Below are 57373 nucleotides of genomic sequence, written 5' to 3' on the forward strand. Positions count from 1 at the left end.
GCTATCACATCTGTAGACGACGTTTCTGTTGATGAGACAACAGAAATCGTATATACATTGAAAAAAGTTGGCAGTAGTACCCCGGAACCGGGAACAGTAGATAAGTCCAAGCTAAAGGAACGTTTGGATGTAGCAAGTCTCTTTGATGGTAAAGAAGCGGACTATACAGCAGAATCTTATCAGGCGCTTCAATCTGCAAAAGCAGCAGCGCAGTTGGTGTATGACAAAGTGGATGCTACACAGCCGGAAGTAGATGAAGAGTATCAGAAACTGGATGCAGCAATCAAAGGAATGAAAGAAGTAGAAAAGCCAATTGTAACAGACAAATCTAATATCCGCATTCTGGTTGTCGACGAAAATGGTCAGAAAGTAACAGACAGTATTGCATTTGCGCTGAAACAGGATTCTTATGCAGGAACTGCATACAGTGCAAATGGAGTTGTTGAGTATACAATCAGCGATGCAGATCAGGGTGTGGCAAAAATTACCGTGTCACTTAAGAATGAGAGTGTAGTGATTAATGGAAAAGAATACTATGCAGAACCTGCAAGCCACGAATTTACACTTTCTTCAAGTTCACTGGGAGTTGTGATTACTACCGTTGACGGAGAGGTATTGGAAGATACCAGAGAAGTGAAATTTGTACTGAAGGAAAAGGAAGTCGGCATAGATACAGACAAGCTTGAATCAGAGCTTCAGACAGCCAAAGCAATCGAACAGGGCAATTATACCCGGAACAGTTATAATACGCTGCAATCAGCAATCAGCGCAGCAGAAGGGCTTCTTAAATCTGAGACACTTACCCAGCAGGCAGTGAATGATGCGGAAGCAGCACTTGTGTCTGCAAGAGAAGGATTAAAAGAAGTAACAGGTATGCGTACACTTCAGATTCCGGTAGAAGGAGATGCTCCGGCAAATCTGGAATTTGTAAGATATGATGTGAAGTATTCCGTAGCAAATAAATTATTTGCCAATGACGGAGCACTTACATGGGCACCGGGAATATACGATGAGGGAGAATACGAATTCTATCTTCCGGATACTTCTGCGTACATCGCAACACCAGGTTTAATCAAGGTGCAGGTGGAAAAAGAAGATGGAACGCCGGTTATTAAAACAATCAACGGTGTACCGGCTGCAGAGGCAGAGGCGAAATTTGTGATTTCTGCGAAAGGAACAGATACATCTGATATTCTGACCTTCCGTGCATTAGTACAAGACGATAAAGGAAATGCACTTTCCGGATTGAAATTCAATATTGAATTCAAACAGATTGAGCAGACAGTTGTAAATGCAGAGAAGGAAGCAAGAGAAGCTGCTTATACAGAAGAAGTTATCAGTGATGAAAATGGTATCATTTCTTATCAGGTAACAATGTGGGATACCAACACAGAGGCAACAGTATCTTTACAGGATGGTCAGGGATGGACAACAGATCAGGTAGCAGTATTTTCAGTGATCGCAGATCCTGCAGATCCGGACAGGGCTATCATTGAGAAGATTAATAGCGCCGCACCGGCAGATCAAAAGGTAGTATTTAAGATTCAAGAAGAGGGCGGAGTTCCTGCACCGGATCGCACCAGACTGGACGCAGCGATGGAACAGGCTGCAAAAATAGATGCATCCTTGTATACTGAAGAAAGTTACCTTGCAGTAACAACTGCGCTTGAAGCCGCACGTAAACTTGGTGATGGCGCAGCGCAGGAAGAGCTTGACAATGCAGCACAGGCAATTGAGGCTGCGATTGGAGCGCTTCAGAAAAAAGACCCGAAACCGGTTGAACCAGAAAATCCAGGCGAACCAGACAGGCCAGGAGAGACAGATACACCGGATTCCGGTAACGGCAATGGAAATCAGAAGCCACAGAGCCAGAACTCTGATAAGACAGCAAATAATCAGAAAGCTGTAAAGACAGGTGACAGTGCGCAGACTCTTCCATTACTTGCAGTAATGATAATGTCTTTATGTGTGCTGGGAGTTTCCCTGAAAAAGAGATGCAGATAAAGAACAAGTTGTAATCTTACAGGTCACGTTATAAGAAGTAAGCTGATGATCCAGCTCGAATAATATAGTTGGATTTATCTCTACTTGCTGTAGAAGGGAAGCAGCACGTTTCCGGGTATCATTATCTGGTTTCAGCATAATAAAAGAATCCTGTTCGAAAAATTTAAGTGGAACAGGCTTGAAAGAATCATTTAAGAACGAACCGTTTCTTATCATCTCTGTGGAGATCTGATAGGAGGCGGTTTTTCTGGTAGAGGCAAAATGTCTTGGAACTGCAAGTAACAGATGCTCTTCCGGGAACATCCCAAAGTTTGTGTAAACCTTCAAACTGATGTAAAATAAACTTACCAGTTTGGAGGTTTGTTTTATGGCAAGGAAAAAAGATACCCCACAAAAAGCAGCTCTTCGGGAAATGATGGGCAACTATCTGAAAGAGAACAATGTAAAGGTCAAGGATGGAACCGATGTCAACTATATCATGCGGGATATGATGTCCATCATCATGGAAGGTGCTCTGGATCAGGAAATGGATGAAGAACTAGGATATCCCAAGTATGATTAACGCAACAAGGAAACGGATAATTCCAGAAACGGACATTCCCAGAAGAACATGACTTAAGCTTGTGATCGGACATAGCCAGTCAACTAACCGGATTACAGCCGACATCGTGATGCAGGCTATCAATGACAGCACCCTCGTCTGAGAAGACTCCCGCAATTAATTTGCGGGTGTCTTTCTGTCAGGAAAACAATTCGCAGAAACAATTACTTTTAAAGTGACTAACCTATCTGTAGAGATCCCAAATCAGCACGAAATAATCTGCCGGATGGAACATCATTTAATTTGCCGGACAACACCAAGCCATCTGGTACAGGATCAGTAGGAAATAAACCCCCAATGGGGTTACTTCTGGGGGAGAGGGATGCTATAATAATCATAAAGCAGAGATATTAGGGCAGCCCAAGAGGCTGCCTGAGGCCGGGAGAATGTGTCTCAAGAATTCAGTCGGATATCTTTAATATCCTGCTGTGCGAGACGGATAACCGACAGATTGAATATGGACTGATACCGCCGGATGAATTTATTCCGTTCGAGCAGGTGTGCCGCCTCTTAAGGAACTGGCAGGACAGCCGTAAGAGGGTGCTTCCAATCTCTGTCAACCTTTCCCGGATGCATCTGGGAGAGGCCGGGTTTAGCCAAAGAACTGCATATGAAAACGGTGGCGGAAGGCATTGATACCAGCAGCCTTGTGAACTTCCTGAAAGAAGAAGGCTGCGACATGGTGCAGGGATATGTGTTCTACAAGTCTATGCCAGCCCGGGAATTTGAATACGAGATACTGGAGAAAGAAAGTGGGACGGTTGTATGAAACGCAAGATAGATATGAGTGAAATATCAGATGGAAAATTATATACGGCAAATGACATGGTAAGGGCAGACTGCCATGACTGCGAGGGGTGTTCCGCCTGCTGTAAAGGGATGGGGAATTCGATTCTTTTAGATCCGCTGGATGTATGGCGGCTGTGCACGGGACTTTCGCTGGACTTTGACGGTCTGATGAAGAGATGCCTGGAACTGCACGTGGTGGATGGAATGATACTTCCCAACTTGAGAATGGATAGGGAAGGCGAAACGTGCACGTTTCTGGATGAACAGGGAAGATGCGCAGTCCACCCATACCGGCCGGGCATATGCAGGCTGTTTCCATTGGGAAGATATTATGAGGAAGAGGGCTTCAAGTATTTTCTGCAGGTTCATGAGTGCAGGAAGACGGACCGGGGCAAGATCAAGGTGAAGAAATGGGTGGATGCGCCGGATCTGAAGGCTTATGAAAAGTATATCTTTAGCTGGCATGATTTTTTAAGAAAGTGCGAAGAAGGATTAAACGGACTTGATGAAGAGCAGACAAGGATTCTCAACCTGTATGTCTTAAAGACCTTTTATCAGACCGCATATCCAAAAAACCCGCAGGCACAGGCATTTTACGAGGAGTATAGCCGCAGGCTTGCGCAGGCGAAGGAGACGCTGGGAATGGAGGTGTCCGCATGTATATAGCAGATCTGCATATTCACTCCCGCTATTCCCGGGCCACCAGCAAGGACTGTACCCCGGAGCATCTGGATCTTGGGGCAAGGCGCAAAGGAATCCACCTTGTGGGAACCGGGGACTTTACCCACCCCGCTTGGAGGGAAGAACTCAAGGAAAAACTTGTGCCGGCTGAAGACGGGCTCTATGTATTAAAGGAGGAGTACCGGATTCAGGACGAAACCTGTACAGATAGGATAATTCCCCGATTCGTGATTACCGGAGAGATCAGTTCCATCTATAAAAAGAACGGAAGAGTGAGGAAGGTACACAGCCTGATTCTGCTTCCTGGCCTTGAGGAGGCGGAGGTGATATCCAGGAAGTTGGAGGCCATCGGAAATATCCATTCTGATGGAAGGCCGATCCTGGGGCTGGACTGCCGCGACCTGCTGGAGATCGTGCTGGAACTCTGCCCCGAGGCGATCTTTGTCCCGGCCCATATCTGGACGCCTCATTTCTCATTGTTTGGCGCGTTCTCCGGATTTGATACGGTGGAAGAATGCTTCGGGGATTTGTCGCCCCATATTCATGCCATGGAGACCGGACTTTCTTCGGATCCGCCCATGAACTGGCGGGTATCCGCCCTGGATTCCTATCATCTGATCTCCAATTCGGACGCCCATTCTCCGGCGAAACTGGGAAGGGAGGCCAACCTTCTGGATATCGAGTTGTCCTATCAAGGTCTCTATGATGCGATCCAGAAAGGCCAGGGACTGACTGGCACCATAGAATTCTTTCCGGAAGAGGGGAAGTATCATTTTGACGGACATCGGAAATGCAACCTTTGCCTGAGTCCTCTGGACACGGAGAAATATCAGGGAATCTGCCCCGTGTGCGGCAGAAAGATTACCATCGGCGTATCCCACCGGGTAGAGCAACTGGCGGACCGGGCGGAAGGCTATGTAAGAGCGGATGCCAGGCCATTCGAGAGTCTGGTGCCTTTGCCGGAAGTCATCGGTGCTTCGGTAGGGCGCTCGGCAGCCAGCGCCAGGGTGCAGAAGGAATATCAGAACATGCTGCGACGCCTGGGGTCAGAATTCGATATCTTAAGAACCATGCCTTTGGAGGAAATACGCAGCGTGTCGGGATATTTGATATCCGAGGGAATCGGAAGGCTGCGGGATGGAAAGGTAGAGAGGATTCCGGGGTTTGACGGGGAGTATGGGACTATAAAATTATTCGCTCCTTCAGAAATAGAAAATACCAGCGGCCAGATGGACTTCTTCGATCTGCTGGGAGGAAAGAAAGAAGGCGATGGAAAAAGCGCCAAAGCAAAAGACAGGGTAAATGCAGCCATAGAAGATGGAATAACTTCCGCGAAAGCGAAGCAGCCAGAAGAAGACGGCAAGGAGCAAAGCTCAGGCACCAAATTGCCGCTGTCTGACAGGCTCAACCGCGAGCAGGAGAGGGCAGTACGGTCTACAGCCAGGACGGTAGCCGTAATCGCGGGGCCAGGCACGGGAAAGACCAAGACCTTGATCAGCCATATCCTGTATCTGATAGAAAATAGAAAAGTAAAGCCCGGGGAGATTACAGCGGTTACATTTACCAATCAGGCGGCGTCCCAGATGAGGGAGAGGCTCAGGAATGCCCTGGGAAAGAAGAAGCAGATCCATACGATGCAGATCGGAACCTTCCACGCCATCTGCCTGGCATTTCTGAAAGACCAGGGCAGGGAATTTTCTATCTTGGATGAAGAAGGGGCACAGGAGATCGCGCGCGGGCTCATTGAGGAATACCGGCTAAAGGACACGGTGAAGAAGTTCTTATGCAGGGTGTCTGCCTGGAAGGCAGAAGGAGAATTGCCGCAGGAGGACACAGACGCGTTCCTCGCCTATCAGAAATATCTGGAAGACAGGCAGCTTCTTGATTTTGACGACCTTCTGCTGGAGACATTAAAGATGATAGAAGAACCACAGGCTTCTGCGGGATGGGAGAAGCGTTTCTCCTATCTTCTGGCGGATGAGTTCCAGGACATCAATCCTTTGCAGTACCGCTTGCTTAAGGCATGGAATAAAAAAGGCCGCGAGTTGTTCGTGATCGGTGACCCGGATCAGTCCATCTATGGATTCCGAGGGGCAGATGCCAGATGCTTTGACCGGCTTGTCGAGGAACATGAGAGTACAGAGGTGATAAGGCTTGTAGAGAATTACCGTTCCACGCCTCAGATCCTGAATGCCGCTCTCGCAGTGATCTCCCATAATCCCGGAGAAGACAGAAGACTTGCTGCCAACCGGGAGGAAGGCGATAGGGCGCGCTTGGTGACGGCAGAGTCGGGGATGGGGGAAGCCATCTTTATTGTCAAGGAGATCAACCGCCTGGCCGGAGGAATCGGAATGCTGGAAGCCCATGAGTTATCCGGCGCCGTCAGGACAGAAGGCCGAGTCCGGGGATTTGACGAGATTGCCATATTGTACCGAGCCAACCATCAGGCAGATCTGCTGGAGAAATGCCTGAAGAAGGAAGGGATTCCATATATTGTGGCAGGAAGAGGATCATTTCTGCAGGAAGAAAAAGTACGGGGAAGCATCTGCTTCTTCCGTTATCTTGACAATCCCATGGATATCCTGGCGAAGGAGCAGTGCCTTAGACTTCTGTGGAATATGGATGGCAATCTGGCTGCGGAAGAAGTACTGGAAAGGATGGCGGGCAAGTATCGTCCTTTATACCAGAAGAAAAAGCCACAGAAGTTCCTGGAACTGTGGATGGAGGAACTGCAGCTGGAAGATAATGAGGCAGTGAAGAAGCTGGTGGGCATGGGTGTATTTTATAAGGCGATGCCGGAATTCATGTTGGCGGTCCAATTAGGCATAGAAAGCGATATTAAGCGGTGCGGGAACCGGAACTACGCTTCGGGCGCGGTCACCTTGATGACGCTTCACGGCGCGAAGGGACTGGAATTCCCGGTTACCTTTATCTATGGGGCAAGGAAGGGGCTGATTCCCCTGGAAAGTGAAAAAGGGACAACGGATCTGGAAGAGGAACGCAGGCTTCTGTATGTAGGCATGACAAGGGCGATGGAGGAATTGATTCTAACGACGTCAAAAGAGGCATCCGGTTTTCTGGAAGGGATGCCGCCAGAACTGATGGAGAGAGAAACGGCACACAAAAGGAGGGTAGAACAGTGCCATCAGATGAGTTTGTTTGAACTGTAAATGTAACGACTTGGACTATGTTTCACACAGAGAATGGAGGAATTCGTATGAGTGAAGAACAGGTAAAAAGGATGCATGATGGCAAAGGATTCATAGCGGCTCTGGACCAGAGCGGCGGCAGCACGCCAAAGGCCCTTAAAAATTACGGGATCGGCGAAGAACGGTATCAGTCGGAAGAAGAGATGTTTGACATGATCCATCAGAAGCGTACAAGGATTATCTGATTGAAAAGGGCATTCTTCCGATTCTGAAGGTCGATAAAGGACTTGCCGCCGAGGTGGACGGGGTGCGCCTTATGAAGCCAATCAATGGACTGGATGCTCTCCTTGAGCGGGCAAAGGAGCGCCATATATTCGGAACGAAGATGCGTTCCGTCATCAGCAGTTATAATGAGAAGGGAATCCATGAGATTGTCAAGCAGCAGTTCGCCTACGGCATCCAGATAGCAAAGGCGGGATTCGTGCCGATTCTGGAGCCGGAGGTAGACATCCACAGCCAGGAGAAGGGGAAGATCGAGTCGTTCCTGAAAGCAGAGATAGATAGGTATCTGGCCGATCTGGATGATGGCATCCGGATCATGTTCAAACTGACCATTCCCGATGAAGCCGGCCTGTACGACAGCATTGCCTCAGACACCCATGTAGTCCGGGTGGTCGCGCTTTCCGGCGGGTACAGCCGTGAGGAAGCCAATGAGAAGCTTGCGCAGAATCACCATATGATTGCCAGTTTCTCCAGAGCACTGACGGAGGGACTTACTGACTCCCAGACGGATGACGAGTTCAACGAGATGCTGAGGGAATCTATCCAGGCAATCTATGATGCTTCCATGGCATAGGAAAAGCATCTTGCAAGGACAAGGCCTGTATAGTATAATTAACGAAGGAACAACAGGGGTGCTCGCGTAAGCGGGCTGAGAGTAAGCTGTATCGCTTTAACCCATAACCTGATTTGGATAATGCCAACGTAGGGAGATATAGAAGTAAAGTGTAGGATTTTACTGCTGTAATGCTATCTGCGTTACAGCAGTTTTTAGTTTAAAGAATTCCTGCAGAATCTCTTCTGCCAGCATTCATCCATCTGTCATTCAAGAACAAAACGAAAGGGTGGTAAAAGAATGAGAAACTATGCAACACAGATGGAGGCGGCACGAAAAGGAATCGTGACCAAGGAACTGGAGACGGTAGCGAAAAAGGAGCGGATGACGGTGGAGGAACTGATGACTCTGGTAGCGTCCGGGAAAGTGGCAATCTGCGCCAACAAGAATCACGCATGTATCGACCCGGAGGGCGTAGGTTCCATGCTGAAGACCAAAATCAATGTGAACCTGGGCGTTTCCAGAGACTGCAAGGACTACAATGTGGAGATGGAGAAGGTCATGGAGGCAGTCAACATGGGAGCCCATGCGATTATGGACCTGTCTTCCCATGGGGATACGGTACCGTTCAGGCGCAAGCTTACTCATGAGTGTCCGGCTATGATTGGCACGGTACCGGTGTATGATTCCGTCATCCATTACCAGAGGGATCTGGACACACTGACTGCCAGGGATTTTATAGACGTGATCCGGCTGCACGCGCAAGACGGCGTGGATTTTGTGACTTTGCACTGCGGAATCACCAGGAAGACCATCGAGCAGGTGAAGAAGCATAAGCGTAAGATGAACATCGTATCCCGAGGCGGCTCCCTTGTATTTGCGTGGATGTGCATGACCGGGGAAGAGAATCCGTTCTATGAGTATTATGATGAGATCCTGGATATCTGCCGTGAATACGATGTGACCATATCCCTGGGAGACGCCTGCAGGCCCGGATGCCTTGCAGACGCTACGGATGTGTGCCAGATCGAGGAACTGGTGCGGCTGGGAGAACTGACGAAACGCGCGTGGGAAAAGGATGTCCAGGTCATGGTGGAAGGGCCGGGACATATGCCCATGGATCAGATTGCCGCGAATATGAAGGTACAGCAGTCTATCTGCCAGGGCGCCCCCTTCTATGTGCTGGGACCTCTGGTTACGGACATTGCGCCGGGCTATGACCATATCACTTCCGCGATCGGGGGAGCCATCGCCGCCGCTTCCGGCGCTGCATTCCTGTGCTACGTAACGCCGGCGGAGCACCTGGCCCTTCCGAATGTAGAGGATGTAAAGCAGGGGATCATTGCCTCCAAGATTGCGGCCCATGCGGCAGATATCGCAAAAGGCGTACGGGGCGCAAGAGAAATCGATGACCAGATGGCGGACGCGAGAAAAGCTCTTGACTGGGAGGCGCAGTGGGCCTGCTCCATTGACCCGGAGACGGCCAAAAGAATCCGGGAAGAGCGCAAGCCGGAGCACGAGGATACCTGTTCTATGTGCGGAAAGTTCTGTGCGGTGCGCAGCATGAATAAGGCGCTGGCAGGAGAACATATAGACATTTTGTAAGATATATGGATTCTGCCAAGGGGGACATGTGGTAAATGACTGTTCATTCGGGAGTGAAGATGTTATACTAAGGACTATAATCCACGGGAAAAATATCGTCATTAGAGCAGGAGGTATCATATGGGAGAATTATCAAAACTGCCGAATATCGGGCCCAAGGTAGAGGAACAGCTTCAGGAAGTAGGAATCACGACTTATGAGCAGTTGAAAGAGATGGGGAGCCAGCAGGCGTGGCTTAAGATCAAGGCGATTGATGATTCCGCCTGCATGCACCGCCTGCTCGCGCTGGAAGGCGCAATTCAAGGCATCAGAAAAAGCGAATTGTCTGTAGAGAAGAGAGCGGAACTAAAGGAGTTCTATAATGCCGCCAACTTGACGTTCCGATCGAAAAAAGATAGTATGTAATCAGCAAAGATAAAAACACAACGTATGCTTATGCATACAGTCCGGTTGGTAGTCCGGGCGCGGCACTGTGCTATTTGCGCGGGCTGTCAGTAACCTTCCTCCTTAGGTCGTCCATTCTTTTGCTTATGTTTTCATTAAGGAGGAAAAGAACATGGACAAAGTATTGGTAACACTGACGGTATTTTTTGAAGATCCTTTTTGGGTCGGCGTGGTGGAGAGGATCGCAGAAGGAAGTCTTTCGGCTTCGAAGATTACATTCGGAGCAGAGCCGAAGGATTATGAGGTCTGGGATATCCTGCTACGCGGTTATGACAGGTTACGCTTTAGTCCGGCTGTTGAAACGGCTGTAAAAGAGGCGAAAGTGAATCCAAAGCGCAGGCAGAAAGAGGCCCGCAGGCAGACGGAGGCCGCCGGGATCGGAACAAAATCCCAGCAGGCGCTGAAATTACAGCTGGAAGAGAGGAAGACGGAGCGTAAAAGCAGAAGCCGGGAGAAAAGAGAGGCGGAGCAGCTGCGCAAGTTTGAATTGAGGCAGCAGAAGAAAAAGGAGAAGCACAGGGGCCACTAGGCTCCCGTGCTTTTGCTGGTCAGAAGTACCAAAGGAGACGAAAAATGCTCATTATCATATCACCGGCAAAGAAAATGAATGTCAATACAGATGTATTCCCCTGCCAGGAACTCCCGGCTTTCCTTGACAAGACCCAGGAATTGTTAGATTATATGCAGTCATTGGATTATAGTCAATGCAAGACGATCTGGAAATGCAATGACAAGATCGCGGAACTGAATTACCGGCGTTTTAGCAAGATGGATTTGGAAAAATCGTTGACGCCAGCCATCCTGTCTTACGAAGGCATCCAGTATCAGTATATGGCTCCGGCGGTTATGGAGGAAGAAGCATTTGCCTATCTTCAGGAGCACCTTCGCATATTATCCGGATTCTATGGAATCTTAAAGCCGTTTGACGGCGTCGTGCCCTATCGGCTGGAGATGCAGGCCAAGATGGGGAATCATAGACAGCGCCCTTCGCTTGGCTCGCTGTATGAATTCTGGGGCAGCGCATTGGCAGATGCGTTATTTGAAGAGGATCAATTCATTCTGAATCTTGCCTCAAAGGAATACAGCAAATGCATATCCAGATATCTGCGGCAGGATATCCGGTTTATTACCTGTGTCTTCGCAGAGGTGATCGGTGATAAGGTGGTTGAGAAGGGAACACTGGCGAAGATGGCCCGTGGAGAGATGGTCCGCTATCTGGCAAAGAACCAAGTAGAAGACATGGAAGGAATCAAGGGCTTCAACCGGCTGGGTTACCATTTTTCACAGGAATATTCTGATGTGGATACGCTGGTATTTATCTTGAAACAAGACAGAGATGCCGAGGCGCATTAAAAAGGAACTAGGCGGCATACGGATATGATAAACAGCAAGCAGGACATGCAGCGTCCACGCTGAAGTATTGGCTTCTGCCCTCTGATTCCGCGAATCCGATCAGATTGTCGATGGGCATGATATCTGCCTACGGCTCGTCAGTATGCGTTCAGTCCAAAGATTCATAGATGGCGTCAAGCCCTGTGATCCCATACTCGTTCAAGAGGCTTCGGATGCCATCCTGGATCTCGGCCCGGGAGTAGTCGGCTGCAGTCAGGAAATCATCCGAGTATTCATTGATGTGGGAATAGAAGGCAAGGCCCAGCATCAGATATTCCTTATCCTCAGGGTCAAGATCTTCGTACATCATATTTTCCGCGCTGTTGATCTTTCCGGCATCTGCAAGGGCGATGAGACGGGCAAAATGATCATTGCCGGTCATATTCCCTGTGAAATTAGCAAAGTCATACTGAAACTGCTGCCTGCCGGTGATCAGCTGCATCAGGAACCGTACGACATCCTGAATCATACGCATAATATAATCTTGCTCAAAATCCATAGAATCACCTCAATCCTTGCTTATTCATCTTCATCTTCATATTCCTGATCCAGCTTCGCCTGCCTTTTCTTCGTATATTCCCCGATAGCCGCAAGGGTCGCGAACATCAGGATAAATATAGAGATTGCAAAGATCAGGGCTGCATAGCCAGCGTGCGGGATGTCCCGGTATATAAGGGAAGCCAGGAACATCAGGCCGAATATGAGGGTTCCTATCAAGCTTGACAGCAGATAGTTCTTAAGACCGGGCTTAGAGCTATAGTTCCATAATCCTCTCTTCATACATCCGGCCAGGATTGTGACGCAGCCTGCCAGAAAGGCGACATTTTCCCCGATCAACGCTCTAAAAGGTACTTGGAAAAATAATGTTTTAGCCGAAATATCGGCCGCAAGGGCAAAGAACAGCACGTAGAAGCCTGCCCGTTCTATTTTTAATAATTCTAATTCCTGTCGTTCATCAACTATTTTCTTCATATTCATCCTCCTCCCAGAATAGGTCGTCTAATGTTACATGCAGAACCTTGCAGATGGCAATGCATAATTTTAATGATGGATTGAATTTCCCCGCCTCTATCATGCCGATTGTCTGACGCGTTACGTCTACTTTGGCGGCAAGCATCTCTTGGGACATATCGAGGCTTAGGCGGGCCATCTTCATTTTTTTATTCTTCATCCTTTCCCATGCCTCCTCTTGACTATAGAATAATCGGTTCCTTAAAGAATGTCAATTATATTTTACATATTGGTGAATATATTTTGCAATAGTACATTAAGGAAAAAAGAGGTATAATAGAAATTAATCTACTTAAGAAAGAAGGAAAATATTATGAAGAAGAGAAGGCTGGCCGCATGGCTGATGGTGCTGTGTCTCTGCGCGGCGGCGCTTGGAGGATGCGGTGCAAAGGAAGAGGACAAGAAGGCAGATACGGCCAAAGAAGAGCAAGCCAAGAAAGATGATAAAGCGAAATCCCAGACTCCGATCAAGGTAGGGGCGCTTAAGGGACCAACGGCTATGGGAATGGCGCAGATGCTGGACGATAACCAGTATGAGTTCACGATCTCGGTATCCCCGGATGAGATCGTGCCGATGATAGTCCAGGGACAAGTGGATATTGCCGCGGTTCCAGCGAATCTGGCAGCCGTCCTGTACCAGAAGACGCAGAAGCAGGTAAACGTGCTGGCAGTCAATACATTAGGCATTCTCTATCTGGTGGAAAATGGGAATAGCATCCAGTCGGTGGAAGACTTGAAGGGAAAGACGATCTATGCAAGCGGAAAAGGGGCGACGCCGGAGTACGCTCTTAACTCCGTGCTTACCGCGCATGGCATCGATCCTCTAAGCGATGTAACCATTGAGTACAAGTCCGAGCACGCGGAGGTGGTTGCGGCTCTGGCGGCAGACCCGACGGCAGTAGGACTTCTGCCCCAGCCATTCGTGACTACGGCGGTGATGAAGAACGACCAACTAAGGGTTGCCCTGGATCTGAACGAACTGTGGGAAAGCGGAACGGAAGATGGAAGCCGCCTGGTGACAGGCGTTGCGGTCATTCGCAAGGGATTCCTGGAAGAGCATCCAAAGGAAGTAAAGGCATTTATGGATGCCTACCGGAAGTCAGTGGATTTTGTCAATGAGGATACCCAGGCAGCGGCAGAGATCATCGGAAACCATGATATCATAGCCAAAGAAGTAGCAGTAAAGGCAATTCCGGAGTGCAGCATCGTATTCGTGGAAGGCAAAGAGATGAAGACCATGCTTTCCGGATATTTGAATACCTTGCTTGGGCAGAATCCGGAGACCGTCGGAGGTGCAGTACCGGATGATGACTTCTATTATGCAAGATAAGAAGAACATACATTCCAGAAGTTCCAGGATAACCGTCCGGATCATGGCGGTGGCTTTCTGGCTGCTGGTTTGGCAGATTGGCAGCATGTGGCTGGGCCAGGAGATTCTCCTGGCCTCGCCTGTATCCGTGGTCCGGAAGTTATCCGACCTGCTGGTGACGCAAGAATTCTGGAAGTCCGTCTGGTTCAGTTTTGGAAGGATTATAGGAGGATTCTTAAGCGCTCTGGCGATCGGGACCCTTCTGGCAATCCTGTCTTATCGCTTTGGGTGGGTGAAGATCCTGTTCCATCCGCTGGTAACCGCCGTGAAATCTACACCGGTAGCATCGTTCATCATCTTATGCCTGATATGGATACCCTCCAGGAATCTGGCGGTATTTATCTCGTTCTTGATCGTCTTTCCTGTGATTTATGCAAATCTGCTGGAAGGACTCCAGAGGACGGACGAACAACTGCTGGAAATGGCCGATGTATTTTCCATTGGGAAGGTAAAGCGGGCGCTGTATATCTATCTGCCCCAGGTGCTGCCTTATCTGCTGACTGCCTGCAGCCTTGGCCTCGGACTTTGCTGGAAGGCCGGGACGGCAGCGGAAGTGATTGGCGTGCCGGAAGGCTCTATTGGAGAGAAACTGTACCACGCCAAGATCTACCTGAATACGCCGGATCTGTTTGCCTGGACCCTGGTAATCATTACGATCAGCTTCTTGTTTGAAAAGTGCTTCCTGTGGGGATTGGGCAGAATTATCCAGTGGATAGAGAGGACATAGAATGATGGATATTATTGTAGACAATGTAAGCAAGTCTTACGGAGAGCAGGTGGTTCTTAAGAAGCTGACAGTCCGATTCCCGGAGGAAAAGATCTCCTGCATCATGGGCCCGTCCGGGTGCGGAAAGACTACGCTTATGCGGATTCTTCTTGGATTGGAACGTGCGGATGAAGGGCGGGTAGAAGGCGTACCTTACGGAAAGATAAGCGCCGTATTCCAGGAAGACAGGCTATGCGAGAATGTAAGCGCCATCCGGAATCTGAAACTTGTGTCAGAGAAAGACGAAGCGGAACTACGCCGCGAGATGGAGGCGCTACGGCTTGGGGAAGCATTTGGAAAGCCTGTGCGGGAACTGAGCGGAGGGATGAAGCGCAGGGTAGCGATCCTGCGGGCGCTTCTGGCGCCGTGCGGCTGCATCATGATGGATGAGCCGTTAAAGGGGCTGGATGAAGAGACGAAGATCGTTACTGCAGGCTATATCCGTAAGAATGCAAAAGAAAAGACCCTGATCGTCATCACGCATGACAGGCAGGATCTGGAACTTCTGGGGGCAGACAAATTGCTGACTCTTGCGTAGGGAGGAAGAAAAAGAGGAGTTAAAGGCAAGCGGATTTAAAAGCATTCCGGCGGAAGCGGGCGAACTGTACGTGCCGGAAAGAGGCGTCTCGGTATCCGAGAATAATAAGCCCATAGAAAGGAGGAAATTTATGGAAGATTATAAATGGAAAACAGCGGTCATTACCTTAAGCGACAAGGGCTACAGGGGAGAAAGAGAGGATAAAAGCGGTCCGCTGATCTGCGAGATGCTGCCGGAAGATTCCTACAGTATCGAGGAGACATTGCTGCTCCCGGATGAGCAGGAGATGATCGAGAAGGAACTGATCCGTCTGTGCGACGATTCCCATATGGATCTGATACTCACTACGGGGGGAACCGGATTTGCCCAGCGGGACTGTACGCCGGAAGCTACCTTGCATGTGGCTACGAGGAATGCGCAGGGAATTGCCGATGCCATGCGCTACTGCTCCCTTCAAGTCACTCCGCGCGCCATGCTAAGCCGGGGCGTATCGGTGATCCGGGGAAAGACGCTGATCATCAATCTTCCGGGCAGCACGAAGGCTGTTAGGGAAAATCTCTCATTCATCCTGTCCTCTTTGGAGCACGGGCTTGGCATCCTTACAGGAAGGGATGGAGAATGCGGAGGTGCATAGAATGAATGCAGGAAGAATAAGCAGGATTCAGGTATTTGAAGCGAAGAATATGCCGGGAAGGCAGGAAGCCGCTGTGCGTGTCGTCAGAAACGGCGGGATCGAAGGAGACCGGCATTGTATGGATCAGGAAAAGCAGATCAGCATTATGTGGGAAGATGCCAGCCGCTTTGTAGAAGAGGAAGAGATAAAAGGACTATGCTTTTCCAGGATTAAGGCGAATCTGATGATCGAGGGCCGGATGAGGCTTGAAGTGGGTGACAAAATCCGCGCAGGCAGCGCCCTGCTTCTGATTACTGATAGGAAAGGGACTTGCTTTGACGAATGCGGGCGGTACAAGACAGGAATGGATTGTATGCTGAAGGACTGCTGCTGGTTCGCCACAGCGCTTGAGGACGGGGAGATCCGTGCGGGCGACTTGCTGACTAAGACAGGAAGCCAGGAATATGACTGGCAGCGCTATGAAAGGCAGATGATGGTTCCGGGGATGGGAAGAGAGGCCCAGGAGAGGCTTGAGAAGGCGTCCGTCCTGGTGGTGGGAGCCGGCGGGCTTGGATGCCCGGTACTGACCACGCTGGCGGAGGCTGGCGTGGGGCGGATCGGAATCATGGACGGGGACGTGGTGGAACGGTCGAATCTGAACCGTCAGTATCTGTACACCCCTTCCGATATCGGAAAGAAGAAGGCGGTCTGCGCCGGAGCATGGCTTAAGCGGTTCCGGCCGGATATCGAACTTGAGGCATGGGAGGAACGGCTGACCCGGGAGAATGGGAAAAGAATCGTATCTTCGTTTGACCTGGTCATCTGCGCGGTGGATAAGGTCAAGACCCGCCTGCTGATCAACCGGCTGGCAAAAGAAGCCGGGAAGCCCCTGATTGACGGAGCCATCGACGGACACTATGGGACGGTGACCGCCGTGACCGGAAGGCAGGATCCCTGCCTGGCCTGTATGAATCCGGAGGGGAAAGAACCGGTACATATAAGCAGTTCCCTGGGAACCACCACGATGATCGTCGGAGCGTTGGAGGCCCAGCTTGCGGTGGCATATCTGGCTGGTCAGAAGCGCAAGGGAGGCAGCGTGCTAAGTTACGATGGAATCTATGGAACCGTGGAGGAAATCCCGGTATTTAAGAATCCCTCATGTCCAATATGCGGAGGAGATGACTGTTAATTTGATAAATAATTAACATGATTGGACGGGCAGATGAAATAATTAATGATAATTTATGGAAATTTGTGGTATTATCAGTTATTTTATATTATAATGAGTACTAGAACAAGTAAATAAACTCCGAGTCCCGGATTTCTGACGTATGGAAGCCGATAAGCATACGGGAAGGCGGGACCAATGGGTAGCGCGGGTAACGGTGCTGCCTGCCTGATTGCGAAGGAGTCCATTATTATGCGGGGCATGATAATGGATTTTTCTATGTAGAGAAGGAGGTATTGGCTAATGGGTAAGCAGTTATTAATTAAGCCCGAAAAATGCCTGGGATGCAGAACCTGCGAACTGGTCTGCTCTTTCGGGCACAATGGAGCATTCAATCCAAGATTTGCCAACGTCAGCGTAATGGCCTATGAGGAGGCAGCCATTAGCGTGCCGATGATGTGCATGCAGTGCGAAGAGCCCTGCTGCATGGAAGTCTGTCCGGTGGGCGCTATATTCAGAGACGAGAAGGATGCTGTTATTATCAATCCGGATAAGTGTATCGGATGCAAGATGTGCATGAACGCATGTCCTCTCGGCAATATCGGGTTTAATACAGAGAGAAGGCAGGTACATAAGTGCGATTTGTGCGGCGGAGACCCCAAATGTGCCAAGTTCTGTCCGACAGGAGCCATCTCTTACGAGGATCCGGAAGAGGGAATCGACAGAAAGCGTGCGGTTGCCGACCACTTTAAAGATGTGTTTGGAGAGGAGGCAAAAGCATGATGTATGGATATATGGGACAGATCATCAGAGTAAATCTATCGAACGGCAGTATAACAAAAGAGCCGCTGAATATGAAGTCTGCACAGGATTTCGTAGGCGCAAGAGGGCTGGGAACGAAATATTTCTGTGATGAGGTGGATCCTCAGACAGACCCGCTTGGACCGGACAACAAACTGATATTTATGACAGGCCCGCTTACCGGAACCGCGGCATCCTGCAGCGGCCGTTTTGAGGTCGTGGCAAAAGCGCCGCTTACCGGAACCATAGGCGCTGCCAATTCCGGCGGACATTTCGGGCCAGAACTGAAGTATGCAGGCTATGACGGCATCATCTTTGAAGGCGTAAGCGATCATCCGGTCTATCTGTATATCAATGACGATACGGTAGAGTTAAGAGATGCGCAGGAACTGTGGGGAAAGACGGTATATGATACGACAGACGAGTTGAACAAGGCCTGCGGATCTTCCTTCCGGATCTCCTGCATCGGGCCTACAGGCGAGAACCTGTGCCTGTACGCGGGCGTTATGAACGACAAGCACCGCGCGGCAGGAAGAGGCGGCATGGGAGCGGTTATGGGAAGCAAGAAGCTTAAGGCAGTGGCGGTAAAGGGGACGAAGTCCATCTACGTTGCAAGGCCGGAAGGCTTCATGGATGCCATTGAAAACGCCAGGAAGGTACTGAAAGCACATCCGGTTACCGGCGAAGGCCTGGGCGCATATGGAACGGAGATCCTGGTCAACATTATCAATGAGTCGGGAGCGCTGCCGCTGCGCAATGGGCGTGACGGTTCCTTGTATGCGGATGCGGATAACATATCCGGCGAGACGCTGGCAGAAAAATATCTGGTTCGAAACAAAGGATGCTTTGGATGCTGTATCGGATGCGGGCGTATCGTAGACATCCCGGACGGACCGTTCAAGTCCAGGGGAGAGGGCCCCGAGTATGAGGCAGGCTGGTCCTTTGGCGCAGACTGTGGCATCGATGATCTGGAGGCGGTGTGCAAGGCCAACTTCATCTGCAATGAATATGGATTCGATCCGATCACGCTTGGCTCCACCATTGCCTGCGCGATGGAATTGTTCGAGGCAGGATACCTCACAGAAGAGGACACTGGCGGCATCCCGATCCGGTTCGGGGATGCGGCGACGATGGTAAGACTGGCGGAGATGACAGGAAAGAATGAAGGATTCGGCGCACAGCTGGCTATGGGCTCTTACCGGCTGGCAGAAAGATATGGCCATCCAGAACTTTCCATGTCCGTAAAGAAACAGGAGATGCCGGCCTATGACGGACGCGCGATGCAGGGAATCGGCCTTGAATATGCGACCTCCAACCGTGGCGGCTGCCATGTGCGTGGCTATATGACGTCTCCGGAAGTCCTGGGGCTTCCGGTTAAGATGGATCCGCTGGTAACAGAAGGAAAGGCCTCTATGCTGAAGGTATTCCAGGATCTTACCGCACTGATCGATTCTGTAGGAATCTGCCTGTTCACCTCATTTGCCATCGGACTGCCAGAAGTAGCGGCGCAGTACCGGGAGGCAGTAGGAAGCGATGAATCGGATGCGGATATCCTGCTGAAGGGCGAGCGTGTCTGGAACCTTGAGAAGAAGTTCAACATCGCGGCCGGCGTGGAGAAGGATACCCTGCCGCCGAGGCTTCTTAGGGAGCATCTGCCGGAAGGGCCTGCCAAGGGTAAGGTGAATGACCTCTACACAATGCTGGCAGAGTATTATCAGGTTAGAGGATGGGATGCAGAAGGCGTTCCGACACCAGATAAAGAAAAGGAATTGGGATTATAGAACGGAATCATGAATCATAAATTGCGGCAGGGCAGCGCCCCTGCCGCAGGCAAAAGGAGATGAAGCAATGCAGATCAAGTTTTTTGCTTATCTCAGAGATTATACCGGCTGCAAGACGACGGATTTCCCCTATGAGGAAGATCTTTATCATCTGGCGCATTCCTTATGCGACGTTTACGGGGATAGGCTGAGGAAAAAGATGCTTACGCCGGATGGGGAAGATCTGGGAGAAGAGATTATTATCCTGGTCAACGGAAGGCATGTGGCGCACCTGGGAGGCATCCATGCGAAGCTTCTTCCCGGCGATGTGGTATCGATCTTTCCGGTCGTGGCAGGCGGTTAAAGGTGGTGGAATTGTTGGAAGTTTCCAAAGAAAGTATTGAGAGGATTATTCATTCCTATGAATGCAGCCAGAGATATGCGCTGGCTATCATGCAGGATATGCAGAGGACTTACCAGTATGTGCCAAGGGAAGGCTTAGAGGCCTTGGCCGAATATCTGGGGTGTCCGGTATCGGCGCTGTATGCCATGGCGACGTTTTACAAGGCATTGAGTCTGGTGCCAAAAGGCGAGCATACCATCAAATGCTGCGATGGTACGGCGTGCCATATCCGCGGCGCATCTACACTGATTGACGGGATAGAGAGAGAATTGGGCATCAGACCCGGCGAGACGACGAAGGACGGGCTGTTTTCCTTCGAGACGGTGAACTGCCTTGGCTCCTGCGCGCTGGCGCCGGTGCTGGTGGTGGATGACGTCTATTATGGGAAAGTGACGCTGGAGAAACTAAGAGAGATTATCGAGGATGTCCGGAAAGGTGGTGCTGCATAGATGGAGAAGCAGATTCTTATATGCTGTGGTACCGGATGCCGGGCAAACGGCAGCATGAAGGTTGCCGAGGCACTCTCGGAGGCAGCGGAGGCAAAAGGGGGCAGGGCCCAGGTGATTGCGGAAGTTAAGACTACCGGCTGCAATGGATTCTGCGAAAATGGGCCGATCGTGAAAATTATGCCGGATAATCTGGTATACTATAAAGTAAAGCCTAAGGACGCAGAAGAGATTATAGAGAAGACGGTTCTGGGGGGAGAAGAGATCAAGCGGCTCATGTATCAGGATGACAGCGGCGCGAGGGTACGCTCCCAGGAAGAGAATCCATTCTATGCCCATCAGCAGAAGGTGGCATTAAGACATATCGGGAAGATTGATCCCGAGAATATAGAAGACTACTTAAAAGAAGGCGGATACGAGGCCCTTAAGAAGGCAGTATCCATGACATCGGACGAAATCATTTCCGAAGTAGAGAAGTCAGGGCTTCGGGGAAGAGGCGGAGCCGGATTCCCGGCAGGGAGGAAATGGAGGACTGCCGCTTCTTATGAGAATTTCCCCAAATATGTGGCTTGCAATGGAGACGAGGGAGACCCGGGCGCATTCATGGACCGCTCGATTCTGGAAGGCGATCCCCACTGCGTTATAGAAGGACTGGCCATCGCCGCGGTAGCGGTAGGAGCCGAGGAAGGCTTCTTCTATATCCGGGATGAGTACGACCTGGCAGTGCGGCATGTAAAGAAAGCCATCGAGGATGCAAAGGCCAGAGGCATTATCGGCGAATCCGTGATGGGCTCGTCTCACAGGCTGGAACTGTCGGTAGTCAGGGGCGGCGGCGCGTTCGTATGCGGCGAGTCCACGGCGTTGATGGCATCAATAGAAGGACGGGTGGGAGAGCCCCGGGCTAAGTATATCCGTTCCGTGCAAAGAGGCCTTTGGAACCAGCCTACCGTGCTGAACAATGTGGAAACGCTGGCTAATATACCGGTGATCATCAAGAAAGGCGGGGAGGCCTTTGCTGATATTGGAACAGAAGGCAGCAGCGGGACGAAGGTCTTTGCCCTGGTAGGAAAGGTAAAAAGGACCGGACTTGTGGAAGTGCCAATGGGCACGACCCTGCGCCACCTGATCTATGATATCGGCGGCGGCATCCTGAATAACCGGGCGTTCAAGGCTGTACAGACGGGAGGGCCGTCAGGAGGCTGTATTCCGGAATCCATGCTGGATCTGGAAGTGGATTTTGATTCGCTGGCGAAGTACGGAGCCATGATGGGCTCCGGCGGTATGATCGTTATGGATGACAGAAGCTGCATGGTGGAGGTAGCCAGATACTACACCAACTTCCTGTGCGAGGAAAGCTGCGGAAAATGTACGCCTTGCCGCGAGGGCTTAAGGCGGATGCTGGAGATCCTTACGGATATCTGCGAGGGCAGGGGAAGAGAAGGAGACATTGAACTGCTGGAACGTCTGGGGCGGGCTATGCAGGACGCGTCCCTTTGCAGCCTCGGAAAGACGGCAGCCAATCCGGTGCTGACGACGATCCAGTATTTTCGGGAAGAATACGAGGCGCATATCCGCGAGAAGAGATGTCCGGCGGGCGTATGCAAGGAACTGACCAGGTTCGCCATACAGCCGGAGAAATGTATCGGCTGCGACATGTGTGCCAGAGGGTGCCCGGCGAGTGCGATCAGCGGCGGCAAGAAGGAAATACATGCCATTGATCCGGAGAAATGTATCGCCTGCGGAAGCTGCAGGGAAGCATGCAAGTTTGACGCGGTCATTACCCTGAGAAGAAATGACGCCGCAGAAAGGGGGCAGCAGGCATGATAGAGATTACGATCAACGGAAAAGCATGTACCTGCGAAAAGGGAGAGTTCCTGCTTGAAGTAGCCAGAAGGAATGGCTTTTACATACCGACCTTATGCCATCATCCTGGTGTAGCGGAACAAGGATGCTGCCGGGTGTGCCTGGTAGAAGTGGTGGAAAACAAAAGAAGCAAGATCGTGGTATCCTGCGTTTACCCTGTGGAGCAGCCCTGCGAAGTGTACACGGACAGCGCCCGGGTAAGGGAAGACCGGGGCGCTGTCCTGATGCTTCTGGCAGCAAGAGCCCCGGAAAGCACGGAGATCAAAGCCCTGTGCAAGCAGTATGGGGCCATGGATGGCAGCCGTTTTGCCCCGATAGAAGGGGAGAAGTGCATCATGTGCGGACTATGCGCCAGGGCGTGCGCGAGCCTTGGAACGGGAGCCATCTCTACCGTCATGCGCGGAACTTCCAAGAAGATATCCACGCCTTACGACGAACCCAGCAGCGCGTGCATCGGCTGCTTAAGCTGCGCGAAGATCTGTCCCACCAGAGCCATTGATTTTGCGGAGGATGAGAAGAAGCGGAGCATCTGGGGACGGGAGTTTGAACTGATCCGCTGCAAGGAATGCGGCGCGCCCATAGGCACAAAGGAAGAGATCGAATACGCGGCAATGCGCTGCGGCGAAGAACCGATGTATCTCTGCCCGGACTGCAGGAAAAAGAAGATGGCAGACGTGATGGCGCACGCTTATGGCGTGGAATAGACTTAAAACAGAAAATGACGCTTGAAAGAAGGAACGCAATGTGAAAGACCAGTATGGACGAACCATAGATTATATCCGAATATCGGTGACGGACCGCTGCAATCTGAGATGTGTCTACTGCATGCCCGAGGAAGGCGTAGAGCAGGTGGCGCATGAAGAGATCCTAACCTATCAGGAGATTGTAAGAATTGCCGGGCTGTGCGCCCGGATGGGGATATCGAAAGTAAAATTGACTGGCGGAGAGCCGCTGGTACGCAAGGGCCTCTACAGCCTGGTGAGAGATCTGAAGAGATGCGAAGGCATCGAGCAGGTGACGCTGACGACCAATGGCGTAGAATTAAAAAGCCAGATGGAGGAACTTGCCAAAGCAGGGCTGGATGCTGTCAATATCAGCCTGGATACGCTGGACGCGGGCATGTATGCCTCTGTCACGCGCCGGGATATGCTTGATCAGGCACTGGAAGGACTTAAGGAAGCGCTTCGGTATCCACAGGTCAAGGTCAAGATCAACTGCGTTCCTATGAGAAATGTCAATGAAGGACAGTGGACGACACTGGCAGGGCTCTCCAGGGATCTGCCGGTGGACGTGCGCTTCATTGAGATGATGCCCATCGGGCTGGGAAAAGAGTTCCAGGGGAGGAGCCAGGATGATATCCTTGCGGCGCTTAGGAAGGCCTATGGACAGGAGACCCTCTTTTATGGAAAATGTGGAAATGGTCCAAGTATATACGTAAAATTTCCGGGATTCAAAGGAAGGATAGGATTCATCAGCGCCATATCCCATAAGTTCTGCGGGGAATGCAACCGTATCCGGCTTACCTCGGAAGGCTTCTTAAAGCCCTGCCTCCAGTATGAAAACGGAACGGATATAAAAGGACCGCTGCGGCGCGGGCAATCAGATGAAGAACTAGCCATGCTTATTGAGGATGCTATATATAGAAAACCCAGAAGCCACCATTTCGAACAGGCAGAAGGGGAAGGGTTTGAACAAAGACAGATGTCAAAGATTGGAGGATGATAACGTTGGGAAAAGTGATAGCGGTCTGCACAAGCCCGGCCAAGGGAACGCAGAAGACAAGTGTAGAACGGGCAGTGTTCATCGAGGATTATGGAATCGAGGGCGATGCCCATGCAGGCAAATGGCACCGGCAGGTTAGCCTTTTATCCTATGATAAGATCGAGGAATTTAGGAAGAAGGGCGCCCAGGTGGCAAATGGAGCCTTCGGAGAAAATCTGGTAGTGGAAGGAATTGATTTTAAAACGTTGCCGATTGGCACGATCTTTCAATGTAATGATGTCATCTTGGAACTGACGCAGATTGGAAAGGAATGTCACCATGGATGCGAGATATTCCAGAAAATGGGCGACTGTATCATGCCCAGGGAAGGCGTATTCGCAAAAGTAATCAAAGGAGGTGTGATTGAAGCCGGCGACATTTTAAATATAGTAACCGATTAAAAATTACATATCAATTGCAGGAATTCGAGCCTGACTGTCTAAAGTAGCAAAAGATGCCATGACAGCAGGCCAATGGGTGCTTTTTGAAAAGAGGGCGCCTTCCATATTTGAAAAGAATATCCGCAGACATCGATAGGTGTATTTTGCGTGGTCTTCTTTATCAGAGGCCATTTTTTTAATGGGAGCGTGGCAATAGAATGTAATGGTACATGCTGAAGGAGGAAGGATTGTATGAAAAAGAAGGTTTTGACAGTGATGCTTGTAGTGGCAATGTGTCTGGGGCTTGCGGCCTGCGCGAGCAAAGAGGAGCCTAAGAAAGAGGAGCCGAAAAAGGAGACAGAATCCAAGGACTCGGTGAAGGATAAAGGGAAACTTATGATGGCGACTACGACCAGCACGGAGGATACGGGACTTCTGGACTATCTGAAGCCGCTGTTTAAAGAGGACACCGGATGGGATCTGGAATGGAATGCCGTAGGTACCGGAGAGGCCCTGAAGATGGGAGAGAATGGGGACGTGGACGTTGTACTTGTCCATGCAAAGACCAGCGAAGAGGAATTCATTGCAAACGGCTATGGCGTGGAGCGATTTCCAGTCATGTATAATGATTTCGTAGTGATTGGTCCGAAAGAACCTATCGCCAAGACGGAAGACATTAATGCCGTATTCACACAGATAATCAATGACCAGCTTCCATTCGTATCCAGAGGCGATGACTCAGGTACGGATAAGAAGGAAAAGAAGATATGGAGCGAACTTGGGCTTGACCCTGCTTCAGATCCGAACTACGTAGAGTCCGGGCAGGGAATGGGCGCGACCATTACCATGGCGGACGAGCAGAAGGCTTACTGCCTGACGGACAGAGGAACCTGGCTTAAGCAGAGCAAGGACGCGACGCTTGATAGCGAACTTGAGATTATCTGTGAAGGAGACAAGAACCTGCTGAACCAGTATGGGGTAATTGCCGTTAATCCGGAGAAGTATCCGGAGTTGAATAATGAAGGAGCCAATGATTTTATTGAGTGGATATGCTCTGACAAAATACAGAAACTGATTGGGGAATATGGAATCGACGAGTACGGGCAGGCATTATTTACGCCGAATGCAGGTACCGATTCATAGACAGGAGGAATTAGCAGATGGTAGAGTGGTTAAAAAGCGTGATATCAGATCCGGGAATTATCAGTGCTATCAAAGTGACCTTTACGATGGCAGTCTGTTCTACCGCGATATCATCTGTGCTGGGAATCGTGCTGGGGCTTCTCCTTGAGAGGTTCCAGTTTCCCGGGAAGAAGATTGTTATCCGGATCAACCGGACGCTGATGGGAGTGCCGCCGGTGGTCGTGGGCCTGGTGGTCTATCTCCTGATAATGCGCAGGGGGCCTTTGGGCCCTTTGTCGCTTCTATTTACCATCAAGGGGATGGTGATCGCGCAGACGCTGATCATTACCCCCATCATATGCGGGATGATCTATTCCTATGCAAGGAAGGCAGCGCCTTCGATCAGAGTATTCGCGGTGACTATGGGGGCGGACAGATGGCAGACGGCGAAGCTGACGGTGCGCGAGATGAAAAAGGAGATTTATTTCTGCATGGTTACCGGATTCGGGCGCTCCATCAGCGAGGTGGGGGCAGTCATGCTGGTGGGCGGCAATATCAAGGGCAGGACGCGCACGATGACGACGACGATCTCGCTGCTAAAGAGCCAGGGAATATTCACGGAAGGAGTGGCGCTTGGAGTCCTGCTTCTGGTCATGGCATTCCTATTACAGTGGATATGCGATATACTCCAGAAAGAGGAGGCGGAGGATGAGAATTACTAACTTGGAAAAGACGATTGGAAACTTCCATCTGGAAGTTGATGATTTATATATAGAGCCGGGAAAGATCCACGGGATCGTGGGGCCTAACGGATGCGGCAAGACGGTGTTCCTTAAGATGGTAGCCAAAATATTGAAGCCGGACGGTGGGAACATCGATTATGAGGGGCTTACGGGCCGGGATATTACGATGATGTCCCAGAGGCCCTATCTGATGGATGCATCCGTCTATCAGAACCTGATATACCCGCTTACGCTTCGAGGGATCAAGCCGGATGAGGATGCGGTAGACCGGACGCTTGAAAGAGCGGGACTTTTAAGCCAGAAGAAGCAGTACGCAAAGTCCCTCTCCAGCGGGGAGCGCCAGAAACTATCCTTCCTGCGGGCGCTGATCTTCCATCCCAAACTGATTATGGTGGATGAGACGCTGTCCAATCTGGACCCGGAGAGCGAGGCGCTATTCGAGGGAATGATCGTGGAGGTGCAGAAAGAGGCGCCGATTACTTGGATGATCGTAAATCATCAGCTGGATCATATCTATCAGCTCTGCGACCAGATCCACTATATGGAAAAAGGAAGGTTTGTGAGATCATGAAATTGCTGAATGTAGACACATTGGAGGAGGCCCGACGGAAGGTGATAAGAGCGATGGAGGGCTCGCCGCTAAGAGTAGAAGAAATAGAACTTCTAAAGGCACAAGGATACGTGCTGGCAGAGGATGTCTGTGCCAGAGAGAATGTCCCATTATTCCGAAGATCTACGGTGGATGGCTATGCGGTCCGGGCAGCAGATACCGGAGGCGCAGGCGAGAGTATTCCCGCATTCTTAAGGATCGTGGGGGAGGTGGAGATGGGCTGTGCGCCAGAGATGGAAGTCACGCCCGGAACCTGCGTCTATGTCCCTACTGGCGGCATGATTCCTGAAGGTGCGGATGGAGTCGTAATGGTGGAGTTCTGCGAGTTGTTCTCGGATACGGAAGCGGCAGTCTATAAGCCGGTGGCAGCGGGGGCTAATATTGTAGAAGCCGGAGATGACATGAAACAAGGACAGAAGGTTCTGGAAAAAGGGACGAAGATCACGCCCCAGGCGATCGGAGCCCTGGCAGCGCTTGGAATCACCAGGGTTCGTACATACTGTCCCTGGAAGATCACGGTGATATCCACGGGAGATGAACTGGTGGCGCCTAGGGAGACGCCAAAGCCAGGCCAGGTGCGGGATATCAACACGTATGGGATCTATGCGACGGCCAGGCAGATGGGCTTTGAGGTGGCGGAATGTGCGGTGCTCAAAGATGACAGAATGCTGCTTCTGGAGACGGCGCAAAAAGGAATGGAACAAAGCGATATCGTAGTGATCTCCGGGGGAAGTTCCCAAGGGAAGAAGGATGAGACCAATTTCGTGATAGACGAGCTGGCCAGCGAAGGCGCATTTACCCATGGGCTGGCCCTTAAGCCGGGCAAGCCTACGATCCTGGGATATGACCGGCCTACGCAGACCCTGCTGGCAGGACTTCCGGGCCATCCGGCGGCAGCCATGCTGGTATTCCGGCTGGTGATTGGGTGGCTGTGGCGCACAGCCACAGGGGAGAAGGAACCCTATGTGCGTACGGCGGAGATATCTACGAACCTTCCGGCAGCGCCGGGGAAACTGACCTGCCAGTTGGTGCATCTTGCGAGGCGGGATGAGGGAAGCCTTGCGGCCATCCCGATATTTGGACGCTCCGGACTTATCAGCACGCTTTCCGGGGCTGATGGCTATATATTGATTGAAGAGAATAAGGAAGGGCTGAAAAAGGGAGAGCGGGTATCTGTATACGAGATTTGAAGGAGGAGCCATGGGAAAACGGAATCTATACTTAAAAACCATACCAGTGGAGGAGGCGCAGGCATTATACCAGGATGCGTTGAAGGCAATTGCCGTCAGGAGGACGGAGAAGATACCGGTAGAAGAATCTTTAGGGCGGATGACGGCAAAGGCAATTTACGCCAGATGCTGCTCCCCGCTGTTCAATGCGGCTGCCATGGACGGCATTGCCGTGATCGCGAAGGAGACAGCCGGAGCAACGCAGGAGAATCCGCTCACCCTCGTCAGAGGGAAGGATTATCAGATCGTAGATACAGGAGATCCGGTACATCCGCCCTATGACGCGGTGATTATGGCGGAAGACCTGCTGGAAGCGGAGGAAGACGTGGTACAGATCATGGAGGCGGCCAGCGGCTGGCAGCATGTGCGCCCTATAGGAGAAGATATCGTGGCAGGGGAAATGCTGCTTCCCGGCGGCCATAAGATTCGGCCGATCGACATCGGCGTGCTTCTAAGCGGCGGCATACTGGAAGTCGATGTAATAAAGCGTCCGAGAGTGGGACTGATCCCTACGGGGACGGAGATCATAGAGCCGGACAAAGAGCCGGGCGAGGGGGATATCATTGAGTCCAATTCCCGTATGTTCGCGGCGATGACCATCAATTACGGAGGCATCCCCCATCGATATGCTCCGGTGGAGGATGACTATGACAAGATCAAGGACGCCATAAAAAAAGCCCATGAAGAGAACGACATCGTGGTGGTGAATGCCGGATCCAGCGCGGGGACGGAAGATTACACGGTACATATCTTACGGGAGATGGGAGAAGTGCTCGTCCATGGGGTGGCAATCAAGCCTGGCAAGCCGGTGATCCTCTCCATTGTGGATGGCAAGCCGGTGATAGGCCTGCCTGGCTATCCGGTCTCTGCATATATCGACTTTGAGAATTTTGTCAGGCCTGTGATGGATAAGATGTCAGGAGAACGCCATTACGCCGGACATACCGTCAAGGCAGTACTTTCCAAACGTCTGGTGTCTTCGCTGAAGCACCGGGAATATGTGCGGGTCAAGGTAGGCAAGGTGGGAGATAAGCTGATAGCCTCTCCATTGGCAAGAGGCGCGGGGGCTGCCATGAGTTTGGTGCGGGCGGACGGATTCTGCGTCATTGACCAGAACAGTGAAGGAGTAGAGGCAGGCGAGACGGTGGAAGTCGAACTCTACCGGGATATAGAGGAGATTGAGCACACGGTGGTATCCATCGGAAGCCACGACCTGATCCTGGACTTCCTGGCAGACCTGATGCCGCTATCTTATCCGGGAACCTTCCTGTCCAGCACCCATGTAGGGAGCATGGCAGGGCTGATGGCGCTGAAGCGGGGAGAGACGCATATCGCGCCGACCCATCTGCTGGATGAAGAGACGGGAGTGTACAATGTCTCCTATCTGAAAAAACTATTCCCGGGTAAATGTATGGCGCTGATCAAAGGGGTGAAGCGTATCCAGGGAATCATCGTCCAGAAGGGCAATCCCAAAGGAATCCGCGGGATCGAGGACTTGACGCGGGTTACGTACGTCAACAGGCAGCGGGGCGCCGGTACCAGGGTATTGCTGGATTACCGGCTTAAGACAGCCGGAATCCGTCCAGAGGAGATTGACGGCTACGACAAGGAAGCCGCAACCCATATGGCAGTAGCGGCCCTGGTGAAAAATGGCGGGGCAGACGCAGGGATGGGGATATATTCGGCGGCCCACGCGATGGATCTGGACTTCATACCTGTGGGAGAAGAAGAGTACGACTTTGCTATAGAACAGGAGTCCCTGGAACTAGAAGAGATCAAGAAATTCCTTGAAGTACTGAAAAGCAGCGCATTCGCGCAAAAGGCCCGGGAGGCCGGAGGCTATGATATTAGCCATGCCGGGGAAGTGGCGAGGTTATAAAAATAGTACTAGCTTTCTTGTGGAATAAATGGTATAATACAAAAAGGTTTGAAGACAAGGGAGCAAAAGACATGAAAAAACCATTTACTTTTATTGATTTGTTTTCCGGTATTGGTGGATTTCATCAAGCGATGAGCAGTTTGGGCGGACGGTGCGTGTTCGCCTCTGAGATAGATAAATATTGTATTGAGACGTATCAGGAAAATTATGGAATGGACTCGGGCATTGATATACGCAATGTCGATGAGAAGGATATCCCGCCGCATGACGTGCTGTGCGCGGGATTCCCTTGTCAGGCGTTCAGCAAGGCGGGAAAGCAGGAGGGCATGGAAGACGAGACCAGGGGCACCCTGTTCTTTGAGATCGTGCGGATCTTGAAGCATCATCATACGCCTTATATCGTGCTGGAAAATGTGAGGAATCTGGTGTCCCATGACCATGGAAATACCTGGAAGGTCATTCGGGCAAACTTAAGAAAGCAAGGCTACCGCCTGATGGAGAAGCCGTTGATCCTGAGTCCCCATCACTTTGGCGTGCCCCAGCTTCGAGAGAGGGTGGTCATACTCGGAAAGTACGAGCCGAACCGCGTGGACGAGCCGCTGGATATCGTATTCCACGATCTGATAAAGAAGGAGCAGAATTCAATCTACGACGTGGTAAAGGATCATCCGGTGGATAAGAAATATGCCATATCAGAGCATGAAGAGAAGGTGCTGAATGCCTGGGACGAATTCTACCATGGCATTGATATGAAGGTGATCGGATTCCCAATCTGGTCCGAGTTCTTCCGCTATGAGAAGGCTCCTGCAGAGTTCCCGGCCTGGAAGCAGGAGTTCGTCAATAAGAACATCCGGCTGTATCAGAGCAACCAGAAGTTCATTGACCAGTGGCTGAAGAAATATAACGATCTTAAGGATTTTACGCCCACCCAGCGCAAGATGGAGTGGCAGGCAGGAACCAATATTGACAGCGTATGGGAAGGGGTCATCCAATTGCGCCCCTCCGGCGTCAGGATCAAGGTGCCTACCTGTTTTCCGGCCCTGGTGGCCATCGTGCAGATTCCGATCATCGGCAGATACAAAAGAAGGCTTACAGTGGAAGAATCAGCGGCTCTGCAAAGCTTTCCTGCGAAGTTTATCTCCAATGCCAATGACCAGCAGGCTTATAAGCAGTATGGCAACAGCGTGAATGTGACGGTGATCGCAGAATGCGCGAAGCGGCTGTTTGATCTATAGAAAAGTTAAATTGTGACGTCGCAGATAGAAAACTTGCTGATCATATCATGGTCTATCATAATCTTCGGCTCCCGCAACTTGCCATTGCTGTTGACGCCCTGGCGGAACATGCTGAGGAAGTGCTTATTGGAGTTATTGATGTCCAGGATATGCATCTTGGTTAGCACCACATGATGCTTCATTCGCTTCTGATAGCTCATAAGGTTGGATTTGCCCTGCGCGCGATTCCAAAACTGGGTAGTCTCGTATCCGTACTCGCTGTCCTTGTAAGTGGCATGCTCGCAGATAATGTAATAAATGTGGTGCTCATAATCGGTCTGGCCTAGTATGCCGAATATGGTGTTCCAGTCATTCCCCTGGATGCCCTTGGAATAATCGCTGTGGGCTTTAAGATCGCCGTAATCCATAAGCGTTGGAAAGTACAGGTCCAGATCGATGCCGTTCTTCTTCTTGTTCTGCTCGTAGCGGATCAAATGCTCAAGCGAATTCTCTTTCAGATACTTTTCGAATCGGTACTCCAGATAGAATCCGGCCCATTCCGGCTGATACTTATTCCGGTAGTTGTCGGCGATCATTTCCTTATAGCAGTCGATGCCTTCCCAGAGGCTGGGCAGCCCAAGGAAGAAATCCCGGAAGATATCCACGATCTCATCCGGCATCGTGCCAAGAAAGGCTGGAGCTGCCCCGGGGGCGGGTGATGGCAGGCCTGTAAAATAATCCAGGATGTTGAACGCAGAATCCTCGTCTGCACTGGCCTCCTGCGATTCGGCTTCCAGGCCGAACTTCTCTGACAGGAAGGTTTCGGCACAGTCCGGGCGAAATACGGTTATGTGATTTCCACGGTAGTCCGTCTTCTGGAAGATGCCGTCCTCCGCCGCGAAGGATAGATCCTCGGTATAGACATGGGCGGAAGAATTGTTAGACTTCTTTGCGACGAAATCCTCAATATTAAAGTCGCAAAACAGTGTCAGGTCATCCCGGGTATAAATGCCCAAAAGCAGCGGAGTCATTCCACGTGAAAGGGAATCCTTGTAGAAATTCTTAAGATCTCCGGATATCTGGATCCGTTTTTTGAAAACAGGGTGGGGGATGCCAAGATAGGTGATGTTCTTCACCCGGATGGAGTAAGGGCGATCTTTAAAATTCCCGGTTATCATTCCATTGTCTTTCCGGATGTCCGGGAAATATGTTTTCAAGACTTCAAAAAGACCTTTGGCCGATAGGCTGATGTCCACATCCATGTATGTATTGCCATCATGATCGATCTGTTCAACGATGGTTCTTCCTCTCATAAGCAGTATCTCCTTATCGTCTAAATATTTGTAATGCGCATACCATAATAATATGTGCCAGGGTGATGTCTTCTAAAGATGATTATACAGTAAAATAGAGGTGAATAAGCGGGACTTTATTGTTTTTTAATGAAAAACATGTTACGTTAATACTGTATTATGCAAAAGTGGTGAGAGAAGTAAAGAGGCTGAAATGACTATCTCCAGAAGATTCAGTTTATAATGGAGGACTGGAAAGGCGAGCCTGGAGCAGTTGTTCGTGACGCTTCAGCAGCCGATGCCGATGCCACAGGGGATGCAATATCCACAGCCGATACCGGTAGCGCATTCTTTGTTATAAAGCAGGATTGGGGGTGGAAAAATGGATGTTCTCAGCGAGCAGCAGAGAAGGAAAACGATGCAGCATATCAAAGGGAAGGACACCAAAATAGAAGTCCAGCTGCGAAAAGCACTGTGGGCAAAAGGATACCGGTACCGGAAGAACTATGACAAACTGAGCGGCAGGCCGGATATCGTTCTGACGAAATATAAGATTGCCATCTTCTGCGACGGCGAATTCTTCCATGGCAAGGACTGGGAGATATTAAGGCCCAAACTTGCCAAGGGAAAGAATCCGGATTACTGGATTCCCAAGATTACAAGGAACCGGGAGCGGGATGAAGAGGTCAATAAAAAACTGCTCTTCGAAGGATGGACGGTGATCCGGTTCTGGGGAAAGGACATACAGAAGAATCTGGATGCGTGCGTGAAAGCTATTGAAGAAGTCATCTTTGAGATTAAGATGGAGCCGGAAGAAATCGGCTGGGAAGATATGGAAGATGAGATTGGGAAATAAGGCGGCTTTGTGGTATACTTTACATTACAAGGCATATTCCTTCTAGCTGTCCGTAACACATGTCTGGACGGAGGGAAAAAGTTCTTGAACAATATAAAAACCAGGGAGTGACGTTCATGGAGAATAGGACGGTCCGCATATTTGCGGACAGCACATGCGATTTGACGGAGGACTTGATTCAAAAGTATGGAATCACCATACTGCCCCTCTGTATCGTACTGGATGATAAAAGTTATTATGACAGGACCCAGATTACGCCGGATGAGATATTTGCCTGGGCAGAGGCAAATAAAAGGACGCCAAAGACGGCGGCTATCACCTTTGAATACGCAGAGAAGATGCTTAGGCCTTGCATGGAAGCGGATGAGGATGTCATCTTTTTTGGCATTTCCGAAGAAATGAGTACAACCTGCAATGTTATGCGTCTCGCGGCGAAAGAATATGATAAGGGAAGGGTATTCGTGATAGATTCCCAGAGCCTGTCCACCGGAATCGGGCTGCAGGTATTGCGGGCCGCCGAGATGGCAAGGCAGGGAAAGAGAGCAGAGGATATCGTGACAGAGATTGAAACGGCGCGCTCCAAAGTGAAGGCCAGTTTTGTGGTGGATACGCTGACCTACCTCGCCAGAGGCGGAAGATGTTCCGGTGCAACGGCTCTGGTGGCAAATACGCTGAAACTGCATCCTTGCATCAACGTAATCGATGGCAGGATGGAAGTCGGGAAGAAATACCGTGGCAGCATGAATAAGGCATTGCTGCACTATGTAAGGGAAAAGGAAGAAGAACTTAAGAAGGCGGATGGCACGCAGGTATTCATCACGCATTCAGGGGTGGCATCTGAGATTGTGGAGCAGATCCGGGATTATCTGGCATCTCTGGGACATTTCCATGAGATACTGGAGACGACCGCCGGGTGCGTCATCTCCAGCCATTGCGGCCCAGGAACCTTGGGCGTGCTGTATTACGCAGAGTAAGCGAGGCAGTGATAAGGCGGCTTGAAGATATGACAAGTAATTTTCGTTTTTAAAAAAGCTTTCTTGATGAATATCTTCCGGAAGCAGGGCATTTGTCCTTGCATAAAAAGAACTAACTTCTGGAATAAGTTTAACCGATAAATGTATATTTCTCCTGAAATCCCACAGAATAAAAAGAAAAACGGAGCGAGGGATCAGGATATGGAAAAACAGACGGTTGAATTATTAAAGGAATGCAATTCTGGATGCAAGATGGGAATCAACAGCATGAACCAGGTTCGGGAATATGTAATGGATGAGAAACTTGCGAAGGTGCTGAAAGAGTATGACGAGAAGCACAAGAAGCTGGAGAAGGAAACTTCTAAGCTGCTGGCAGAATTCGGGAAGGATGAAAAGGAGCCGGAGAAGATGGCGGCCGCATTTTCCTGGATCAGCACGGAGATGAAACTGATGATCAAGGATGACGCCTCTCAGATTGCCAAGATCATGACGGATGGCTGCAACATGGGAATCAAGAGTCTTACGGAAAAGATCAACCAGTATTCAGACGCGTCCAAGGAAAGCATATCGCTGGCAAAAGACATTGTCAAATGCGAGGAGGCTTTCCGGGATGATCTGAAGCAATTTTTATAAAGATTAAAAACAATATTTCACTTCAGGATATTCGCAAGAATCTTCGTGTATTGCTGTAGTTTGTCAGAATCAGGAAAACAATTTCTTATTAAGACTCAGGAATTGCTTGTTCTGGAGAACCCACCGATACTACAATTATAAATAGAATGTCAGCAAATGGCCGGGGACTTATGCGACATCTATATAAAAACTGCCAATAGACTTTTTGATCTATTGGCAGTAATTTTATGTACTTATATTACCACAAAATCGACAATTTTTCAAGTCTTGTAAGCGTACCAGCCAGGGAGTAGAATAGGAAATCACTACAAGGGGGTGAGGGCATGGAATATGAGATGGAGGAACTGATTCCTCTGGTAAAGGAACTCTGTGACAGATATACGGGGAAGGAGAGCACATCCGTGACGTATGAGGCAGCCCAGCGGCTGATGGAAGCCGTGCTCTACTGTATTCATGAGACGACAGGGAGCGCAGAAGCGGCCGGCGTCTCGGACGGCAGCCGGTCGGCGAGAATGGCGTACGAGTATGGCTATGAACTGGCGGTTCAAAAGGTAGGACAAGCAAGAGAACGATATAATCGGATGGCAGCAAATTTTCGAAGTTATGGGAACAGAGCCTATGAGGAAACATTCCGGCAGGGAATTCCGGCATTCTTCCTATGGTATGACGTCCGGCTGAAGCCGCAGGATCATATCATTACCATGGATTATCCGGTAATGAAGAATCTGGAAGGGCTGTGCGGCATTGACGCCATATGGGAGTATCTCAGGTGCATGGAAGCGGAGCAGAAGTTTCTGGCAAGGTTCCCGGAAGACTATATCCGCCAGGTGAATGTGGCGCGCTGCGCAGACTATGAGGAATACTACATCAATCCGTGCAGGGTTATGCTCCGTCATGTCCTATGCTGTATGCTTGCGGACATTCCGGCAGATAAGATCCGGTTCGGGGAGGAGGACTATATGCGGCTGAAAGAGGAAGTGCAAAACCAGGACAGGGGAGGCCTAAAGAGAAGGCTGACGCGCCTTTTGTATGTGCTTGTGAAGCAGAAGTACTGTGAGGATGAGAAACTGTTTGGATATCTGGAATATGATATGGCAGACTTGGCTTTTGAACTTCAAAATTGGCTTTGGAAGCAAGCAGGCAGGAACTAAAGCGCGTGCTTGAATGCAACCAGGAGACGTTGAAGTACGGGCTTAGCCTGACGGAGTTCTGCGATTCCCAGTTCATCCAAAGCGGGGACTATGCGGATACCCTGACAAGGCTTCAGGAGATATTCTATCTGTATAAGAATGAATCCATGGACGAATTGACAGATCGGGAACTGCTGGAGATTATGAAGGAGAACTTTGAACAGATCTGCTACGGAGATCTGGAATACCTGGAGACAACCTGTCTGGAACGGTTCGCGGCTGCAGTCCGGGCAGGATATGAGACGGAATTCCAGAAGAAGGAGAGGGATGAGTATACGCTTAGGAAGAGCGGGAACGAGTATGAGAAATTTTCGGAAGAGACCAGATGGGAATTTGAACTGTACAGGATAAAATTGGAAGAGTCAGAATAGAAAAACCGGTTGACAAAAGCGTAACAAGTTACTAAAATGACAATAAGTAACTTGTTACGCTTTTGCAATATGAAAGGAGATTTATGAAAAAAGAGAATCCAGTTACATATGAGCGGATGGGAACCAGTCTTGACTGGATAAAGAAGTTGATTTTCGCGGGGATATTCATCCAGGAGAATAAGCTGCACGCAATATTTGACCGCTACAATGAGATGTCCAGCAAGCAGTGGCTTTTGATGGCAGTGTCGGCTTCGTTTGATGCGCCGCCGGTTCTGACTACGCTGGCAGGGGCCATGGGATGTTCCCGCCAGAATGTGAAGAAGCTGGCAGTCAATCTTGAGAAGGTTGGATATATCAAACTTGAAAAGTCGGATGCGGATGCCAGGGCGCTTTGCGTTAAGATGACAGCAAAGGGCATGAAGTTCGCGGAATATATGGCGGATGTCACGGATGACGTGCATGCTGCCATGTTCGGCGAATTTACGGAAGAGGAGATCCGCAAGTACTACCAATTATCTATAAAGCTGATGCACGGAATCAACCATCTGGAAGCGTATTTCCAGAATCAGAGAAAAGGAGAAGCAGAACTATGATCCGAGTCATGTATAAGAGCAGGAAGAATAATAAGAAAGTGGCGCAAGCTATGGCAGAGGCGCTGGGGATAGAGGCAGAGAGCATTGATGGAGCGAAGGATGTGAAAGCCGATCTACTGTTTCTGGGGTGCGCGATCCTGGCCGGAAACATCCGGCCGGAGATGGAACGGTTTGTAGAAGGACTGGATAGTGGCAGCGTTTCCAGGGTGGCTTTATTTTCATCCAATGGATATGGCACGGATCAGTTCGCAGCCTTGAGAGAGAAACTGAAGGCAAAAGGCATAGAAGTGGAAGATGAGGCGTTTTCCTGCAAAGGAAGCGCATTTATATTCAAGAACATGGGGAAGCCGGATCAGGAAGATCTGGAGGCGGCAAAGCGGTTCGCGCTATCCGTCAGGGATGGCAGAAGGAGTTAACCAATGGTTGATTTTATTTCCGTAAATATCGTATCATTCCATGGTGTTTTTCTGGATTCTTCCGTATACTTATAGCAAGAAAGGAGATGCGATATATGGATACATTGAATTTGGCAGAGAATCTGATCCGCCTGCGCCGGGAGAAAGAAGTCACCCAGGAAGAAGTGGCTAACTTCATTGGCGTTACCAAAGCGTCGGTTTCCAAGTGGGAGACGAAGCAAAGTCTGCCGGACATTCTGCTGCTCCCGGTGATTGCGTCCTATTACGGCGTGACGGTGGATGAACTGCTGGGATATAAGCCTCAGCTGGGGAAAGAACAGATCCAGAAGATCTATCATGACCTGGCGGCGGAATTTGCGGAAAAACCCTTTGAAGAGGTAATGGATGCAAGCAGGAAACTGGTTAAGAAGTATTACTCCTGCTATTCCTTCCTCTTGCAGATCAGTATTCTGTGGCTGAACCATTATACATTTGCCGAAGATCCAAAGAGCCAGATGAGGATCCTGGACGAGACGGTGGAACTGTGCACGCACATTATAGAGAATTGCAAGGATATCAGCATCTGTAATGACGCGACTGTTCTCAAAGCGATCATGGACCTGCAGCGAGGAAGACCCCAGGAGGTCCTGGATTCGGTGGAGGATATGCTGAGTCCCTACCGGCTGGCCAGCCAGAGCAGCGGGATTCTTATCCAGGCCTATCAGATGATAGGAGATATGGATAAGGCGGTCAGTTATACGCAGATCAGCATGTTCCTCCATCTGCTTTCTCTGGTAGAAGGCGCGACACAGTATATTGCGCTTCGTGCGCAGGATAAAGAGGCCTGCGAGGAGACGATCCGCCGGATGGACGGACTGATAGAATTATTCCAATTAGAAAGGCTGCATCAGAATATAGCGGCAGTCTATCACTACCAGGTGGCTGTCTATCAGTGCCAGCAGAAGGACATAGATGGGGTGCTCGCAAGGCTTAAGAGGTTCGTGGAGATTATCTGCGATCTGCTGGATCGTGAGGCAGCCTTGCATGGAGACGGTTATTTCAACCGTCTGGAAGAATGGTTCGAGGGACTGGATCTTGGAAAGCAGATGGTCAGAGATAAGAAACTGGTATTAGATAACGCTTGCCAGGCTTTGGAGAACACGGTATTTTCTCCGCTTATGGAAGATAGGCGTCTGGAAAGATTAAAAAGAGTATTGACGGAAAAGAGGGAGACATTATGAATATAAAGGATATGCTGCCATTTTTGATACCATTGGTCATTGTAGAACTGATTCTTGTGATTATCACGCTTCGACATATCTTCACGCACCAGCATTATAAGAGGGGGACCCGCGCGTTCTGGGTAGTGATGACCATCGTAGGGATGCAGTTTTGGGGACCAATTCTTTATTTTCTGCTGGGAAAGGAAGATGCTTAGATGGATATGCTGACATTATCCCATGTATCCAAGCGCTTTGGCGCAAACCAGGTGATCGATGACTTGAACTTTAAGGTTCCCGCGCATTCGATCTATGGATTTATCGGACAGAATGGGGCAGGAAAGACGACTACGATGAAGATGATACTGGGACTTCTTAAGGCGGATTCCGGAGACATCTTTGTAAATGGCGAGAAGGTCTGCTATGGGCAGAATAGGACGAACCGCTATATCGGCTACCTTCCGGATGTGCCGGAATTCTACTCTTACATGGCGCCGATGGAGTATCTGGCATTGTGCGGCGAGATTACGGGAATGAAGAAAACCCTGATTCGCAAGCGGTCTATGGAACTCCTGGAACTGGTAGGACTTGAGAAGTCCGATAAGAGAATCCAGGGATTTTCAAGAGGGATGAAGCAAAGGCTGGGCATCGCACAGGCCCTCCTTAACAGCCCAAAGCTTTTGATCTGCGATGAGCCTACGTCCGCGCTGGATCCGCTGGGAAGAAAAGAGATACTGGACATCCTTCTGGCCGTAAGGGAACATACCACCGTTGTGTTCTCTACGCATATCCTGTCGGATGTAGAGAAGACCTGCGATGAGATTGGCCTGCTCCATGAAGGGAAAGTGGCCCTTCATGGTACCATAGAAGAGATCCGGCAAATTCGGAAAAGCGATGGATTCGAAGCAGAGTTCAGGAATCCGGCGGATTCAGAAAAAGCCCTCCGGATATGGGCAGGAGGGGAGCGTAAGGGGAAGAATCTGATATTTTTTGCAAAGCAGGATGAGAAAGATATGGCATCAGCCATGCAAGGCATGTCAAAGACCGGAATCTATCCGCTTCGCATGGAAATGCGGGAACCTACGCTGGAAGCGCTGTTTATGGAGGTGGTAGGAAGATGAGGCAGTTAAGCGCATTTCTAAGAAAAGAAGGAATGGAACTCATCCGTACGGGTAAGATATGGATTCTTCTGATTATATTCATATTGTTTGGCATCATGAATCCGGCAATAGCCAAACTGACGCCCTGGATGGTAGAGACGATGTCGGACAGTCTGGCAGAGTCGGGGATGGTGCTGACGGAGGTTAAAGTAAATGCCATGACTTCATGGAACCAGTTCTACAAAAATATATCTATGGCGCTGATCATCTTTGCTCTGATGCTCAGTGGCATCCTGACAACGGAATACCAGAAGGGCACCTTGGTAAATATGCTGACGAAAGGCCTGATCAGGTGGAAGGTAGTCGGGGCAAAATCCATTGCCTCCATCGGTCTGTGGACGGTCTGCTACTGGCTGTGCTATGGTATCACATACGGATATAATATGTATTTCTGGAATAATGGCATCGCTTCTCATGTGGCCTTTGCGGCCTTCTGCGTCTATCTGCTGGGAATCTGGGTCATGCTCCTGATCCTGCTGATATCTACGCTGCTTAACACCGCTTCGGGGGTGCTGGCAGTAACGGGCGTAGCAGTCATCGCCAGTTATGTGGCCGGAATGTTCGGGAAGATTGGGGAATATCTGCCGATACGGCTGCTCTCTGCTGGTAATCTGCTGGCGGGCAGCATGTCTCCTGAGGATTTCTGGAAGGCGATAGCGGTGGCCCTGGCATCTGGCGTGGTGTTTTTTGTACTGTCAGTGGCGTGCTTTAATAGAAAGAATATTGGATAGACTGCCTGGGGAATTGCGATTCCCCAGGCTTGTGTTATAATATAATCCATAAATTAGAATGGAGATATATCATGCTATATACAATACCTGATTATTATCAGAATTTCAAATGCACGGCCGACCAATGCGAGGATACCTGCTGCGCCGGATGGCAGATTGCCATCGACAGGAAATCATTGGTCCGCTATGGAAAGGTGACCGGGAAGTTCCGCAGAAGGCTTAACCGTTCCATCCGGTGGCTGGAAGGGACATTCAAGCAGGGCAAGGACGGAAGATGCGACTTTCTGAATGAGGAGAACTTGTGCGATCTGTATTCTGCCCTGGGCAAGGAGAGCCTTTGCAGGACTTGCAGGCTGTATCCGAGGCATATCGAGGAGTTCGAAGGCGTGCGGGAAATCACGCTGTCCATCTCCTGTCCGGAGGTGGCGAGAATCCTGCTTAAGAAAGAAGAGCCGGCAAGGTTCCTGGAATACGAGAAGGAAGGCGAAGAAGCGTATGAAGATTTTGACCTGCTTGCCTATTCCAAACTGGCGGAGGGACGGGAGGTCATGCTCGATATCTTAAGGATGCGGGAACTTGGGCTTGAGTTGCGGGCAGGGCTCGTGCTGGCGCTGGCCCATGATATGCAGGTGAGGCTTAAAAAGGGAGAAGTGTTTTCCTGCGACCAGGTATTTGAACGGTACCAGAAGGAGAAGGCCAGGGAATTTATCAGACTGAAACTTATGGAGTCGGGAGACAATATAGAAGAAAGATATGCGTTTTCCAGGCAAATGTTCCAGAACTTGTACCAGTTGGAACTACTCCGGGAAGACTGGGAGTCTCATCTGCGCGAATCGGAGTACCTGCTGTATGGAAGCGCGGATGACAGTCAGGATGGCCGGGACGCCTATGGGAAGATGCACCAGGATTTCGCTGCGTGGCTTACGGTCAATATGCCGGAATGGGAGATCCAGTGCGAGCAGTTGCTGGTATATTTTATCTATACCTATTTCTGCGGGGCCGTCTATGACGGGAGAGCCTATGCGAAGATCCAGATGGCCGCGGTCAGCGTTATGCTGATCTACGAGATGCTGGCGGCAAGGTGGAGGAAGAATGAGAAGCAGCTGGACTTTGAGGATGTGGTGGAGATTGTCTACCGCTATTCCAGGGAAGTGGAGCACTCGGACCGGAATCTGGAAGCAATGGAGCAAATGATGGAAGAACAATTGATCCCATGGTTTTCAAAGGAGAGATGCAAGGAAAGGATTGAGGGAAAGGAAGGAAAGATATGGATGTAAATATGACAGGAAATACGGAAGAAAATACGCAAAGAGAGCAAAATCTGAAAACTGCGGGACAACTGTTTTCCTTTATACAGGCAAGTCCCAGCCCTTTCCATGCGGTTGCGAATATGAAGAGGGAATTGGACGCGCACGGATATGCCCAGCTTCTGGAAGGGGAAGAATGGAGGCTGGAAGAAGAGGGGAAATATTATGTCATCCGTAACGGGTCGGCATTAATCGCGTTTCGGATTCCAAAACGGGATTTCCTGGGATTCCAGATTATGGCCAGCCACAGTGATTCTCCAAGTTTCAAGATCAAGGAAAATCCAGAGATGGATGTGGAAGGGCATTATGTGAAGCTGAATGTGGAAAAGTATGGAGGGATGCTGTGCGCGCCATGGTTTGACAGGCCGCTGTCCGTGGCGGGAAGAGTCATCGTAAGGAAAGGAAGCCGTCTCGTAACAAGGCTGGTGAATGTAGACCGGGACTTGTGCATGATTCCGAATCTGGCGATCCACATGAACCGGGAGGCCAACGAAGGCTACAAATACAATGTCCAGAAAGATATGCTGCCATTGTATGGATGCGGAGAAGCTAGGGGAAAGTTCATGGAAGACATCGCCTGTGCAGCAGGCGTGGCGCAGGAGGATATGATAGGAAGCGATCTGTTTTTATATAACCGGATGGAAGGAAGCATCTGGGGAGCGCAGGAAGAATTTATTTCCATCGGAAGGCTGGATGACTTGCAGTGTGCCTTTGCATCCCTTCAGGCCTTCCTGGAGGAGGATGGCGGAGACAGCATTCCGGTACACTGCGTCTATGACAATGAAGAGGTGGGGAGCGGTACGAAACAAGGTGCGGGCTCTACGTTCCTTCTGGATACGCTGCTACGGGTCAATGAAGGGCTTGGGCGAAGCCCGGGCCGGTACCGCCAGGCGCTGGCATCCAGCTTCATGCTGTCTGCGGACAATGCCCATGGCGTACATCCCAATTATCCCGAGAAGGCCTGCCCGACCAATCGGCCTTATCTGAATGAAGGAATCGTGATAAAATACAGCGCGAACCAGAAGTATACCACGGATGGGATGGCTGCGGCAGTATTTACGCAGATCTGTGAAAGAGCCGGTGTACCAGTGCAGAAGTTTCTCAACCGTTCGGATATTCTGGGAGGCTCTACGCTTGGCAACATCTCGGGAACCCAGGTGGCGCTGAATTCGGTGGACATCGGGTTGGCCCAGCTTTCCATGCATTCTCCGTACGAGACGGGTGGCATAAAAGATACGGATTATCTGATCGCGGCGGCAAAGGAGTTCTTCCGGTCATCGGTGGTGGAAATAGGCAGCGGAGAATACCGCTCTTTGACTTCTGCTCCCAAAAGTACTATAATTCGATAGTAAATGACAGAAAGGGAGTTGGAAATCATGAGTAAAAGAATCGACAAGAAGAGAATGAAGAGACAGGCAAAAATCACATCTGCACCGCGTGATATGCAGGCATCGGCAGCAAAAGAGACAGAGAATATAGACTTCTACATCCAGTATCAGGGCCAGGAGTACCTAGAGCGGGAGATTATAGAGCGAATCAAGGGAAAATGCAAGGAAGAGGGGACTTTGACTGCAGGAAATGAAAAGTTATCTGTCTACCTGAAGCCGGAAGAAAAGAAAGCGTACTATACGTGCGATGGAGGTAATGGAGAGATAGACCTCTAGTCCAATACTGCAAATACCAGGAATAGTATTATGAAGTGATTCGTAATACTATTCCTTTTTCATTATGGCAGCCACCAGACTACAACATTTATTGCTAAAGCCTATGAGGATATCAGGAATTTCAATAAATACAGCGATTCTTTCTATGATAGAATAAGGTGGAATGGGAGGCTTTTATGGATTTACATAAGATGCAATATTTTAAAGATGTGTACGAACTGAATAGTTTTACGAAAGCTGCAAATAAAAACTTTGTGTATCAGAGCGCAGTTACCCAGCAAATTGCGTCGATTGAAAAAGAATTAGGCGTGCTTCTGTTTGAAAGGGAGCACGGAAAAATCACCCATACGCAGGCAGGGAAGATTTTTTATCAGGAGTGCCGGGATATATTGGATGAATATGAACATGTGTTGGAGGAAATTAAGAATCACTCATCGCATAAAGTACAGATCCAGAAAAAGTTAAAAATAGGATTTTCAGGTGTAATGGAGAATAACTTCATAATGCTGATCAATGAATATATGCGCAGGTATCCGGAGGTAAGGATTGATTTTATCGAAGGCAGTTATATGTCTTTATGCGAGAAACTTGTCAGCCAGGAGATTGATATTATATTCGGCGTGGCGTGTGAACTGGAAAATATTCCAGGAAAAGTCTGGAAGGTTCTTTTTACGGAGAATCAGAAGATTCTCCTGTCCAGGATGAATGAATTGGCAGAAAAAGATGTTTTGTCTATGGATGAACTTGGAAGTCAGACTTTAATCGTGCCTTCCAAGGATATGATGCCCAGTTGTCATAAAAAAGGAATGCAGTTATGTAAAAAAACAAAATATCGGATGAATATTGATTTTGTGGATTCTTTTGAAGCAGTAAAGATGAAAGTGGCAAGCAACCAGGGGATTACTTTTGTAATGAATTCATTTAAAACATATGACTATGATAGTTTCAAGAAAGTAAGGTTCTGTGATATTCATTTTGTCTGTACGCTGGGAATCACATATCTGAAGAATAATAAAAACCGGCTTATAGATAACTTTTCTAAAATCTTAGATTGAAAATGGGGAAGATATTGATGAATTTTCGTAAAATGCAATATTTTATAGATGTAGTAAGACTGGAAAGCATTACAAAGGCAGCGGAAAAAAACCATATTACCCAGTGCGCTATGAGTCAGCAGATCAAGTCTATAGAGGAGACGGTCGATGCTCTTCTGTTAATTCGACAGAGGAATCATATAACGGCGACAAAGGCTGGAATCATATTCTATACGTTCTGTCTGGGATGTCTGGAGCGTCACAATATTACTATAAAAAAAATCCAGGGCATGAGGCAGGGCTTTCAATTGGCCTGAGGCCGTTGGCTGTCATCCGCAAGATTATTCTCCCTCAGGCTGCCAGGATAGCTGTACCAGGACTGTCTAACAATTTTATCAATCTTTTTAAGTCGACTGCGATCGGCTTTATGATTGGCTATAAGGATATGATGGCAGTTGTCAGTATGGAGACGTCGCGTACCTACCGCTTCCTGGAAGGGTACTCTGCAGCCATGCTGATTTATTGGGGGATTATAACCGTACTATCCTTTATACAGAAACGGGTAGAAGACAAATTAAATCAAATATATTGAGGTTAAACTATGATAAAAGTCGAGGGCTTAAAAAAGAACTTTGGAACGCTTAAGGTCTTGGATGGAATATCCTTTGAACTGGAAGAGGGGCAGATCCTTGCAGTAATCGGTCCATCTGGAACAGGCAAATCAACATTGCTGCGCTGCATGAACTATCTGGAGAAGCCTACAGAAGGCGTAATAACTATTGACGACATTACGCTGGATGCTGCAAAAGCCAAAAAGGAAGATATATATTTACTTAGATCTCATACTGCAATGGTGTTCCAGAATTATAATCTGTTTAAGAATAAGACGGCATTGGAAAATATTATGGAACCCATGGTATCTGTCCAAGGTATTCCATGCCAGCAGGCCAGAGAGCGTGCACTGGAAATTCTAAAGGCAATCGGACTGACGGAGAAAGAAAATCATTATCCGTCGCAACTTTCCGGAGGACAGCAGCAGAGGATCGGAATTGGAAGGGCTATGGCGGTGAAGCCGAAAGTTATGCTGATTGATGAACCGACTTCTTCCTTGGATCCGGAACTGGTAGGAGAAGTCCTGGACCTCTTATTTAAACTGGCAAGGCAGCATACAACCATGATAATTGCTACACATGAGATGGAGTTTGCAAGGCATATTGCCGATCACGTTATTTTTATAGAAGAAGGAAAAATAGTAGAGGAAGGGGAGCCCGGCTCGTTCTTTGACTCGCCAAAGACGAAGCGCGCGAAACAATTTCTGAAGAAGTTTGAAGTAAAGAGGGACTGATAGAAGAGGAATAGTTAGGAAATAGAGCTTAGGAAAGATAAATCCGGGAAAGGCCTGTATGGGTCTATCCCGGATTTTGCTTTTAAGTATTAAGTTTAATTCTTATCTTTGATTTCGCTGTGCAATTGTTGCAATGACTCGACATCTCCGCTGCCATGCTCTTTCACGTAGCGGATTCCCTTGGCAGTTGCTCTTGCAGCCGCGATGGTGGTCATGTAAGGAATCTTGCCTTTGATGGCTGCCTTGCGCAGGTAACTGTCATCGTGGACGCTGTCCTTGCCTACCGGAGAGTTTACGATCAGGTCGATCTTGCCGTTGGTGATCATATCCAGGATATTCGGACGGCCTTCGTAGAGTTTCTTTACCTTCTCGGCCTCGATTCCCGCTTCGCGGATCAGATCACAGGTAGTTCCTGTAGCCACGATCTTGAATCCATCTTCGGCAAAGCTTCTGGCAATCTCTACGACCTCTGCCTTGTCCTTGCGGTTTACGGAGATCAGTACCGTTCCGTTAAGAGGCAGTTTGGACTGGGCAGCCTCCTGCGCCTTATAGAAGGCTTCTCCATAAGATGGAGACAGGCCCAGGACTTCTCCGGTGGAACGCATTTCAGGCCCTAATACCGGGTCGACTTCCTGAAACATGTTGAACGGGAATACGGCTTCTTTGACGCCGAAGTAAGGAATTATCTGTTCTTTTAATTCCGGTACCGGTGATGGACGTCCTGTGATGTCGGAAGTGATGATGTCCGTTGCCAGAGGCACCATGCGGATGTTGCAGACCTTGGATACCAGCGGTACCGTACGGGACGCGCGAGGATTGGCCTCCAGCACGTATACTTTTCCATTCTCGATGGCATACTGCATGTTCATCAGGCCCTTGACATGCATTTCTTCCGCGATCTTTCTTGTATATTCTTTGATGGTCCTTACATTTTCTTCGGAAATATGTACGGACGGGATGATGCAGGCGGAATCTCCGGAGTGTACGCCGGCAAGCTCGATATGCTCCATAACCGCTGGAACGAATGCGTGGGTTCCGTCGCTGATCGCATCTGCCTCGCATTCGAGGGCGTGGTTCAGGAACCGGTCGATCAGGATCGGGCGGTCAGGCGTTACGCCAACGGCCGCTTTCATGTATCCTTCCATACTTTCGTCATCATAGACAACTTCCATGCCGCGGCCGCCGAGAACATAAGATGGGCGGACCATGACCGGATAGCCGATCTCTCTGGCAATGGCCAGCGCTTCTTCAACGGTGGTTGCCATTCCAGATTCCGGCATAGGAATCTCTAATTTTTCCATCATCTCACGGAACAGGTCGCGGTCTTCTGCCAGGTCGATGACAGACGGCGAAGTTCCCAGAATCTTGACGCCATTCTTCTCAAGCTCGGATGCAAGGTTCAGAGGAGTCTGTCCGCCAAATTGGGCGATAACGCCAAGCGGCTTTTCCTTATTATAAATGCTTAACACGTCTTCCAGAGTGAGAGGCTCGAAATACAGCTTGTCAGAAGTATCGTAGTCGGTGGAAACCGTCTCTGGATTACAGTTGACGATAATCGTCTCGAATCCCAGCTTCTTAAGAGCCAGCGAAGCGTGTACGCAGCAGTAGTCAAACTCGATGCCCTGCCCGATACGGTTCGGGCCTCCGCCAAGAATCATGATCTTTGGCTTGTCTGTACTTACCGGATTCTTGTCTGGCGCATTATAAGTAGAGTAGTAGTAAGCGCTGTCAGGCGTTCCGCTTACGTGCACGCCTTCCCATGCCTCCTCCACACCAAGTGCCAGGCGGCGGCTGCGGATATCGTCTTCCGGAATCGCCAGGATCTGGCTTAGATACTTATCTGAAAAGCCATCCTTCTTTGCCGCGGTCAGCATCTCGTCGGATGGGAGGCTTCCCCTTCCGGCTGCCAACGCTTCTTCTTCCTCCACCAGTTCTTTCATCTGCTGGATAAAGTAAGTCTTAACCTTGGTGATCTCGAAGATTTCCTCTACAGTCGCACCCTTGCGAAGTGCTTCATACATGATGAAGTGACGGTCGCTGGATGGAGTGATCAGCATCTGGAGAAGCTGCTCCTTAGTCTTTGTGTTATAATCCTTGGCATAACCCAGGCCATAACGGCCGGTCTCAAGGCTTCGGATAGCCTTCTGGAAGGCTTCTTTGTATGTCTTGCCAATACTCATGACCTCGCCAACCGCGCGCATCTGGGTGCCAAGCCTATCTTCTACGCCTTTGAACTTCTCAAACGCCCAGCGGGCGAACTTGATTACGACATAATCCCCGTCCGGAACATATTTGTCCAAGGTTCCATACTTGCCGCATGGGATATCCTTAAGCGTAAGGCCGGTTGCCAGCATGGCAGATACCAGGGCGATCGGGAATCCGGTAGCCTTGGAAGCCAATGCGGAAGAACGGGAAGTTCTCGGGTTGATCTCAATGACGACGATACGGTCGCTGACAGGATCGTGGGCGAACTGTACGTTGGTGCCGCCGATAACCTGTACGGACTCTACAATCTTGTAAGCCTGTTCCTGCAGACGCTTCTGGCATTCCTCTGAAATAGTAAGCATCGGAGCAGAACAGAAAGAATCTCCGGTGTGTACGCCCAGGGGGTCGATATTCTCGATGAAGCACACGGTAATCATATTGTTGTCGGCATCGCGGACGATCTCAAGTTCAAGTTCTTCCCAGCCCAGGATGGATTCTTCTACCAGGACCTGTCCCACAAGGCTGGCCTGAAGGCCTCTTGCGCATACCGTCTTTAACTCATCTTTATTATATACCAGGCCGCCGCCTGCGCCGCCCATGGTGTAGGCCGGGCGAAGCACGACAGGATAGCCAAGGTCATCAGCGATTGCCAGCGCTTCTTCTACCGTGTAGGCAACTTCGCTTCTGGCCATCTCGATGCCAAGGGCATCCATGGACTTCTTGAATTCTATACGGTCCTCGCCGCGCTCGATGGCATTCACCTGTACGCCGATAACCTGTACGTTGTACTTTTCCAGAATGCCTGCCTTTGCAAGTTCTGAGCAAAGATTCAGCCCAGACTGTCCTCCCAGGTTTGGAAGAAGCGCATCCGGGCGCTCTTTGGCGATGATCTGCTCAAGCCTCTCTACATTTAATGGCTCTATGTAAGTGACATCCGCTGTCTCCGGGTCTGTCATGATGGTAGCTGGATTGGAATTGACCAGCACGATCTCATAGCCCAGCTTGCGCAGCGCTTTGCAGGCTTGGGTACCCGAATAGTCGAATTCGCAGGCCTGTCCGATGATGATCGGTCCAGAGCCGATAATAAGTACTTTGTGAATATCTGTTCTCTTTGGCATATGTATCCTCCTAATATGACATGCATGGCTTATGGAACACCCGGTTGCGTGTTCGATTGCGAGCCTCCAAAAACCCTTTATCCTCTATTATATAGTAGATTGAAAAAAAGGGAATAGGGAATTTTACCAAATATGGAGAAAAAACATGGAAAATTTCTCGATTTTTTGGCATAAAATATATTTCTTATAAAACTGTGAATTGTAAAAGCCTCTTTCTTATGATAAAGTGGGTATAGATAAATGTTGATTAAATTTATATGCAAGGGGATAAAAAACATGGAAAGAAGAGTAGGAACTATATCAAGAGGAATCCGCTGCCCGATTATCCGTGAAGGAGACAATCTGGCGGATATTATTGTTGAAAGCGTATTAGAGGCAGCAGAAAGCGAAGGATTCGAACTTCGTGACCGCGACGTGATTGCAGCCACAGAATCCATCGTGGCAAGAGCGCAGGGGAATTATGCGTCTATCGATGCGATAGCCAAGGATGTCAAGGCGAAATTGGGCGGAGAGACTATAGGAGTCATCTTTCCGATTCTGTCTAGAAACCGTTTCTCCATCTGTCTGAAAGGCATCGCAAAAGGCGCCAGGAAGGTAGTGCTCATGCTGAGCTACCCAAGCGATGAAGTGGGAAATGAACTGGTTTCCCTGGACAAGCTTGATGATGCAGGCATTAACCCGTACAGCGACGTGATGGATCTCGAGAAATACCGCGAGCTGTTCGGAGAGAATAAGCATCCATTTACTGGTGTGGATTATGTGCAGTATTACAGCGATCTGATCAAAGAGGCAGGGGCTGAAGTGGAGGTCATCTTCGCAAACCAGCCGCAGGAAATCCTGAAGCATGCCAAGAACGTGCTGACCTGCGATATACATACCAGGGCAAGGACCAAGCGCATCCTGGAGAAGAATGGCGCCGAAGTAGTTCTGGGACTGGACAATATCCTGACCTGTCCGGTGGACGGAAGCGGATGCAATGAACGCTTCGGGCTTCTTGGATCTAATAAATCAACGGAGGAATCCGTGAAACTGTTCCCAAGAGACTGCACAGACCTGGTACTGGAAGTGCAGGGCAAGATTCTTGAAAAGACCGGAAAGCATGTTGAAGTTATGGTATATGGCGACGGCGCTTTCAAAGATCCGGTAGGAAAGATCTGGGAACTGGCAGATCCTTGCGTATCCGTTTCCCATACCGAAGGGCTCAACGGCACGCCGAATGAAGTCAAATTAAAATATCTGGCAGACAATGATTTTAAAGACCTGAAGGGCGAGGCACTCAAAGACGCCATCTCCAAGAGAATCCAGGAGAAGGAAGACGACTTGGTAGGTGATATGTCTTCCCAGGGAACGACACCCCGCCGCCTGACAGACTTGATCGGCTCTCTGTGCGATCTGACCAGCGGTTCTGGAGACAAAGGAACGCCTGTGATCCTGGTACAGGGCTATTTTGACAACTTCACCACCGATAAATAAGCGGCAGCCAGGCAGATGCCAGTCGAATTAGAGGGTTAGACAAGTTAGATATAAGACAAGTCAGAGATAAGTCAAATCAGATACAAGATAATAATGGATTAGTGACAGGAAAAAATACTCAGGAGGAAATGAAACGAATGAAGCAGGATATGATTGTAATTCTGGATTTGGGCAGCACAGAGAATACGGTAGTTGCCAGAGAAATTCGCGATATGGGCGTTTACAGCGAGATTCATCCCCATGACATCACCCCGGAAGAACTGAACGGGCTGGATAATGTGAAGGGAATCATCTTAAACGGAGGAGAGAACCGTGTCGTAGACGGAGTAGCGGTGGATGTAAGTCCCGCACTCTATGATCTGGGATATCCGGTGATAGCAATTGACCATCCAACAGCCAAATGCGCGCAGAAACTGGATGCGCTTCCGGATGAGGCGACCCTTAAGAAATTCGTATTTGACGAGTGCAAGGCGGAGCCAAACTGGAATATGAAGAACTTCATCGCTGACCAGGTAGAACTGGTGAAGCGGCAGGTAGGCGACCGTAAAGTCCTTCTTGCCCTGTCCGGCGGCGTTGATTCTTCCGTTGTGGCAGCGCTGCTTCTGAAGGCAATCGGCCAGCAGCTGGTATGCGTGCATGTAAATCATGGCCTGATGCGTAAGAACGAGTCAGAAAGCGTAGTGGAGGTATTCCAGAACCAGCTTCACGCGAACCTTATCTATGTGGATGCCACAGAACGTTTCCTAGGCAAATTGGAAGGCGTGAAGGATCCGGAAGAAAAACGTAAGATTATCGGCGGAGAATTCATTCGCGTATTTGAAGAAGAAGCAAGAAAACTGGACGGAATCGACTTCCTCGGCCAGGGAACCATTTACCCGGATATCATCGAGAGCGGAACCAAGACCGCCAAGATGGTAAAATCCCACCACAACGTAGGCGGATTGCCGGAGGATCTGCAGTTTGAACTGGTAGAGCCTTTGAAGCAGCTCTTCAAAGACGAAGTCCGCGCTTGCGGAATCGAACTGGGACTGCCGCCGCACATGGTATATCGCCAGCCATTCCCGGGTCCGGGGCTTGGCGTCAGGTGCCTCGGCGCAATTACAAGAGACAGACTGGAAGCGGTCCGCGAATCGGATGCCATCCTGAGAGAAGAGTTTGAGAAAGCGGGACTGGATAAGAAAGTATGGCAGTACTTTACGGTAGTGCCGGACTTTAAGTCTGTAGGCATGAAGAACCATGCCAGATGCTTCGAATATATGGTAATCATCCGGGCAATCAATACGATCGACGCGATGACAGCCAGCATCGAGAAGGTTGACTGGGACGTGCTAGAGAAGATCACGAACAGGATATTGGCGGAAGTGGAGAATGTCAATAGAGTATGCTATGACATGTCGCCGAAGCCGCCGGCTACGATTGAGTTTGAGTAGTTGGCACTAGGCCAGAAAGCCTTTGTTTGGGCTTCCGGGCATCGGCGGTAGTGTAGCAAATTGGACCTGTTGACAAACTTCCTTTTTCTAATGCCGTTTTAGCATACGCTCTTTGAAATAGCGTAAAAAGGCTGGTAATCCGGTTCTTTATACCGCTTTTACCAGTCTTTTTAGATTTAATGCGGTTGCCGATAAGAGGCATTCTTCCGTCGCTTTCTGAAAGCCTCTTTTCTGGATTTAATTCAATTTATGTTCTCGTTTTAAAACCGCAAATGTCCCTTCAGCCCATATCTGCCTGAGACGAATGACTCTCAAATAATCACTGGTTCCTACTTTCTGGTTGTTCCGGTGAAAAGATGGATATTAGGCACTGGCATTGATCCTGACTGTATCCAAATCAGTGGCACAAGTCGAAAAACTTGGGCATTTTTTACATTAGATTCTGACATTGTTAGCAATTGCAATGGAACTGGAGCAAAAAGCACAGTTTCAGCCGGAGGATGTGGTTCTTACCGGGGGCAGTTGCTTTACCCAGGTGCTGAGTGTACTTCTGCTGATGCCATATTCACGTTCCAGTTGTGGATACGATTTTCCGTCGGCGTTATACAAATCAACAATTTGCTGTTTGAACTCCAGAGTATACGATTTTTGGTTTTTCGCCATGTTGAACATTTCCTTTGCTATTTCGCTTGCTATTATAGATGGTTCAACTTTTTCTGCCCACACTTATATACTAACACCACGAATTATTAAGTCCGAACACAGTAACATCAACCTGAATGTGATACGATTCTGACCTAATACTCTCGCTATGTTTGTAAATACATGGGAACAGCGGCATCTATTCAGTCTCCAAAAGCAGTTCTTTTCTTGATAATAGAGGATAAGCATATTATTTCTATTCATTATTCTAACCAAACACTGACACGATTGACCTAATAATTGACAACATAAGAGACATTTAGAGGAGTACGATGTTCAAGGAAATCTATGAAAAAATAATAGGATCCATACATCTATGTATGTGATCAATACGGAAGAGGTATCTATTATGACATCTAGGCCATTCCATTAGGAATTATTGGTATGAAATGGACTTTGACGGAGACGATATAGAATTTAATATATTTTATTTTCCAGAAATAGAATGATGCTACTCGTTAGGTTAGCTTTTGGGCGGTAATGCTTTTATAGTTTCCCGGGCATATAGATGTAGACGTCTCCGTATAATATAGATGGTATTTCCATGTTGTGTTCCTATCACTTTTGACAATGATATGATATAATTTATAGGCAATGGCAAGAAGGTGATAGTGAAGAAAATCTAAATCTTTTACATGATAATAGGATATATTTTCTTCAGCCTGATCTAATCATAATTCTATATCTATCAGTATTTTGTGAAATCTGAAATAGAGATATATTAAATAAAAATACCAGGAGAAATGCATATGCCCAAAGGAGCAAATCAAAAGTTCAAACTATACTACCTCATGAAAATCATGCTGGAAAAGACCGACGACGAGCACAGCATCACAATGCCGGAGATATTAACAGAGTTGGAGAGATACCAAGTCTCAGCAGAGCGGAAAAGCATCTACGCCGACTTGCAGGCTCTGGAAAAGTTAGGTGTAGAAGTCATCGGAGAGCAGGTCGGGAGGACGTATTATTACCATGTGGGAAGCAGGCAGTTTGAACTGCCTGAACTAAAACTATTGGTAGATTCGATTCAGTCATCCAAATTCATAACTGCCAGAAAATCGAATGAATTGATCCGCAAGCTGGAAAGTTTATGCAGCGAGTATGAAGCCAAAAAACTGCAGCGTCAAGTATATGTGTCCGGAAGAATCAAGACGATGAATGAAAGCATCTACTATAACGTGGATTCCATACATAATGCGATTACGGAAAATAAGAAGATTATGTTTCAGTATTTCCAGTGGAATCTGAAGAAAGAGATGGAGTTACGGCATAATGGGGAGATGTACCATATCAGCCCATGGGGATTGTCCTGGAACGATGAGAATTATTATCTGGTAGGATATGATTCAGATGATCAGATGATCAAGCATTATCGGGTAGATAAGATGCTTAAGATCCGTATGTCTGATGAGCCAAGGGAGGGGAAAAAGTATTTTGAGAAATTTGACATTGGCACCTATTCCAGGAAGAACTTTTCCATGTTTGGAGGGAAGGAAGAGCGTGTCAGATTGCTGATGGACAATCAGATGGCAGGGGTGGTCATAGACAGGTTCGGAAAAGACGTTTCCATGGTACCGGTGGATGACAATCATTTTTCCATAAGTGTCGATGTAGTCGTAAGCCAGCAGTTTTTCGGATGGGTATTTGCGCTTGGAAAGGGAGTGAAGATCATCGGGCCCGAGAGCGTGGTACAGCAAGTCAATCAGGAAATAAAAAGATTAGTCGAACAATATAATATGGAATAAGTTATAGAATATAGCAGGAGCAGTTCCGTTTGGGGAACTGCTCCTTTTATGTTGGTATTTTTATTGGACACCTAATGGGGTAAAGTTAAGTCAAGAAAACCGATAAGAACGACATAAGAAAGACACGAAATAGAAAACAATAAGTTTGGATTCATGATAAGGAGGCAAGGAATATGAAAGGATATGCAGTAGATAATGGTTACATGGGTTATGTGGATGGCGACTACATGCTGTTTGCAAGCGAATTGGATTATAGCGAGTATCTGGATGAAGAATAATGAATTATTATGTGATGCCAGAGAGAACCCTATGCAAACTGTCAAAGAAGGATTCGGCCAACAAAGGATAGAAACAGGAAGATCTTAAGATATCTCAAAACGAAAATAAACTTTCATCAATTTGAAGGTTTATTTTCATTCAAAGAAAGTATCAAAAATCAAACAGCATTTTAATCTTATATCAAAAATCTAAGCGATTTATCCACAAAAAACAAAAAATAAACTCTTTCTATTGTAATAATACACAAAAATAAGAAATTTAATTTATATAAAAGGCTGAAATGAAATTTAATTTCTAATACAGATTGACAATTAATTTCAGGATTGCTATGATTATGACATAAAATTTCAGGCAAAGCCGAAAGAAAAAAGGAGGAATAGTATGAAAAAAGTAACGTTGTTGAAAAAGGGCTTGTCGGCAGTTCTGGCGGGAACCATGGTTCTGGGGCTTGCAGCCTGCGCAAGCGGTTCTGGCGGGGATTCGAAGGACGAAGGCGGCGACAAGAGTGTGACGCTTAAGTGGCAGCAGTGGTGGGCAGTGGAATGTCCGGAAGGCTACGTGCAGGACATTGTGGACAAGTACGAAAAAGAGACTGGCGTCAAGATCGAACTGCTGAGCGCGCCGTTCGCGGATACAAAGACGCAGATTACCTCAGGAGCCAGTACCGGAACGGTAGCGGATATCGTCAGCGTAGACAGCAGCTGGGTATACGATTTCGCGGACCAGGGCATCCTGACAAATCAGTCGGATCTGATGGACAAGGATGGTTTTGACCAGGACATCATCGACAGCGAGTGGCAGGTAGACGGCTCTACATACGCGGTTCCAGTCGTTAACTTTGCTTATCCGATGTATGCGAACCAGGATATTCTGGATGAGGCCGGTGTTACAGAGCTTCCTAAGACTTGGTCCGAATTCGAGGCGGCATGCCAGAAGATTAAGGATGCGGGATACTATCCATTCGCGCTGAATCTGGATACGACATCTCCATCAGGAATCCAGAACTCCTACATGGGATTTGCGTGGGCATCCGGAATCAAGATCAAGGATGAGGACGGCAATTATAATATCGCTGACAATGCGGATATGAAAGCATTTGCAGAGTATATGAAGGGATTAAATGATAAGGGATATATCTATCCAGGCATGAGTTCTCTGACAGAGGCTGATATGTCTTCCAAGTTCTGCAGCGGCGAGATTGCGTTCCATATCAACTCTGCGGCTCTTCTTACTTCCTACCGCAAGGAAGCTCCGGACATGAACATTACAGGAGCGCCGATTCCGGTTAAGGATGACTACACAGGCGACAAGGGAATGTGCGTTGCAAGCTGGGCTCTTGGAGTAACGGAAAAGAGCGAGCACAAGGCAGAGGCTATGAAGTTTATCGAATATCTGTTAAGCGGAGCGGACGGAAAAGACGGATCCATCTGTGCAGACCTGGCAGTGACACAGTCCGCATTCCCGAACAGCACGCTTGCGAAGCCGGATTACAGTGGAGCGGATGAAGTATTCCAGGACATCTACGACATGTATCAGGGCGGCTATCCGATCAATGAGTTCACGGGCATGAAGGAAGCAAATACCATCATGACAGACTACATCAATGAACTTGTGCCATATATGGATGGCAAGCAGGATGTGGATACCTTCCTTGGCAAGGTGCAGAAAGATATTGATGAGGTATATGGCAAGTAAGCGAACGAGAAGTTAGCATCCAATTGTAATGAAATGCGAAAATGGAGTCATAGTTCTTGTGGCTCCATTTTCCTTTATAGAAGAGATCAGATGGAGTGAGATAAACTGATGAAAAACAAGAGCGGTTTAAAATTGAAAAAACAGATTACGCCATATTTATACCTGTCTCCCACAGTGATCTTAATGCTGGTCCTGCTGGTGGTCCCCATCTGCCTGATCGTGAAGTATTCCTTCCAGAATAATGCGATCGTAGTGGCCGACCCTGTATTCGTAGGGCTGGATAATTATATAGAAATCCTGGCAGACAGCGAGTTCGTGGGCGCAGTCAAGACCACGTTTATCTTCGTGGTAGTGAGCGTCGTGGCCCATATTGTCCTGGGGATGTGCTTCGCGCTTCTCCTGAACACGAAGTATTTCAAATCAAGGACGAAGACCATTGCCAGAGTCATCTATGTCCTTCCATGGGTATTCACGGCATCGGTAATTGCGATTTTGTGGAAATTGATGCTGCAGCCCGCCGGGATCGTGGATTATCTGCTTTCCTTCCTGAATCTGGCCACAAAGGATACGGAGTGGCTGAGCAATCAGAGTGTTGCGCTGGCGACCATTACCTTTGTCAATATCTGGTGCGGATACCCATTTTACATGATCAGCATTCTGGCCGGATTGCAGGGCATATCGGAGGATCTGTATGAAAGTTCCGCGCTTGACGGGGCCACAAAATGGAAATCCTTCTGGCATATCACGATTCCCCAGCTTAAGCCTATCCTGATCAGCATCGCCAT

The 57373-nt window shown here is 49.1% G+C and carries 56 protein-coding genes, 2 pseudogenes and 3 riboswitches (2 of these 61 running past the window's edge); of the genes and pseudogenes, 52 read left to right on the top strand and 6 right to left on the bottom strand.

The window, feature by feature from the left end; genetic code table 11:
* From HDCHBGLK_RS09540 to yaaA, 10 genes and pseudogenes are all read left to right on the top strand, one after another.
* Positions 1 to 2004, top strand: the end of a protein-coding gene (locus tag HDCHBGLK_RS09540; protein ID WP_130574585.1) for a leucine-rich repeat domain-containing protein. 3234 nt of this gene lie to the left of the window's left edge; the window shows 2004 of its 5238 coding nt (coding positions 3235-5238); its start codon lies beyond the left edge, outside the window; it ends in the stop codon at positions 2002 to 2004.
* A 367-nt stretch (positions 2005 to 2371) separates the two neighbouring features.
* Positions 2372 to 2563 (top strand): annotated as a pseudogene (locus HDCHBGLK_RS09545) (IS256 family transposase); the annotation flags it as partial.
* A gap of 652 nt (positions 2564 to 3215) precedes the next feature.
* Entirely contained in the window at positions 3216 to 3374 is a 159-nt protein-coding gene (locus HDCHBGLK_RS09550) for an EAL domain-containing protein (RefSeq protein WP_004608115.1), read from the top strand.
* A complete protein-coding gene (locus HDCHBGLK_RS09555; protein ID WP_004608116.1) occupies positions 3371 to 4060 on the top strand; it encodes a YkgJ family cysteine cluster protein in 690 nt (229 codons plus the stop codon). The genes HDCHBGLK_RS09550 and HDCHBGLK_RS09555 overlap by 4 nt, the downstream gene beginning before the upstream one ends.
* Positions 4051 to 7245 carry a UvrD-helicase domain-containing protein gene (locus HDCHBGLK_RS09560; RefSeq protein WP_004608117.1) on the top strand — a complete coding sequence of 1065 codons (3195 nt, stop codon included), beginning with the start codon at positions 4051 to 4053 and terminating at the stop codon, positions 7243 to 7245. Before HDCHBGLK_RS09555 ends, HDCHBGLK_RS09560 begins: the two co-directional genes overlap by 10 nt.
* 47 nt (positions 7246 to 7292) lie before the next feature.
* Positions 7293 to 8080: pseudogene (locus HDCHBGLK_RS09565) on the top strand (fructose bisphosphate aldolase).
* A 44-nt stretch (positions 8081 to 8124) separates the two neighbouring features.
* Positions 8125 to 8232, top strand: a riboswitch (TPP riboswitch).
* Positions 8233 to 8359: 127 nt separating this feature from the next.
* Positions 8360 to 9664: a phosphomethylpyrimidine synthase ThiC gene (gene thiC, locus HDCHBGLK_RS09570; RefSeq protein WP_004608120.1), complete on the top strand. Its 1305-nt coding sequence runs from the start codon at positions 8360 to 8362 to the stop codon at positions 9662 to 9664.
* Positions 9665 to 9784: 120 nt separating this feature from the next.
* Entirely contained in the window at positions 9785 to 10069 is a 285-nt protein-coding gene (locus HDCHBGLK_RS09575; protein WP_004608121.1) for a TfoX/Sxy family protein, read from the top strand.
* Between the two features lie 151 nt (positions 10070 to 10220).
* Entirely contained in the window at positions 10221 to 10637 is a 417-nt protein-coding gene (locus HDCHBGLK_RS09580; RefSeq protein ID WP_004608122.1) for a YjdF family protein, read from the top strand.
* Between the two features lie 44 nt (positions 10638 to 10681).
* Complete coding sequence (gene yaaA, locus HDCHBGLK_RS09585; RefSeq protein ID WP_004608123.1) at positions 10682 to 11461, top strand: peroxide stress protein YaaA; 780 nt, start codon at positions 10682 to 10684, stop codon at positions 11459 to 11461.
* 148 nt (positions 11462 to 11609) lie between these two features.
* On the opposite strand, the gene HDCHBGLK_RS09590 is transcribed toward yaaA, so the two are convergent.
* From HDCHBGLK_RS09590 to HDCHBGLK_RS09600, 3 genes are read right to left on the bottom strand one after another with little or no spacing between them, the layout of a single operon-like run.
* The gene (locus tag HDCHBGLK_RS09590; protein WP_004608124.1) at positions 11610 to 11999 is read right to left on the bottom strand and encodes a DUF6483 family protein; all 390 of its coding nucleotides are present in this window, start codon (positions 11997 to 11999) and stop codon (positions 11610 to 11612) included.
* A 20-nt stretch (positions 12000 to 12019) separates the two neighbouring features.
* Positions 12020 to 12472, bottom strand: a complete 453-nt coding sequence (locus tag HDCHBGLK_RS09595) for a DUF6773 family protein (protein ID WP_004608125.1) — start codon at positions 12470 to 12472, stop codon at positions 12020 to 12022.
* Complete coding sequence (locus tag HDCHBGLK_RS09600) at positions 12456 to 12671, bottom strand: helix-turn-helix transcriptional regulator (RefSeq protein ID WP_004608126.1); 216 nt, start codon at positions 12669 to 12671, stop codon at positions 12456 to 12458. Before HDCHBGLK_RS09600 ends, HDCHBGLK_RS09595 begins: the two co-directional genes overlap by 17 nt.
* Positions 12672 to 12824: 153 nt before the next feature.
* Between HDCHBGLK_RS09600 and HDCHBGLK_RS09605 the strand changes: the two genes are divergently transcribed.
* The 19 genes from HDCHBGLK_RS09605 (at position 12825) to HDCHBGLK_RS09695 (ending at position 31197) form a co-directional block, all read left to right on the top strand.
* A complete protein-coding gene (locus HDCHBGLK_RS09605; RefSeq protein ID WP_004608127.1) occupies positions 12825 to 13841 on the top strand; it encodes an ABC transporter substrate-binding protein in 1017 nt (338 codons plus the stop codon).
* On the top strand, positions 13831 to 14607 hold the full coding sequence (locus HDCHBGLK_RS09610; protein WP_004608128.1) for an ABC transporter permease: 777 nt from the start codon (positions 13831 to 13833) through the stop codon (positions 14605 to 14607). Before HDCHBGLK_RS09605 ends, HDCHBGLK_RS09610 begins: the two co-directional genes overlap by 11 nt.
* Position 14608: 1 nt before the next feature.
* Positions 14609 to 15184 (top strand): ATP-binding cassette domain-containing protein, encoded by a 576-nt coding sequence (locus tag HDCHBGLK_RS09615; protein ID WP_004608129.1) that lies wholly within the window; start codon positions 14609 to 14611, stop codon positions 15182 to 15184.
* Between the two features lie 130 nt (positions 15185 to 15314).
* Entirely contained in the window at positions 15315 to 15818 is a 504-nt protein-coding gene (locus HDCHBGLK_RS09620) for a MogA/MoaB family molybdenum cofactor biosynthesis protein (RefSeq protein WP_039909991.1), read from the top strand.
* 1 nt (position 15819) lies between these two features.
* Entirely contained in the window at positions 15820 to 16986 is a 1167-nt protein-coding gene (locus HDCHBGLK_RS09625) for a ThiF family adenylyltransferase (RefSeq protein WP_130574587.1), read from the top strand.
* A gap of 106 nt (positions 16987 to 17092) precedes the next feature.
* A riboswitch (molybdenum cofactor riboswitch) is annotated at positions 17093 to 17224 on the top strand.
* Between the two features lie 44 nt (positions 17225 to 17268).
* Positions 17269 to 17748, top strand: a complete 480-nt coding sequence (locus tag HDCHBGLK_RS09630; RefSeq protein WP_004608132.1) for a 4Fe-4S dicluster domain-containing protein — start codon at positions 17269 to 17271, stop codon at positions 17746 to 17748.
* The gene (locus HDCHBGLK_RS09635; RefSeq protein WP_004608133.1) at positions 17745 to 19547 is read left to right on the top strand and encodes an aldehyde ferredoxin oxidoreductase family protein; all 1803 of its coding nucleotides are present in this window, start codon (positions 17745 to 17747) and stop codon (positions 19545 to 19547) included. The genes HDCHBGLK_RS09630 and HDCHBGLK_RS09635 overlap by 4 nt, the downstream gene beginning before the upstream one ends.
* A 67-nt stretch (positions 19548 to 19614) precedes the next feature.
* Positions 19615 to 19890, top strand: a complete 276-nt coding sequence (locus tag HDCHBGLK_RS09640; protein WP_004608134.1) for a MoaD family protein — start codon at positions 19615 to 19617, stop codon at positions 19888 to 19890.
* A gap of 2 nt (positions 19891 to 19892) precedes the next feature.
* Positions 19893 to 20378, top strand: coding sequence for an NADH-quinone oxidoreductase subunit NuoE (nuoE, locus tag HDCHBGLK_RS09645; protein WP_004608135.1), 486 nt, complete (start codon positions 19893 to 19895; stop codon positions 20376 to 20378).
* Positions 20379 to 22199, top strand: coding sequence for an NADH-ubiquinone oxidoreductase-F iron-sulfur binding region domain-containing protein (locus HDCHBGLK_RS09650; protein WP_004608136.1), 1821 nt, complete (start codon positions 20379 to 20381; stop codon positions 22197 to 22199).
* Positions 22196 to 22942: a 2Fe-2S iron-sulfur cluster-binding protein gene (locus tag HDCHBGLK_RS09655; protein ID WP_004608137.1), complete on the top strand. Its 747-nt coding sequence runs from the start codon at positions 22196 to 22198 to the stop codon at positions 22940 to 22942. The genes HDCHBGLK_RS09650 and HDCHBGLK_RS09655 overlap by 4 nt, the downstream gene beginning before the upstream one ends.
* 40 nt (positions 22943 to 22982) lie before the next feature.
* Positions 22983 to 23960: a GTP 3',8-cyclase MoaA gene (gene moaA / locus HDCHBGLK_RS09660; RefSeq protein WP_039909981.1), complete on the top strand. Its 978-nt coding sequence runs from the start codon at positions 22983 to 22985 to the stop codon at positions 23958 to 23960.
* Positions 23957 to 24400: an MOSC domain-containing protein gene (locus tag HDCHBGLK_RS09665; RefSeq protein WP_004608139.1), complete on the top strand. Its 444-nt coding sequence runs from the start codon at positions 23957 to 23959 to the stop codon at positions 24398 to 24400. Before moaA ends, HDCHBGLK_RS09665 begins: the two co-directional genes overlap by 4 nt.
* Before the next feature lie 10 nt (positions 24401 to 24410).
* A riboswitch (molybdenum cofactor riboswitch) is annotated at positions 24411 to 24534 on the top strand.
* Positions 24535 to 24631: 97 nt separating this feature from the next.
* Positions 24632 to 25522 (top strand): substrate-binding domain-containing protein, encoded by an 891-nt coding sequence (locus tag HDCHBGLK_RS09670; protein WP_004608141.1) that lies wholly within the window; start codon positions 24632 to 24634, stop codon positions 25520 to 25522.
* Between the two features lie 17 nt (positions 25523 to 25539).
* Entirely contained in the window at positions 25540 to 26223 is a 684-nt protein-coding gene (locus HDCHBGLK_RS09675; protein ID WP_004608142.1) for an ABC transporter permease, read from the top strand.
* The gene (locus tag HDCHBGLK_RS09680; RefSeq protein ID WP_004608143.1) at positions 26210 to 26815 is read left to right on the top strand and encodes an ATP-binding cassette domain-containing protein; all 606 of its coding nucleotides are present in this window, start codon (positions 26210 to 26212) and stop codon (positions 26813 to 26815) included. Before HDCHBGLK_RS09675 ends, HDCHBGLK_RS09680 begins: the two co-directional genes overlap by 14 nt.
* Positions 26812 to 28044, top strand: coding sequence for a molybdopterin molybdotransferase MoeA (locus tag HDCHBGLK_RS09685; RefSeq protein WP_004608144.1), 1233 nt, complete (start codon positions 26812 to 26814; stop codon positions 28042 to 28044). Before HDCHBGLK_RS09680 ends, HDCHBGLK_RS09685 begins: the two co-directional genes overlap by 4 nt.
* 10 nt (positions 28045 to 28054) lie before the next feature.
* On the top strand, positions 28055 to 29962 hold the full coding sequence (locus HDCHBGLK_RS09690) for a molybdopterin biosynthesis protein (RefSeq protein ID WP_004608145.1): 1908 nt from the start codon (positions 28055 to 28057) through the stop codon (positions 29960 to 29962).
* 71 nt (positions 29963 to 30033) lie between these two features.
* Positions 30034 to 31197, top strand: coding sequence for a DNA cytosine methyltransferase (locus HDCHBGLK_RS09695; protein WP_009247798.1), 1164 nt, complete (start codon positions 30034 to 30036; stop codon positions 31195 to 31197).
* A 5-nt stretch (positions 31198 to 31202) separates the two neighbouring features.
* Here HDCHBGLK_RS09695 and HDCHBGLK_RS09700 read toward each other — a convergent pair whose 3' ends face one another.
* Positions 31203 to 32489 carry a hypothetical protein gene (locus tag HDCHBGLK_RS09700; RefSeq protein ID WP_004608147.1) on the bottom strand — a complete coding sequence of 429 codons (1287 nt, stop codon included), beginning with the start codon at positions 32487 to 32489 and terminating at the stop codon, positions 31203 to 31205.
* A 361-nt stretch (positions 32490 to 32850) separates the two neighbouring features.
* Between HDCHBGLK_RS09700 and HDCHBGLK_RS09705 the strand changes: the two genes are divergently transcribed.
* The 18 genes from HDCHBGLK_RS09705 (at position 32851) to HDCHBGLK_RS09790 (ending at position 45941) form a co-directional block, all read left to right on the top strand.
* Positions 32851 to 33324, top strand: a complete 474-nt coding sequence (locus tag HDCHBGLK_RS09705; RefSeq protein ID WP_004608148.1) for a very short patch repair endonuclease — start codon at positions 32851 to 32853, stop codon at positions 33322 to 33324.
* Positions 33325 to 33440: 116 nt separating this feature from the next.
* Entirely contained in the window at positions 33441 to 34298 is an 858-nt protein-coding gene (locus HDCHBGLK_RS09710) for a DegV family protein (protein ID WP_039909983.1), read from the top strand.
* Positions 34299 to 34499: 201 nt separating this feature from the next.
* Entirely contained in the window at positions 34500 to 34931 is a 432-nt protein-coding gene (locus HDCHBGLK_RS09715; RefSeq protein WP_009247795.1) for a hypothetical protein, read from the top strand.
* Positions 34932 to 35254: 323 nt separating this feature from the next.
* A complete protein-coding gene (locus tag HDCHBGLK_RS09720; RefSeq protein WP_004608151.1) occupies positions 35255 to 36082 on the top strand; it encodes a DUF6179 domain-containing protein in 828 nt (275 codons plus the stop codon).
* 5 nt (positions 36083 to 36087) lie between these two features.
* Positions 36088 to 36492, top strand: coding sequence for a DUF6323 family protein (locus HDCHBGLK_RS09725; protein ID WP_130574656.1), 405 nt, complete (start codon positions 36088 to 36090; stop codon positions 36490 to 36492).
* 83 nt (positions 36493 to 36575) lie between these two features.
* A complete protein-coding gene (locus HDCHBGLK_RS09730; protein ID WP_004608153.1) occupies positions 36576 to 37085 on the top strand; it encodes a MarR family winged helix-turn-helix transcriptional regulator in 510 nt (169 codons plus the stop codon).
* Positions 37082 to 37501, top strand: a complete 420-nt coding sequence (locus HDCHBGLK_RS09735; RefSeq protein ID WP_004608154.1) for an NADPH-dependent FMN reductase family protein — start codon at positions 37082 to 37084, stop codon at positions 37499 to 37501. The genes HDCHBGLK_RS09730 and HDCHBGLK_RS09735 overlap by 4 nt, the downstream gene beginning before the upstream one ends.
* 95 nt (positions 37502 to 37596) lie before the next feature.
* On the top strand, positions 37597 to 38721 hold the full coding sequence (locus HDCHBGLK_RS09740) for a helix-turn-helix domain-containing protein (RefSeq protein WP_004608155.1): 1125 nt from the start codon (positions 37597 to 37599) through the stop codon (positions 38719 to 38721).
* Complete coding sequence (locus tag HDCHBGLK_RS09745; RefSeq protein WP_004608156.1) at positions 38718 to 38918, top strand: PLDc N-terminal domain-containing protein; 201 nt, start codon at positions 38718 to 38720, stop codon at positions 38916 to 38918. The genes HDCHBGLK_RS09740 and HDCHBGLK_RS09745 overlap by 4 nt, the downstream gene beginning before the upstream one ends.
* A complete protein-coding gene (locus HDCHBGLK_RS09750) occupies positions 38919 to 39821 on the top strand; it encodes an ABC transporter ATP-binding protein (protein ID WP_004608157.1) in 903 nt (300 codons plus the stop codon).
* Positions 39818 to 40591 carry an ABC transporter permease subunit gene (locus HDCHBGLK_RS09755; RefSeq protein WP_004608158.1) on the top strand — a complete coding sequence of 258 codons (774 nt, stop codon included), beginning with the start codon at positions 39818 to 39820 and terminating at the stop codon, positions 40589 to 40591. Before HDCHBGLK_RS09750 ends, HDCHBGLK_RS09755 begins: the two co-directional genes overlap by 4 nt.
* A 71-nt stretch (positions 40592 to 40662) precedes the next feature.
* Positions 40663 to 41868: a flagellin lysine-N-methylase gene (fliB, locus tag HDCHBGLK_RS09760; protein WP_004608159.1), complete on the top strand. Its 1206-nt coding sequence runs from the start codon at positions 40663 to 40665 to the stop codon at positions 41866 to 41868.
* Entirely contained in the window at positions 41859 to 43247 is a 1389-nt protein-coding gene (locus tag HDCHBGLK_RS09765) for a M18 family aminopeptidase (protein WP_004608160.1), read from the top strand. The genes fliB and HDCHBGLK_RS09765 overlap by 10 nt, the downstream gene beginning before the upstream one ends.
* A gap of 27 nt (positions 43248 to 43274) precedes the next feature.
* Entirely contained in the window at positions 43275 to 43562 is a 288-nt protein-coding gene (locus HDCHBGLK_RS09770; RefSeq protein WP_009247790.1) for a DUF6465 family protein, read from the top strand.
* A 176-nt stretch (positions 43563 to 43738) separates the two neighbouring features.
* Positions 43739 to 44617: a LysR family transcriptional regulator gene (locus HDCHBGLK_RS09775; RefSeq protein ID WP_039909984.1), complete on the top strand. Its 879-nt coding sequence runs from the start codon at positions 43739 to 43741 to the stop codon at positions 44615 to 44617.
* Positions 44618 to 44634: 17 nt separating this feature from the next.
* On the top strand, positions 44635 to 44913 hold the full coding sequence (locus HDCHBGLK_RS09780; protein ID WP_039909985.1) for a LysR family transcriptional regulator: 279 nt from the start codon (positions 44635 to 44637) through the stop codon (positions 44911 to 44913).
* A 5-nt stretch (positions 44914 to 44918) separates the two neighbouring features.
* Positions 44919 to 45188, top strand: coding sequence for an ABC transporter permease subunit (locus HDCHBGLK_RS09785; protein ID WP_004608164.1), 270 nt, complete (start codon positions 44919 to 44921; stop codon positions 45186 to 45188).
* Between the two features lie 9 nt (positions 45189 to 45197).
* Positions 45198 to 45941 carry an amino acid ABC transporter ATP-binding protein gene (locus HDCHBGLK_RS09790; RefSeq protein ID WP_004608165.1) on the top strand — a complete coding sequence of 248 codons (744 nt, stop codon included), beginning with the start codon at positions 45198 to 45200 and terminating at the stop codon, positions 45939 to 45941.
* 95 nt (positions 45942 to 46036) lie between these two features.
* Here HDCHBGLK_RS09790 and carB read toward each other — a convergent pair whose 3' ends face one another.
* Positions 46037 to 49264: a carbamoyl-phosphate synthase large subunit gene (gene carB, locus HDCHBGLK_RS09795; RefSeq protein WP_004608166.1), complete on the bottom strand. Its 3228-nt coding sequence runs from the start codon at positions 49262 to 49264 to the stop codon at positions 46037 to 46039.
* A 276-nt stretch (positions 49265 to 49540) separates the two neighbouring features.
* On the opposite strand from carB, the gene HDCHBGLK_RS09800 reads away from it, so the two are divergent.
* Together HDCHBGLK_RS09800 and guaA are read left to right on the top strand one after the other, a co-directional pair.
* Positions 49541 to 50737 carry a coenzyme F420-0:L-glutamate ligase gene (locus HDCHBGLK_RS09800; protein WP_009247782.1) on the top strand — a complete coding sequence of 399 codons (1197 nt, stop codon included), beginning with the start codon at positions 49541 to 49543 and terminating at the stop codon, positions 50735 to 50737.
* Between the two features lie 137 nt (positions 50738 to 50874).
* On the top strand, positions 50875 to 52167 hold the full coding sequence (guaA, locus tag HDCHBGLK_RS09805) for a glutamine-hydrolyzing GMP synthase (RefSeq protein ID WP_009247781.1): 1293 nt from the start codon (positions 50875 to 50877) through the stop codon (positions 52165 to 52167).
* Between the two features lie 489 nt (positions 52168 to 52656).
* On the opposite strand, the gene HDCHBGLK_RS20000 is transcribed toward guaA, so the two are convergent.
* Positions 52657 to 52839, bottom strand: coding sequence for a helix-turn-helix domain-containing protein (locus HDCHBGLK_RS20000; protein WP_334290412.1), 183 nt, complete (start codon positions 52837 to 52839; stop codon positions 52657 to 52659).
* 779 nt (positions 52840 to 53618) lie between these two features.
* On the opposite strand from HDCHBGLK_RS20000, the gene HDCHBGLK_RS09815 reads away from it, so the two are divergent.
* The 3 genes from HDCHBGLK_RS09815 to HDCHBGLK_RS09825 form a co-directional block, all read left to right on the top strand.
* Positions 53619 to 54614: a helix-turn-helix transcriptional regulator gene (locus HDCHBGLK_RS09815; RefSeq protein WP_009247888.1), complete on the top strand. Its 996-nt coding sequence runs from the start codon at positions 53619 to 53621 to the stop codon at positions 54612 to 54614.
* Positions 54615 to 55274: 660 nt separating this feature from the next.
* The gene (locus HDCHBGLK_RS09820) at positions 55275 to 56588 is read left to right on the top strand and encodes an ABC transporter substrate-binding protein (protein ID WP_004608173.1); all 1314 of its coding nucleotides are present in this window, start codon (positions 55275 to 55277) and stop codon (positions 56586 to 56588) included.
* Between the two features lie 108 nt (positions 56589 to 56696).
* On the top strand, positions 56697 to 57373 hold the 5' portion of the coding sequence (locus HDCHBGLK_RS09825; protein WP_004608174.1) for a carbohydrate ABC transporter permease. The gene runs 220 nt beyond the window's last position; only the first 677 of its 897 coding nucleotides appear in the window; the start codon lies at positions 56697 to 56699; the stop codon falls past the right edge of the window.

The sequence above is a fragment of the [Clostridium] scindens ATCC 35704 genome, from assembly GCF_004295125.1.
GTDB lineage: Bacteria > Bacillota > Clostridia > Lachnospirales > Lachnospiraceae > Clostridium_AP > Clostridium_AP scindens.

Coding starts and splice junctions, on each gene's coding strand:
- HDCHBGLK_RS09755 (WP_004608158.1), top strand. CDS start 39,818: ATGAGGCAGTTAAGCGCATTTCTAAGAAAAGAAGGAATGGAACTCATC.
- HDCHBGLK_RS09690 (WP_004608145.1), top strand. CDS start 28,055: ATGGGAAAACGGAATCTATACTTAAAAACCATACCAGTGGAGGAGGCG.
- HDCHBGLK_RS09700 (WP_004608147.1), bottom strand. CDS start 32,489: ATGAGAGGAAGAACCATCGTTGAACAGATCGATCATGATGGCAATACA.
- HDCHBGLK_RS09685 (WP_004608144.1), top strand. CDS start 26,812: ATGAAATTGCTGAATGTAGACACATTGGAGGAGGCCCGACGGAAGGTG.
- HDCHBGLK_RS09560 (WP_004608117.1), top strand. CDS start 4,051: ATGTATATAGCAGATCTGCATATTCACTCCCGCTATTCCCGGGCCACC.
- yaaA (WP_004608123.1), top strand. CDS start 10,682: ATGCTCATTATCATATCACCGGCAAAGAAAATGAATGTCAATACAGAT.
- HDCHBGLK_RS09730 (WP_004608153.1), top strand. CDS start 36,576: ATGAAAAAAGAGAATCCAGTTACATATGAGCGGATGGGAACCAGTCTT.
- guaA (WP_009247781.1), top strand. CDS start 50,875: ATGAAGCAGGATATGATTGTAATTCTGGATTTGGGCAGCACAGAGAAT.
- HDCHBGLK_RS09640 (WP_004608134.1), top strand. CDS start 19,615: ATGCAGATCAAGTTTTTTGCTTATCTCAGAGATTATACCGGCTGCAAG.
- HDCHBGLK_RS09820 (WP_004608173.1), top strand. CDS start 55,275: ATGAAAAAAGTAACGTTGTTGAAAAAGGGCTTGTCGGCAGTTCTGGCG.
- HDCHBGLK_RS09650 (WP_004608136.1), top strand. CDS start 20,379: ATGGAGAAGCAGATTCTTATATGCTGTGGTACCGGATGCCGGGCAAAC.
- HDCHBGLK_RS09680 (WP_004608143.1), top strand. CDS start 26,210: ATGAGAATTACTAACTTGGAAAAGACGATTGGAAACTTCCATCTGGAA.
- HDCHBGLK_RS09775 (WP_039909984.1), top strand. CDS start 43,739: ATGGATTTACATAAGATGCAATATTTTAAAGATGTGTACGAACTGAAT.
- HDCHBGLK_RS09790 (WP_004608165.1), top strand. CDS start 45,198: ATGATAAAAGTCGAGGGCTTAAAAAAGAACTTTGGAACGCTTAAGGTC.
- HDCHBGLK_RS09610 (WP_004608128.1), top strand. CDS start 13,831: ATGCAAGATAAGAAGAACATACATTCCAGAAGTTCCAGGATAACCGTC.
- HDCHBGLK_RS09550 (WP_004608115.1), top strand. CDS start 3,216: ATGAAAACGGTGGCGGAAGGCATTGATACCAGCAGCCTTGTGAACTTC.
- HDCHBGLK_RS09715 (WP_009247795.1), top strand. CDS start 34,500: ATGGAAAAACAGACGGTTGAATTATTAAAGGAATGCAATTCTGGATGC.
- HDCHBGLK_RS09615 (WP_004608129.1), top strand. CDS start 14,609: ATGATGGATATTATTGTAGACAATGTAAGCAAGTCTTACGGAGAGCAG.
- HDCHBGLK_RS09575 (WP_004608121.1), top strand. CDS start 9,785: ATGGGAGAATTATCAAAACTGCCGAATATCGGGCCCAAGGTAGAGGAA.
- HDCHBGLK_RS09670 (WP_004608141.1), top strand. CDS start 24,632: ATGAAAAAGAAGGTTTTGACAGTGATGCTTGTAGTGGCAATGTGTCTG.
- HDCHBGLK_RS09800 (WP_009247782.1), top strand. CDS start 49,541: ATGGAAAGAAGAGTAGGAACTATATCAAGAGGAATCCGCTGCCCGATT.
- HDCHBGLK_RS09735 (WP_004608154.1), top strand. CDS start 37,082: ATGATCCGAGTCATGTATAAGAGCAGGAAGAATAATAAGAAAGTGGCG.
- HDCHBGLK_RS09695 (WP_009247798.1), top strand. CDS start 30,034: ATGAAAAAACCATTTACTTTTATTGATTTGTTTTCCGGTATTGGTGGA.
- HDCHBGLK_RS09665 (WP_004608139.1), top strand. CDS start 23,957: ATGATAACGTTGGGAAAAGTGATAGCGGTCTGCACAAGCCCGGCCAAG.
- HDCHBGLK_RS09675 (WP_004608142.1), top strand. CDS start 25,540: ATGGTAGAGTGGTTAAAAAGCGTGATATCAGATCCGGGAATTATCAGT.
- thiC (WP_004608120.1), top strand. CDS start 8,360: ATGAGAAACTATGCAACACAGATGGAGGCGGCACGAAAAGGAATCGTG.
- HDCHBGLK_RS09655 (WP_004608137.1), top strand. CDS start 22,196: ATGATAGAGATTACGATCAACGGAAAAGCATGTACCTGCGAAAAGGGA.
- HDCHBGLK_RS09710 (WP_039909983.1), top strand. CDS start 33,441: ATGGAGAATAGGACGGTCCGCATATTTGCGGACAGCACATGCGATTTG.
- HDCHBGLK_RS09740 (WP_004608155.1), top strand. CDS start 37,597: ATGGATACATTGAATTTGGCAGAGAATCTGATCCGCCTGCGCCGGGAG.
- HDCHBGLK_RS09770 (WP_009247790.1), top strand. CDS start 43,275: ATGAGTAAAAGAATCGACAAGAAGAGAATGAAGAGACAGGCAAAAATC.
- HDCHBGLK_RS09745 (WP_004608156.1), top strand. CDS start 38,718: ATGAATATAAAGGATATGCTGCCATTTTTGATACCATTGGTCATTGTA.
- HDCHBGLK_RS09765 (WP_004608160.1), top strand. CDS start 41,859: ATGGATGTAAATATGACAGGAAATACGGAAGAAAATACGCAAAGAGAG.
- HDCHBGLK_RS20000 (WP_334290412.1), bottom strand. CDS start 52,839: ATGTTCAACATGGCGAAAAACCAAAAATCGTATACTCTGGAGTTCAAA.
- carB (WP_004608166.1), bottom strand. CDS start 49,264: ATGCCAAAGAGAACAGATATTCACAAAGTACTTATTATCGGCTCTGGA.
- HDCHBGLK_RS09630 (WP_004608132.1), top strand. CDS start 17,269: ATGGGTAAGCAGTTATTAATTAAGCCCGAAAAATGCCTGGGATGCAGA.
- fliB (WP_004608159.1), top strand. CDS start 40,663: ATGCTATATACAATACCTGATTATTATCAGAATTTCAAATGCACGGCC.
- HDCHBGLK_RS09555 (WP_004608116.1), top strand. CDS start 3,371: ATGAAACGCAAGATAGATATGAGTGAAATATCAGATGGAAAATTATAT.
- HDCHBGLK_RS09750 (WP_004608157.1), top strand. CDS start 38,919: ATGGATATGCTGACATTATCCCATGTATCCAAGCGCTTTGGCGCAAAC.
- HDCHBGLK_RS09720 (WP_004608151.1), top strand. CDS start 35,255: ATGGAATATGAGATGGAGGAACTGATTCCTCTGGTAAAGGAACTCTGT.
- HDCHBGLK_RS09620 (WP_039909991.1), top strand. CDS start 15,315: ATGGAAGATTATAAATGGAAAACAGCGGTCATTACCTTAAGCGACAAG.
- HDCHBGLK_RS09625 (WP_130574587.1), top strand. CDS start 15,820: ATGAATGCAGGAAGAATAAGCAGGATTCAGGTATTTGAAGCGAAGAAT.
- HDCHBGLK_RS09580 (WP_004608122.1), top strand. CDS start 10,221: ATGGACAAAGTATTGGTAACACTGACGGTATTTTTTGAAGATCCTTTT.
- HDCHBGLK_RS09705 (WP_004608148.1), top strand. CDS start 32,851: ATGGATGTTCTCAGCGAGCAGCAGAGAAGGAAAACGATGCAGCATATC.
- HDCHBGLK_RS09595 (WP_004608125.1), bottom strand. CDS start 12,472: ATGAAGAAAATAGTTGATGAACGACAGGAATTAGAATTATTAAAAATA.
- HDCHBGLK_RS09600 (WP_004608126.1), bottom strand. CDS start 12,671: ATGAAGAATAAAAAAATGAAGATGGCCCGCCTAAGCCTCGATATGTCC.
- HDCHBGLK_RS09815 (WP_009247888.1), top strand. CDS start 53,619: ATGCCCAAAGGAGCAAATCAAAAGTTCAAACTATACTACCTCATGAAA.
- HDCHBGLK_RS09780 (WP_039909985.1), top strand. CDS start 44,635: ATGAATTTTCGTAAAATGCAATATTTTATAGATGTAGTAAGACTGGAA.
- HDCHBGLK_RS09605 (WP_004608127.1), top strand. CDS start 12,825: ATGAAGAAGAGAAGGCTGGCCGCATGGCTGATGGTGCTGTGTCTCTGC.
- HDCHBGLK_RS09635 (WP_004608133.1), top strand. CDS start 17,745: ATGATGTATGGATATATGGGACAGATCATCAGAGTAAATCTATCGAAC.
- HDCHBGLK_RS09590 (WP_004608124.1), bottom strand. CDS start 11,999: ATGGATTTTGAGCAAGATTATATTATGCGTATGATTCAGGATGTCGTA.